This is a genomic window from Aestuariibaculum sp. M13 (genome assembly GCF_024723255.1).
GTDB classification, from domain to species: Bacteria; Bacteroidota; Bacteroidia; order Flavobacteriales; family Flavobacteriaceae; genus Aestuariibaculum; species Aestuariibaculum lutulentum.
Genome location: NZ_JANIAC010000001.1, coordinates 716,261 through 773,931, shown reverse-complemented (window position 1 = coordinate 773,931; position 57,671 = coordinate 716,261). Strand labels below are relative to the sequence as shown.

The window sequence follows — 57,671 nt, the reverse complement described above, 5'->3', positions numbered from 1 at the left end:
TATTCAGAGTTCTTTAACTTCGATCCAACCGATATGGAGTGGCCGTTTAGAGACCGCTTTTTCATGGATGCAGGGCACTTATCTACATTAATGTATGCTCAGTATTATCTATTAGGGAATTATGCAAAGGATGATGTAGCTAATTTTAGACAATGGGGTTCTATTACACCAGGTCACCCAGAGGTAGATGTTAAAAGAGGTATTGAAAATACATCTGGACCATTAGGTCAGGGACACACTATGGGAGTTGGAGCTGCAATCGCTGCTAAATTTTTACAGGCACGATTTGGAGACTGGATGAACCACAAAATCTACGGATTTATTTCAGATGGTGGTATTCAGGAAGAGATTTCTCAAGGTGCTGGTCGTATTGCAGGTCACTTAGGATTAAGTAATTTTATCATGTTCTTCGATTCTAACGATATTCAGTTATCAACTTCAACAGATGAGGTAACAACTGAAGATACTGCAATGAAATATGAAGCTTGGGGATGGAAAGTTGTAACCATCGACGGTCACAACCACGACGAAATTCGTAAAGCATTACAAGATGCTAACGCTGAAACAGAAAAACCAACCTTAATTATTGGTAAAACAATTATGGGTAAAGGTTGTGTAGCTGCCGATGGTAGTATGTTTGAAGGTCACTGTGAATTACACGGTCAGCCAATTGGACACACCGGTGCAGATTACGCTAAAACGATGGAAAACTTAGGTGCAGATACAGAAAATCCGTTTGATATTTATCCGGAAGTTGAAGCATTTTATAAAGATATTCTTGCTCAAAAAACAGCTCAGGCTGCAGAGAAAAAAGCTGAAATCGAGGCTTGGAAATCTGCAAACCCTGCACTAGCTGAAAAACTAGACTTCTTCTTATCTGGTCAATTACCAGAATTAGATTTCTCAGCTATCGAGCAAAAACCAGGTGTAGCGTCACGTGTGGCGTCTTCAACAGTTTTAGGTTACTTAGCTGAAAACGTTGAAAACATGATCGTGTCTTCTGCCGATTTATCAAATTCAGATAAAACAGATGGTTTCTTAAAGAAATCACACGCACTTAAAAAAGGTGATTTCTCTGGAGGTTTCTTACAAGCTGGTGTTGCCGAGTTAACTATGGCTTCTATCGCTAACGGTATTGCGTTACATGGTGGTATTATCCCGGTTGTGGCAACCTTCTTTGTATTCTCAGATTACATGAAACCAGCCATTCGTTTAAGTGGTATTCAGGAATTACCGGTTAAGTATGTTTGGACACACGATGCGTTTCGTGTAGGAGAGGATGGTCCAACGCACCAGCCAATCGAGCAGGAAGCTCAAATTCGTTTATTAGAAAAGCTTAAAAATCACAGCGGAAAACCAAGTTTCTTAGCTTTACGTCCTGCTGATGCTGCTGAGACTTCTGTAGCTTGGAAAATGGCTTTAGAAAATACAACGACACCTTCAGGTTTAATCTTGTCTAGACAAAATATTAAAGATGTTCCTGCACAGGGCGATTCAAGATATAACGAAGCTTTAGCTGCTGAAAAAGGTGGTTATTTAGTGAAAGAAGTTGAAAATCCAGACGTGGTGTTAATCGCCAACGGATCGGAAGTATCAACTTTACTAGCTGCTGCTGAAATTTTAGAAAACGAAAACGGATTAAAAGTGAATATTGCTTCAGTAATTTCAGAAGGTGTATTCAGATTACAATCTAAAGAGTACCAAAACAGCGTGATTCCTAAAAATAAACCATTATTTGGTTTAACAGCTGGGTTGCCAGTTAACTTAGAAGGTTTAGTAGGTGATGCTGGTAAAGTATTCGGATTAGATCACTTCGGATATTCTGCCCCTGCAGGTGTTCTTGATGAGAAATTCGGATTTACAGGACCACAGGTAAGCCAACAGGTTTTAGAGTATTTAAAAGCATATAACAACTAATAAAATAGGATATAAAATGAAATTTTTTATTGATACAGCAAACCTAGACGAAATTGCAGAAGCACAGGCTTTAGGGGTATTAGATGGTGTTACAACTAACCCATCTTTAATGGCTAAGGAAGGCATTACTGGTGAAGCAAATATTTTAGCACACTACCAAAAGATATGTGATATTGTTGATGGTGATGTTAGTGCTGAGGTAATTTCTACAGACTTTGAAGGTATGGTAAAAGAAGGTGAGGCTTTAGCTGCACTTCACCCACAAATCGTGGTTAAATTACCTTTAATTGCTGATGGTATTAAAGCATGTAAATATTTTTCGGATAAAGGCATCAGAACAAACGTGACATTAGTATTCTCCGCTGGGCAGGCCTTATTAGCTGCTAAAGCAGGGGCAACTTATGTATCTCCTTTCTTAGGACGTTTAGATGATATCTCTACTGATGGATTAAACTTAATCGCTGAAATCAGACAGATTTATGATAACTACGGTTTCGAAACACAAATTTTATCGGCTTCAATCCGTCACACAATGCACGTTATCGACTGTGCTAAAATTGGTAGTGATGTGATGACAGGACCTTTATCGTCTATTACAGGATTATTAAAACACCCTTTAACAGATATTGGTTTAGCTAAGTTCTTAGAGGATTACAAAAAAGGAAATCAATAATAGTAAGACTAATTTGTTGTGAATAAGATATTGGAACAAAAACAACAAATTAAGCTCGCTGTAGATTGTATCATTTTCGGGTTTAATAACAACAGGCTGGAATTGCTTCTGGTACATCGTGGTTTTGAACCCGAAAAAGGTAAATGGTCTTTAATTGGTGGTTTTGTTGGTAACGATGAAGATATTGACGATGCTGCTAATCGTGTTCTGTATGATTTATCCGGATTGGAAAACATCTATATGGAACAGGTACGAACCTTTGGTAAGGCAGATAGAGACCCTTCAGGGCGCGTAGTATCTACCACGTATAGTGCGATGATTTTAAAATCGGAGTATAACGAGGAGCGTATAGGAAAATACGATGCGAAGTGGTTTCCAATTGAAGAATTACCAGAGCTTATTTTCGATCACAGTGAGATGGTAGGATCCGCAATTCGACGTTTGAGACGTCGTGTTAGAAATTTCCCTATAGCGTTTAATTTATTACCGGCTAAATTTACTTTACCACAGTTACAAATGCTGTATGAAGGTATTTTAAGTGAGCAACTTGATAAAAGAAACTTCAGAAGGAAAGTATCACAGATGGATTACTTGGTTAGATTAGAAGAAAAAGACATGTCTGAATCCAGAAAAGGTGCTTATTTCTATCAGTTTGACGAAGAACTTTATAACAAAGAATTGAACTTCAATTTATAACAACGAAAAAAATAACTTTTAATAAGTTATTTTTTTTGACTAAATTTTTAAAAGTGTGAGTGTTACACTTTTAAAATAAATGTTATATTGCAATGCTTATTTCTTTAGAAAAGAAGAATAATTAAAATTGTTATATTCATATTATGAATAATGTAAAATACACCATAGGAATGGACTTCGGGTCAGATTCGGTTAGAGCGTTAATTGTTAACACGGTTACCGGTGAAGAGTTGGCTACAGCAGTTCATTATTATGCACGATGGAAAGAAGGGAAATATTGCGTTCCATCGGAAAGTCAGTTTAGACAACATCCCTTAGATTATGTTGAAGGTATAGAGGCTACCATTAAATCGGTAGTAGCTCAGGTTAGTGAAGATGTTGTAAATAACATTGTAGGTATTGGAGTAGATACTACAGGTTCTACGCCAGTAGCTGTTGATAAAACTGGTACGCCATTAGCATTGTTGGAAGGTTTTGAAGAAAACCCGAATGCGATGTTCGTACTTTGGAAAGATCACACAGGAATTAAAGAAGCAGACGAAATTAATGCCCTTTGTGCAAAATGGGATATTGATTATTCTAAATATGAAGGCGGAATTTATTCTTCAGAGTGGTTTTGGTCTAAAATATTACATGTTTCAAGAGCAGATAAAGCCGTTCATGAAGCAGCCTATTCATGGGTAGAACATTGTGATTGGGTTCCTTTTTTATTAACAGGAGGAGACGATGTAACACAAATGAAACGCAGCCGTTGTGCTGCCGGTCATAAAGCATTATGGCATGAGTCTTTCGGTGGATTACCACCAAACGATTTCTTTGTGGCTTTAGATCCTGTTTTAGATGGATTAACCGATAGATTGTTTAAAGATACCTACACCTCTGATGTGTCTGTTGGAACCATTTCAGAAGAGTGGGCAAACCGTTTAGGTTTACCTGCCAATGTAGAAGTTGCTGTTGGAGCTTTCGATTGCCATATGGGTGCTGTTGGGGTGAATATCGAACCTTATCACTTAACTAAAGTAATGGGAACGTCTACCTGTGATATCGTGGTAACACCAATGCAGGATGAAGAACATTTGGTAAAAGGTATTTGCGGACAAGTAGATGGTTCTGTTATTCCGGGTATGTTAGGTCTTGAGGCTGGTCAGTCAGCTTTTGGAGATATTTACGCGTGGTATGAGCGTTTAATTGCCTGGCCAATTAAAGAACTTATTGGTGGTACAAATTTAATTTCAGAAGAAGTTAAAGCACAATTAGTAGAAGAAGCCTTAGCTAATATTTTACCAAAATTAAGCGAAGCTGCGGCAAAAGAACCAATTGGTGCTTCAGGTGAGTTGGCTTTAGATTGGATGAATGGTAGAAGAACACCAGATGCCAATCAGAATTTAAAAGGTGTCATTTCTGGAATTAACTTAGGAAGTACATCTCCAAAAGTATTCAGAGCATTGGTAGAAGCATCTTGTTTCGGAGCTAAAAAAATCGCTGATCGTTTTGTTGAAGAAGGTATCGCTATTAACGGTGTAATTGCTATTGGGGGTATCTCTAAAAAATCAGATTTAGTGATGCAAATCATGGCCGATGTTTTAGATGCACCAATTAAAGTAGCTAAGTCAGAGCAGGCTTGTGCTTTAGGTGCTTCAGTATTTGGAGCTGTTGCTGCAGGAGTTCATGCTAATACAGAAGCAGCTATGGATGCAATGGCAAGTCCGTTTGAGAAAGTGTATGAGCCAATTCAGGAAAATGTAGAGGCTTATAAAAAAGTATATAACGACTATAGTGAACTTTGTGTTGCTATGGAAAACCACATAATGAAAAAATAAGATTATGAGTAGCTATAAATCATTAAAAGAAGAAGCTTACGAAGCAAATATGCAACTTCCGGAGTTAGGCTTAGTGCTATTTACATTTGGTAATGCCAGTGCTGTAGATCGTGATAAAGGCGTGTTTGCTATTAAACCAAGTGGTGTACCATATTCGGAATTAAAACCTGAAGATATGGTAATTTGTGACTTCGATGCTAAGATTGTTGAAGGATCTATGCGTCCGTCTTCAGATACTAAAACACATGCCGTTTTATATAAAGAGTGGGATAAAATTGGAGGTGTAGTACATACACACTCAACCTATGGTACTGCTTGGGCTCAGGCTATCAAGGATATTCCGATTTTTGGAACCACACATGCCGATCATCTAATTTCTGATATTCCATGTGCTCCGCCAATGAAAGATGAGTATATTGCGGGTGATTATGAGCACATGACCGGGTATCAAATTATAGATTGTATTAATGAGCGTAATTTAGATTACAACGAAGTAGGTATGATACTTGTTGGAAATCACGCGCCGTTTACTTGGGGAACGACAGCTGCAAAAGCAGTATATAATAGCGCCGTTTGTGAAGAAGTAGCAAGAATGGCTTACTTAACCTTGCAAATTAACCCTAATGCAGCTATTTTAAAAGATGCCTTGAAGAAAAAGCATTTTGAACGTAAACACGGAAAAGATGCTTATTATGGTCAGGGGTGCTAATGGCGTAATAATTTCTAATAACTAAAACTAAATAAACTATTATGAGTATTTTATCTTTTGTCGCTTTTACTTTGTTGGTTGCTGTAATTGCATGGTGGTCAACAAGAAAAACAGATGAGAATTCATCTGATGGGTATTTCTTAGGAGGAAGGAGTCTTACAGGGCCTGTAATTGCAGGGTCGTTATTACTTACTAACTTATCAACAGAACAAATTGTGGGAATGAATGGTGTATCGTTTAGAGACGGTATTCCAATTATGGCTTACGAAGTTGTAGCTGCCATTGCAATGGTGTTCACAGCGTTTGTTTTATTACCTAAGTACCTTAAAAGTGGTATTGCAACCATTCCTCAGTTTTTGGAAAACCGTTACGGTAAGAGCACAAAAACAATTGTCTCATTATTATTCTTGTTAGGGTATGCTATCTCAATGCTTCCTACAGTATTGTACTCTGGGGCATTAGCTATTAATACCATGTTTGATATTCCTGAAATGTTAGGAATGGATCCGGAACCAGCATTATGGGTTACGGTTTGGGCTATTGGTATTATTGGTAGTATCTATGCGATTTTCGGTGGATTAAAAGCGGTAGCTGTATCCGATTCTATTAATGCCGTAGGTTTAATCATAGGAGGGTCGTTAATTCCAATTTTCGGTTTAATGAAAATCGGTGATGGAAGTGTTTTTCAAGGTTTAAAAACATTAACAACAACATTACCTGAGAAATTTAATATTATTGGTGGACCAGATTCTGATGTGCCATTCGCAACCCTATTTACAGGCATGTTAATCGTAAACTTCTACTATTGGGGAACAAACCAGGCGATTATTCAAAGAGCGTTAGGTGCTAAAAACTTAAAAGAAGGTCAGAAAGGATTATTATTAGCTGCATTCATTAAAATTTTAGGACCATTTATCGTAGTACTTCCAGGTATTATTGCATTTTATTTATTTAATGGAGACTTAGCAAATGCCGATGAAGCTTATCCAATGGTGGTGAAAGCGGTATTACCGGTAGCATTTATCGGGTTCTTTGCAGCTGTACTTTTCGGTGCGATTTTAAGTTCTTTCAATAGTGCCTTAAACAGTTCGGTTACTTTATTCGGTTTAGATTTCTATAAAGAATATATCAACCACGATGCTTCAGAAAGACAAGTGGTTAAAGCCGGTAAAATCTTCGGAATTGTTTTAGCTGTATTCTCTATGGCAATTGCGCCGTTATTATACGGTGTTGAAGGTGGAATTTTCACGTATTTACAAGAGTTAAACGGAACACACAGTGTGCCAATTTTAGCTATTATTTTAGTTGGAATCTTTTCGAAAAGAGTATCAGGAAAGGCGGCCAACATATCGATCTTATTTAGTGTGGTAACATACTTAACAACTTTATACGTTATTAAGCCAGATATTAGTTTCTTACACTTAATGGGTATTTTGTTTGTATTGACAGTAATCATCATGTACGTAGTAAGTTCTTTTATACCAAGAGAAACAGACTACAATCAGGAGTATACAAAACAAGTGGATATTACGCCTTGGCAGTATTTAAAACCAGTTGGTTTTGCTGTTGTTGCGGCTGTGATAGCGCTTTACATTTATTTATCATAACAATTAACAAAAACTATTTTTTATAAATAATGATTAATTTTAAACAAGGCGAAGTTTGGTTTGTAACGGGGAGTCAACACCTGTACGGACCTGAAACCTTAAAACAGGTTGCTGAACATTCACAAGAAATTGCAAATGCCTACACGGCAAATGCTGAGATTCCGGTAAATGTAGTTTTTAAGCCAACAGTTAAGACGGCAGATGAGATTCACGCGATTTGCAAAGCTGCAAATAACGATGATAACTGTATTGGTATTATTACTTGGATGCATACGTTCTCTCCGGCAAAAATGTGGATTGCTGGTTTAACGGCTTTACAAAAACCATTTTTGCACTTACATACGCAGTTCAACAGAGATATTCCTTGGGGAACTATCGATATGGACTTTATGAACTTAAACCAATCGGCACATGGTGGTCGTGAGTTCGGGTTCTTAGTATCGCGTTTACGTAAAAACCGTAAAGTGGTTGTGGGTCACTGGAAAAACGAAAAAGTTATCAAACAAGTGGCAGACTGGTGTCGTGTGGCTAATGCTGTAGCAGATAGCCGTCGTATGAAAGTAGCTCGTTTTGGTGATAACATGCGTCAGGTTGCTGTAACCGATGGAAACAAAGTATCGGCTCAAATTAAATTTGGATACGAAGTTAACGGTTACGGAATTGGAGATTTAGTAGATTTCGTTGATCAAATTACCGATGCACAAGTAGACCGTTTAGTACAAGAGTACGACGATACTTATGTAATGGCTCAGAAAATTAAAGCTGATGGATCTATGCGTCAGTCTTTAAGAGACGCAGCTAAAATCGAGTTAGGTATGCGTGCATTCTTAGAGAACGGTGGGTATTCTGCATTCACTGATACATTCGAAGATTTACACGGTATGAAACAATTACCAGGTATCGCAACGCAACGTTTAATGGCTAGTGGTTACGGTTTTGGTGGTGAAGGAGATTGGAAAACATCGGCTTTAGTACGTACTATGAAAGTTATGGGTGCTGGTCTTGAAGGTGGTAACAGTTTCATGGAAGACTACACGTACCACTTCGATCCAGAAAATACGACGTGTTTAGGATCACACATGTTAGAAATCTGTCCTACAATTGCTAAAGGCGATGTGTCTTGTGAGATTCACCCGTTAGGAATCGGTGGAAAAGAAGATCCTGTGCGTTTAGTATTTAACAGTGCAGCTGGTAAAGCTTTAAATGCTTCTGTTGTTGATATGGGTAACCGTTTCAGAATGTTAGTAAACAAAGTTGAAGCTGTTGAAATTAAAGACGAAATGCCTAACTTACCAGTAGCTCGCGTGCTTTGGGATGCGAAACCAGATTTACAAACAGCTGCTGCTGCTTGGATTCATGCTGGTGGTGCTCACCATACATGTTATAGCCAGAATATCTCTGCAGAGTCTCTAGAAGATTATGCTGATATTATGGATATTGAATTCTTATTAATCGATGAGAAAACCGATTTATATAGATTTAAACAAGAGTTACGTTGGAATGACGCAGCTTATGCAATAAACAAAGGATTCTAATAAAAATAGAATTTTTTAAAATAAAAAAAGCCACTAGGAGTTTAAATCTTAGTGGCTTTGTTTTTTTTGTATGCCTTTACCAAAACAGACTATACAATACCGTTAGAATTATTAAAATTGCAAAGGCGCCAACATTAAAAAGTGGTGAAGTTTGAAATAGTTGTTTTGTTAGTTTTATGCCTTTAGCGTCATCTTGACCGTTATGTTCTAAGTAACTCACCAAAACAATTATTAACATGGTTAATAATGCGGTAATACCCATTTGATGCATCCATGGTTCTAAACCAGGGATAGGTAAAAATTTTAAACCTAAAGCTATTGGTATAGATGAAAGGGCTCCGAATATGGCTGCTTTATTTGTTGTTTTTTTCCAAAATAGTCCGAGAATAAATACAGCTAAAATTCCAGGGCTTACAATGCCTGTATATTCTTGAATAAACTGGAATGCCTGATCGATTCCTCCTAATAAAGGAGCCATTATTACACCAATAAGTAAAGCTACAGCTGCGGTTATACGTCCAACATTAACCGTGGTTTTATCGTTGGCATTTTTATTAATGTATTGTTTGTAAATATCCATTGTAAAAATGGTAGCGGTAGAATTAAGCATAGAAGCTAACGAGGAAACTACAGCTGCAGCTAAGGCTGCAAATGCCACACCTTTAAGTCCAGTGGGTAAAAATTGTAGTAACCAAGGGTAGGCTTTATCAGCCTGGGTTTCACTTGGCATATTCATTTGGGCTAGATCTCCCAAATTCGACATAATCTCAGGGTCATTAACCATAACATACGCTGCTATACCAGGAATAACCACAATTAATGGAATTATTATTTTAAGAAATGCTGCTAAAAGAATTCCTTTTTGCGATTCTCTAAGTGATTTCGCAGCCAATGTACGTTGAATAATATACTGGTTGAATCCCCAGTAATAAATATTGGCAACCCATAATCCGCCAATTAATACCCATATTCCAGGCAAATCCAGATAGTTGGAGTTTACACTACCATCGGAATTAAATTCATCAAGAACCATATGAAATTTTTCCGGAGCAGCTTCAACAACCTTTGAAAAGCCCACTAAAATGCCTTCCCCATTAGAAACCGTATTTAAAGCTAGGTAGGTAGTAATTAGACCTCCTAAAACCAAGAAAACTACTTGTATGACATCGGTCCAGGCTACAGCCGATAAACCACCGTATAGTGAATAGGCAGCTGCAAAAAGGGCTAGCCCAATAATGGCATACATCATATCAATACCCATTATTGTTTCGATGGCTAAGCCTCCTAAGTATAAAACAGATGCTAAGTTTACAAATATGTAGAGAGCAATCCAGAATACAGCTAATATGGTTTTTAGGTTCGTAGAGAATCGTTTTTCAACAAATTCTGGAATTGTGTAAAGACCTTTTTCAATAAAAATGGGCAGAAAATATTTTCCTACGATAATAAGTGTTAGGGCTGCCATCCACTCATAGGAAGCTATGGCAATACCAACGGCAAATCCAGAGCCAGACATGCCAATAAATTGTTCGGCAGAGATATTTGCAGCAATAAGAGATGTGCCAATGGCCCACCAAGGTAACGATTTACTTGCTAAAAAATAGTCTTCTGCATTTTTTTGATGTTCGCCTTTGTCTCGCGATACCCAAAGGCCTACACCTAAAATTAATATGGCATATGCTATAAATACAGCATAGTCCCATGTTTCAAATCCTGATGTCATATTGATTTTTTAGTTTAATTAAGGATAAAATAAAGTTGGTTTTTGTAGTTGAAATATAGGGTTTTAAATTCAAATTCTCTTTTAATTTCTCTGTAAATAATGAGGAATTATTTTACATACGGGTAAAAGGATTTTTGGTAGATGATTTTATGCTTTTTTACCTGTGAACCTCTCAAAAAAATGAAAAAAATCCAATTTTAATAGATTATGTCTTGCATTTAGTAAAATGTACAGCTTTTTCCTTTGGTATAATTCAATGAATAATAGTAAGGAAGCTCTAGTTCTATCGACTATTCTTTAACTTTGTGAAGCATTAATATTAAAGAAACAAAACAAGCCTATGTTGACTTGGAAAGACATTATAAATTTTGCGGTTAATGGTAACCCAGAACCAGATACTCGAGTTGAAAAAACAGAAGAAGCATGGAAGGAGCAATTGACACCTGAACAATATAGAATTACACGCCATAAAGGTACCGAAGCGCCACACACCGGAGCGCTTTGTTCATCTTATGAAGAAGGGAAATATAATTGTGTATGTTGCGATACGCCGTTATTCGATTCTACGATTAAGTTTAGTTCAGGAACAGGGTGGCCAAGTTTCACACAACCTATTAAATCCAATGCTGTTAAATATGAAAAAGATGTGTCATTCGGAATGGTTCGCGTAGAAATTATGTGTAATACCTGCGATGCACATTTAGGTCATGTATTTCCAGATGGACCGGAACCAAGTGGATTGCGTTACTGCGTAAATTCCGAATCATTAACATTACAAACCGTAGAAGAATCAAATTAATGGGAAATAAAGCATTACAATTAATGACTGTTGGTGGAGGTTGCTTCTGGTGTGTCGAAGCTGTTTTTAATGAAATAAAAGGTGTTGAAAAGGTTGTGTCGGGCTATACCGGTGGAACAGCTCCAGGAAAACCAACATATCGTGAAGTATGTATAGGGTTAACAGGTCATGCCGAAGTGGTTCAAATTACGTTTGATGCAAATGTGGTATCATATCAAGATTTATTACTTGTCTTTATGACGAGTCATGATCCAACCACATTAAACAGACAAGGTGCCGATATAGGAACACAATATCGTTCCGTAATTTATTATCATAACTATTTGCAAAAGGACATTGCAGAAGTTGTAGTTGAAGAAATAGCACCGTATTATGATAATTCTGTTGTGACCGAAATAAGTCCGTTAGGTGTTTTTTATGAAGCAGAGGATTATCATCAAAATTACTACGCTAACAATCAGGAACAAATGTATTGTAGTGCCGTAATTACACCTAAACTGGCGAAGCTTAGAAAAATGCATGCCGAAAAATTAAAATAAGAATGAACCTTAAAATAGATAATACATTCATAAATAGTTTACCTGCCGATGCGATACAGGAAAATTCAAGGCGTCAGGTAGAACAGGCTTGCTATTCGTTTGTCGCTCCAAAACAGACAACTAACCCAAAGTTACTTCATGTGTCTGAGGCGATGTTGGATAACCTGGGTTTGTCAAAAACGGATGTTGAAAGCGACACGTTTTTAAAGGTGTTCACAGGTAATGAAATCTATCAAAATACAAAACCTTATGCCATGTGTTATGGCGGCCATCAGTTTGGGAACTGGGCAGGGCAGTTAGGTGACGGGCGAGCCATTAATTTATTTGAGGTTAATCATAATAACAAACGTTGGGCCGTTCAGCTAAAAGGAGCAGGAGAGACACCCTATTCCAGAACAGCTGATGGATTAGCGGTCTTGCGTTCATCTATACGAGAGTATCTTTGTAGCGAAGCGATGCATTATCTGGGCGTACCAACTACTCGTGCTTTGTCTTTAGCTTTGTCAGGCGATCAGGTTATGCGAGATATGTTGTATAATGGTAATGCCGCTTACGAAAAAGGAGCCATTGTTACGCGTGTTTCACCAAGTTTTTTACGTTTTGGTAACTTCGAAATTTTTGCTGCTCGACAAGATGTTGATAACTTAAAGAAATTAGTTGATTTTACCATAAAAGAGCATTATCCAGACTTAGGTGAACCAGGTAAAGAAACCTATCTGGCTTTCTTTAAAGAAGTAACGAATCGTACTTTGGAAATGATTATTCACTGGCAACGTGTTGGTTTTGTACATGGGGTCATGAATACCGATAATATGTCCATTTTAGGATTAACCATAGATTACGGACCTTACGGTTGGTTGGAAGGCTTCGATTATGGCTGGACGCCAAATACAACCGATAGAGAGCATAAGCGCTATCGCTACGGTAATCAACCCAATATCGGTCTTTGGAATCTCTTTAAGCTGGCAAATGCATTGTATCCATTAATTGAAGAAGCAGAACCTTTGGAAGCTATTTTAGATGCTTACAAAATAGATTTTGATAAGAAATCTTTTGAAATGATGCGAAGCAAACTTGGATTAGAAAATGAAGATGTTTTCGATAAATCATTAATTCAGGATTTAGAGGATAATTTATTGTTGATAGAAACCGATATGACCATTTTCTTTAGAAACCTGGGGCTGTTTAAAAAAGAAAATTATCTGGAAGGTACCCGATTGGTTGAGCAAGCTTTTTATGCGCCTTCGGAATTAACCGGTGAAGTTATTAATAAATGGCAGGCATGGTTTCAACGTTATGCAGACCGATTACAACAGGAATCTTTATCTGATGAAGAGCGTCAGGTAAAAATGAATAAGATAAATCCCAAATACGTACTCCGAAATTATATGGCACAACTGGCTATCGATGCCGCCAATAATGGAGATTATAAATTAATAGACGAGTTGTTTCAGCTGTTAAAACAGCCTTATGACGAACAACCAAGTCAGGAAAAATGGTTTGCGAAGCGCCCGGAGTGGGCAAGGCACAAAGTTGGCTGTTCTATGTTATCCTGTAGTTCTTAATTTTGTAACTTTGCTGCATCTGTAAAAGCTATGATAGATATCAACGAAAATACACCATCGCCTTTCGATTTGCGAATAAGTTTCAATAAACTTATTGAGCATTATGAGCGCTTAGCAACAAGCGAAGACGAATTTATTGCTTCAAAAGCCCGTAAAGTTTTAGAGGTACAGGAACCGCATCCTATTTTAAGAGATGGTTTCAGCGATCCTGATTATTTTGTAACTTATAAAAAGGAAATTAAACTTATTTTACAGGATTCGTTTAGTGAAGTGTTAAGCAATAATGAAATTAAAACAGCATCAATGCCTTTTAAGGATGTTGTGTTTAATGCGTCAAATCGTTTCAAAAAAATAATTGAAGAAGCAGGTGAAGGTTTTGAGTTGAAAATGAAAAACATGCCTGAGAATGATATTTATATCATGTCTTGTGCGGTTATTTTAAATGCGTGTTACGGGTATAATTTAAATTTTAAGCGTCCTATTTTATACGAAATACCGGATGCTGAAGGGATTATGCGTTTTTATAAAATTGCGTATAATGCCGATTTCATAGAAATTATTCCTACCGAAAATGCACCTAAAATTACTCAGGATGACTTTAATGAGTTAATCGATAATTTTAAAGATATTGAACTTTGGAAAACGAAGTTCCCACCAAAGAGTTACCTGTTTAAAGGTTTTGTAATTTCGAACATGTTCGATGTCACCGATGATCAGTCGATATCGAATATGAAATCTACTTTAATAGCCGAAAGTAAACATGAAAGCAAACAGTATATGGGCGAATTTCAGTCTATATTTCAGTCGCTTTTAGGGATTAAGGATTTACAGGTTGGTTTTTCGATTTACAATAAAACAGATGATAGTTTCGACTGTGTTCATGAGCAGGGTATAGAAAGTTTTTTATTAAAAGATATAGAAGAGTCGCCTTGTAAAACGGTATTGTGTGAGGCTTCTTATAAAGCATTAATTAATAAAAATACCTCATATTCTATTTCAGATGTCGACAAGTATTACGAGATGTCTAAAGGGAAGGTTGCCCAATTTAGAATACTAAAGGAGCAGGGAATTAAGAGTGCTATTTTTGCGCCTATTTCAGATAAAAATGAATTGTTAGGTATTTTAGAGATCGTTTCGAAAACCCCTAAAATTCTAAATAGCGTTAATGCGAATAAGCTGGTAGATGTGATGCCTTTTATTTTATCGGCTGTAAAGCGTTCTAAGCGTGAATATGAAAATTTAATCGAGGCAGTTATTCAGCAGGAATGTACTTCAATTCATAGTAGTGTAAGCTGGAAATTTGAAAATGCAGCACGTCAGTTTTTAAAGGATAAACAAGAGGTTGGTAATAATGCTGTGTTTAGTAAAATTAGCTTTCAAAATGTGTATCCGTTATTCGGACAAATAGATGTTAAAGGCTCTTCAGAAGTAAGAAATCTGGCGACTAAACGTGATTTAGAACTTCAGTTAACATTGGTGAATAGTATTATTCATGATGTACTTGCAGAAGAAACACTACCCATTTACGGACAATTAAAATTTCAAATAGATAGTTATAGAAAACAGCTTAATGAAGATTTTAAAGTAGATAGCGAACAGCAGATAGCTAATTTCCTTAAACAGGAAATAGAGCCGTTGTTTAAGTTTTTTATGGCTAAAAGGGAGATGTATCGTGAAACGATAGAAGATTATTTTAGTAAGATAGATCCGAATCTAAACGTGGTGTATCATTACCGAAAGGATTTCGATAAAACCATTGCGCTTATCAATAAAAATATGGCTTCTGTTCTGGATGAAAAGCAGAAAGATGCTCAGCAAATGTATCCGCATTACTTCGAACGTTTTAAAACCGATGGGGTAGAGCATAACATGTACATTGGTGAAGCTATTACCAAAGAAGAAAGTTTTAATACTATATATCTGTATAATTTAAGGTTATGGCAGTTACAGGTGATGTGTGAAATGGAGAATGATTATTACCAAAACCGTCATAAGTATCCGGTGCAGTTAGATGTTGCTTCCATGATTTTGGTGTTTAATCAGCCGTTAACCATTAGTTTTAGAATGGACGAAAAACAGTTTGATGTTGATGGGACTTACAATGCACGTTACGAGGTAGTTAAAAAGCGTGTAGATAAAGCCGTTATTAAAGGTACGGGAAAACGTGTTACCGAAAAAGGTAAAATAACCATTATCTACTCTCAAAAAGCAGACGAAATAGAATATTTAGAATATATTAAATTCCTTCAGCATAAAAAGTTATTAAATAATGAAGTTGAAATTGTTGAATTGGAAGACCTACAGGGCGTTACCGGTGTAAAAGCCATTCGTGTAGGAATCTTATACCAACAGGAGGAAAATGCCAAAGAATTTTATTCGTACGACGATTTAATGAAAACTATCAAGGCCTAGCGAAACAACAATTACTTTAATTCATTAGTTTAAACGAAATAGCGAAAGCTAATACCGACACGATAATACCTATCATAAAGCAAGAATAGGTAATACGTAAAATACGGTATTTTCGATCAAGGACTTTTCCTAAGAAGTATAAATCTTTAGTTAGGGCAGAGTATAGATAATCTTTGTCTTTTAAAAGCTCAGTAATTGCCCATTCAAATTCATTTAATTCCATTTTATGAAAGTTTCCAAAGAAGGCTAAATTTACATTTTTGTTAGCAACGTCTTCTTTTGAAAATTGGCCACGCGTTACATTTGGTCGGGTCGCGATAATAGATAAAACCATAGAAATAACACTCGAAGTTGTAAATATGGCGGTAGGTATAATTAAATAAGCGTTACTCGGATTATCTAATTTTGAAAACAGATTAGATAACACCAACGAAATAATAATGGCATTTACCGAAAGCAGAATGTTGGCTTTAGTATCGGCAATATCGCTCAATTTAATATGGTTTCTTAAAGCAACACGATAAAAGGTTTGAATACCGCGCTCCGGGCTTTCACTTTTGTATTGCGCTTTGTATCTGGCTTTAAGCTTTTCTTTGTTTAATTGATCTTTTAATTTTTTCTTTTGCTTAATAAGCTTACTTAAATTCTCTTCTTTTTGTTTTTGCCAATTTTGTAAAGCGTAATCGGTGTAAAACTCGTGTTTTTTAGTTAATACTTTAATGTTTTCATCCAACCATTCTGAAGTTGAATAGTTTTTTATACCTTGAATTTCAAGTTCTTTCCTTAAAAATTCACTGGCTTCATCAAAATAAGGTTTGCCAAAGTGTGATGAGTCGGCATCTCGAATAATTTTTTCTAATTCGGTTGTTGGGTTGCCTTCAAATTTGGTCGCCAAGATACAATTACTAATAGCTTCAATGGTAGACTGATTAACCTGATTTTCTTTCAAAAATTCGGTCGCAATTTTTACACTTTCTTCTTCGTGATTTTCTCTGGAATTAATGTAACCTGTATCATGAAGTAGGGCAGCTAACTGAAGCATTTCAGCGTCTTCCTGACTAATATCTGAATTTGATATGATTTCTCTTAGGCTTCTTAAAACACGCTCGGTATGTGTAAGGTTATGATATAAAAAGGTCTGGTCTAATTGCGATTTAAACAAATTAAAAACAAACGATTCGGTGGTTTCTATTAATTGCGACATAAATACTCTTGAATTTACACGGGTACAAATTACTAAATAAAACTAAAAGAGATGTAATTTTACTTGATAATCGAGGATGGATAAAGCTTTCGGTGTGTTCTTAAATCAATGCTTTACCATTAAAAAATCTTCTTAGCTTAATTAAGCGAAGTTTAGTTATCTTTAAAGAGATGTGATTTTACAGGTTTTATAACCTAGAGTATCACAAATTAGTACCTTTATAGTTTAAAAATAACCTTAATGAAGTTATACGTTTCAACCATTTCATTTTTAGTGAGTTTCGCTATTTTAACAGCCTGTGCTACAAAAAAGGCACAGTACAAAAGTGATGATTCTACGCAGTTGGCTTTTCCTGAGAAAGAGGTTGAAACTACGTTTTACTTGATTGGAGATGGTGGATTGGTTTATAATAATGAAGCTTCGTCAGCTGTTAAAGCCTTTCAGAATTTTATAAAAGGGAAAAAAACAGAGAATGATTATGTGCTTTTTTTAGGTGATAATATCTACCCGGCCGGAATGCCTAAAAAGGATAAAAAGGGAAGAGCAGAAGCCGAACAAAGTTTGAATGTTCAGATGCAGGCGGTTGAAGGGTTTCTAGGGAAAACTATTTTTATTCCTGGAAATCACGATTGGTATGCCAACCGACTTGTAGGATTAAAAGAGGAAGAAAAATATATAGAAAAGGCCTTAGGTAAAAATACGTTCTTGCCAGAAAATGGTTGTCCTTTGGAAAGTATTGAGGTTAGCGATAAGGTGCAATTAATTATTATAGATACCCAATGGTATCTTGAAAACTGGAATAAAAATCCAACGATAAACGACGATTGTGAAATAAAAACTGAAGCGCTCTTTTTCGATGAGTTAGAAGGTGAAATCAAAAAGGGACAGGGAAAAACGATAGTGATTGCCATGCACCATCCTATGTTCTCAAATGGAGCCCACGGTGGTGAATTTACAGCAGCAAAACATTTGTTTCCAACTCAAAAGCCAATTCCACTTCCGGGGTTGGCGTCTTTGGCAGTACAGTTACGAGCACAGGGAGGAGTCTCTCCTCAAGATCGCTACAACAAACGGTATAACCAATTGATGCAGCGCATAGAAACCATGTCTATAAATAACGGAAACATTGTATTTGTTTCTGGGCATGAGCATACGTTACAGTACATAGAGCATGACCATATAAAACAAATTATTTCCGGAGCGGGTTCAAAAGAGTCTTATGCTGCATTAGGCGATGACGGATTGTTCTCTTACGGAAAACTGGGTTTTGCCGTGTATACCGTTTTTAAGGATGGAAGTAGTCATGTGCAATTTTATTCATCAGAAGGTGGGACTGCCCAATTATTGTATCAAAAGGAAGTGTATCCAAATTACAAACCACTCGATGTGTCCGATTTAGAAGAGCATTTTCCGCAAACACTTGATGTTTCAGTTTATACCGAAGAAGAAACCAATCGTTCTGAAGCGTTTAAAACTTTCTGGGGAGACCATTATCGCGATTTATACAGTACAAAAATCAAGGCGCGCATAGCAACTTTGGATACCCTTTACGGCGGATTGGAAATTGTTAGAAAAGGCGGAGGACACCAAACCCGGTCCTTGCGTTTAAAAACCAAAGACGGTCGTCAGTTTAATATGCGTGCTCTTAAAAAGAGTGCGACACAATATCTACAAGCCGTCTTGTTTAAAGATATTTATATTGAAAACGATTTTAAGCAAACCGAAGTAGAAGAGCTTATTTTAGACTTTTATACTGCAGCTCATCCTTATACATTTACAATTATTCCGGAGCTTTCAAAAGCAGCAAAGGTGTATCATACCGAACCAGAACTGTATTACATTCCAAAACAAAAATATTTAGGTGATTTTAACGATGAATACGGTGACGAGTTGTATTTAATTGAAGAACGTCCGGAAGAAAATCAGGCGTATAAAGAGAGTTTTGGTTATGCCGATGATATTGAAAGTTCCCACGATATTATTGCTAAAATTAGAAAAGACGAAAAATATAAAATTGATGAAGAAGCTTACATAAGAGCACGTTTATTCGATATGCTTATAGGCGATTGGGATAGGCATCAGGACCAATGGCGTTGGGCACAATTTAATCAGGAAAATGGCGATAAATTATACAGACCAATTCCTAGAGATCGCGATCAGGCATTTTCAAATTTTGATGGCGGATTATTAACACTTTTGAAAAAAATAAGTAACCCGGTTAAACAGCTTCAAGTTTACGATGCCGAACTGAAAGATATAAAATGGGTAAACAGTGCCGGCATTCGCTTAGATCGTGTTTTAATTCAGAATGCAAAAGAAGATTTATGGTTACAGCAAGCTGAATTTCTTCAGAAACACATTACTGATGAAGTTATAGAAAAAGCTTTTGAAGATGTGCCTGATGAAGTGAAAAATGAACAACTTCAGGATATCAAAGCCAAATTAAAAGGAAGACGTGGAAATCTTAAAGATATTGCCAGTCGCTATTATGCCTATTTAAATGAATTAGTCGTTATAACAGCAACTGATAAAGACGATTATATTGAAGTACAGCGCGTTGAAGATTATAAAACGAAAGTGGTCATATCTCGTATTAAAAATGGTAAAAAAGGAGAGGTTCTTGTCGATAGAACTTTCGATAGAAATATAACCAAAGAACTTTGGATTTACGGTCTGGATGATAAAGATATATTTGAAGTTTCGGGAGAAGGAAAGCATCCTATTTTTACGCGGTTAATTGGCGGACAAAATAACGATATCTATATCATAAAAAACGGAAATCGTATTAAGATATACGACCATAAGAGCAAGAAAAACACCATTGAAGAAAATAATGGCGCCGGTATAAATTTTACAGATATTTATAACCTGAATCTTTTCGATTTTGAAAAAGGCATTACCAGAACCAATTTTATAGCCCCCGGTATTGGTTATAATCCAGATGATGGTATGAAATTAGGTGTGTCCTTTACAAAAACTACTAAAGGATTTAAGCGGAATCCATTTTCAACACAGCACCGTTTTAGAGCAGGGTATTACTTTGCTACCGAAGGTTATGATATTCGTTACAACGGACAATTTGCAAATGTTCTTGGAGAGTGGAATTTAGCGGTTGGAGGTGTGTTTGCAAGTGAAAATTTCACCAATAACTTCTTTGGTTATGGCAATGAGACCCAAAATAATGATGACGAATTGGGCTTAGATTACAACCGGGTGAAAACCGGAATTTATGGTTTCGATATTGGGTTGTTAAAAACTACTAATTACGGGAGTGCTTTTGGAGTAAAATTAATGTTTGAAGGCATAGAAATTCAAGATACACCTAACCGATTTATTTCGGAGTTTGAGCCACTCATCAATCTTGATTTTTACGAAAGACGTTTTTTCGCAGGAGCGGAAGTAAATTACAGTTACAACAGTTTTGATAAACAGTTAAACCCTTCGCGAGGTATGACGTTTTTAGCTGAAGTTGGCGGAAAAACCGAACTTAAGGAATCAACCTTTACCTATGGTTATATCAATTCAAATTTAGGGTTTTATAATGCACTATCGGTAAATAAAAAATGGGTGTTGAAGACAGATGCCAGAACACAATTGCGTTTTGGTGACGACTTAATTTTTTATCAGGCAGCCAACATTGGAGGTGAAAACGGATTTAGAGGTTACCGCACGCAACGTTTTACAGGTCGTAATTCGTTTATTGGTAGTGCCGATTTGCGATATAGCTTTAATTCGTTTAAAACCGGATTTGTACCGTTGCAAATTGGCGTATTTGCAGGTGGCGATGTAGGTCGTGTTTGGTTGCGTGGTGATTATTCAGATAAATGGCATAACGATTACGGTGGTGGTTTTTGGGTAGCCGCTGCTGAAACCGTTTCGGCAACATTTAATCTGTTTAACGGAGAAGATGGTATGCGTTTTTCTTTCGGTTTTGGGATGAAATTTTAATAGATAAAATTAGTAGGTATTCGTCCGAACAGAGGTGAGAAGTGAACTCTTATTTATTCAGCTCAAAGCTATAAATGTTACTGCCTAAATCGTCGTTACTTTCATCGGTAATCAGAATAGTATCGTTGTCTTCAAAACAAACGCCTTCTTTTTGAGAATCGTGTTCAAAAGGTAGTTTTGTTAGTTTTCCTCCAAAGAAATTATCGTCTGTGAAATTGGTTAATGTCCAGACTTTTTCATGGTTAAGTAAAACCACGGTTTTGCCATCATCACTTATGTCTGCCGATGTGATTTGGTTGTTTTTTCCGTTAAGGTTAAATTCGGTCAAAATTTCAGCGGTATGTTTTCCTATGATGTTTGGCACTTTTATTAGAATAGCTTTTCCCGGTTCTTTACTAAATAAATAGAAGAAATCTTTGTACAAAAACATAGCTTCAAAGTCTTTTGGACTTTCGCCTTTAGGAAGTTTAAACTTTATCACTTCAGCCGTGGTTTCGTCTTCAATTATTTCCGGATTAGATATTTTTAAGATACTCAACCATTTTCGGTTTTTATCGTTGTTTCCAATATCGCCAATATACAGATTTCCTTCATTGTCGGTCGTTAAATCTTCCCAATCCATGTTATTGGCATTTTTAATGTCGATGTCTTTTACAATGTAACCTTTGTCGTTTAAGCCATATACATTGTTGCGGTTTCCAGCGTCTTCAATCACCCAGATTAAATCGGAATTGGTGGTAATTTCGTTTCCTGAAACTTCTTTTAATTCGTTAGGAATATCGGCTACAACAGTTAGTTTTCCGGTGCTACAAGCAATAAATAAGAAAGAGAAAAAAAGGATATATTGAATTCTTAAGGGCATGATTAATGATTTTCGGCAAAATTAAGTATTTAAAAAATATGGTCGGCTTATTTTCATTTATTAGATTTATAGATTCATTAGAAAAACGAGCGCATGACAACGGTTAATCAGTTAATTGATCTTATAAAATTAGGAAAAACAGGAGATACTACTTTTGTTGGTAACAGTGTAACGATTGGAAGTCCGCATGTGTTTGGAGGTCAGGTTTTGGCTCAAGCCATTAATGCCGCAAGCAGAACAGGTGTAAACGATAGAATTCTACATTCTATGCATGCTTATTTCTTAGAAGCAGGCGATTTAACAAAACCTATTGAATACAACGTTAGTATTGTTCGCGATGGCGGAAGTTTTTCAGTGCGTCGGGTTACAGCCGCTCAGGAAGGCACGACCATTTTTATTTTATCGGCGTCTTTTCACAAGGAAGAAGAAGGCTATAATCATCAAATAGATATGCCCGAAGGTATAAAACAGCCGGAAGAATTACTAAGCTGGACTGATATGCTCGATCAGTTTGGCGATGCCATTCCATCTCGTACTAAAAGTTTTATTGAAGTTGAGCGTCCTATTGAGTTTAAGCCGGTGGAAGTGGTGAATCCGTTTAATAAAGAAGATTTGCCCTCTTTTACCCATGTTTGGTTTAAACTAAACGGGGATGCCACATCCTTAGATCATGCCACAAAGCAACAAATTTTAACCTACATATCAGACTATAATATTCTGGCAGCAGCCATGAACCGTCATGCCAGTAAAGCACATTATGGGAATACTCAAACGGCCAGTTTAGATCACTCAATGTGGTATTTTAGAGATTTCGATTTTGACGACTGGATGCTATATTCAATAGAGTCTCCTAACACATCGAATGCTCGTGGTTTTGCACGAGGTAATATTTTTACCCGAGGCGGCAAGCTTGTAGCGTCTGTAACTCAGGAAGGTTTAATGCGACCAATTAAAAAGAAATAATGAATTACAAAGGTTTAAGAGTGGGACATCGAGGCGCTTTGGCATATGTAGCAGAAAACACTATCGATTCGATACAAAAGGCATTGAGTTTTAATGTAGACGGTATTGAAATTGATGTGCATGAGTGTGCTTCGGGAGAGTTGGTTGTGTTTCACGATTTTACTTTAGATCGCATGACTAATGGCACAGGTGAAATTGGTAAACTAACGTTAAGCGAGCTGAAAGAACTCAAAGTTAACGAACATTATAAAATACCAACACTTGAAGAAGTTCTGGATTTAATAAACAAAACTTGCTTGTTGAATATTGAATTAAAAGGAAAACACACGGCTGCAAAAACCTGCGAGGTTATTGAAACTTATGTTAATGAGAAAGGCTGGAAGTATTCTGATTTTATTGTGTCTAGTTTTCAGCATCACGAGTTGGAAGATGTTTATAAATTGAATAAACAAATTCCGTTAGCCGTTTTAACGAAAGCCAATGTGGCTGAAGCTATTGAATTTGCTGAAACTATTAATTCAAAAATTATTCATCCCAATTTTGCTTTATTAACTCGCGAGAACGTTAATTTTGCCCAATCAAAAGGGTATAAAGTAAATACGTGGACGGTTAATGATGAAGAAACTATAGCCAGAATGAAAAGTTATGGTGTAGATGGTATCATTTCCGACTATCCAGATAGAATATGAAGCAATACGATGTTATTATAGTTGGCGGTGGTGCAGCTGGTTTTTTTGCGGCAATTAACATTGCGGAGCAGAATCCGGAGTTAAAAGTCGTTATTTTAGAAAAGGCAAAAGAAGGACTTCAAAAGGTGAAAATATCTGGTGGTGGTCGCTGTAATGTGACGCATGCCGAATTTATTCCGCAGGAATTAATAAAGAATTACCCGCGTGGTGAGAAGGAACTTTTAGGACCTTTCCATCAGTTTATGACAGGTGATACTATTGAATGGTTTGAAAAACGCGGCGTGCCTTTAAAAATTGAAGATGACGGACGTATGTTTCCGGAGTCGAATTCATCACAAACTATTATCGATTGTTTTTTAAATGAAGCTAAAAAGCATCAGGTTGAGATATTGTACAGTCAGAATGTTTCAGATATTCAACCTTTAGATGAAGGATTTGAGATTCATACCAAAGACGAAATGTTTCAGTGTGAAACTTTGTTAATTGCAACCGGAAGCAGTGTTAAATTCTGGAAACTTCTTGAGAATTTAGGACACACCATTTCACAACCGGTACCGTCGTTATTCACGTTTAATATTAACGATAAACGCATTAAGGATATTCCAGGAGTTGTGGCTTCGCATGTTGAGGTTTCGGTTTTAGGAACCAATTTGTATAGCGAAGGTCCATTGTTAATTACGCATTGGGGAATGAGTGCACCGTCTATTTTAAAGTTGTCGGCCTTTGGTGCGGTGGAGCTGGCTAAGCTGGATTATAAATTTCAAATAGAAATTAATTTTATCAGACAGTCGTTTGAAGATTGTCTGGAAGAATTAAAAGTTTTGAAACAGGATTTGGCTAAGAAAACCGTGTTCAAATCGACACAATTCGATTTACCAAAACGCTTATGGCATCAAATGGTTTTAGCTTCAAATATGAATGAAGAAACCCGTTGGGCCGATTTAAATAAACAACAATTAGAAGCGTTGGCTGGTCAGTTAACCAAAGCCGTTTTTAATGTTGATGGGAAAAGTACGTTTAAAGATGAGTTTGTAACGGCAGGAGGTGTCGATTTAAAGGAAATTAACTTTAAAACTTTTGAAAGCCGAATTCATAAAAATCTGTTTTTTGCTGGAGAAGTATTAAACATAGATGCCGTAACTGGCGGATTTAACTTTCAAAATGCCTGGACAGGCGCGTATATTGCTTCAAAGGCTATAGCAAAATGAAACCCTACATCGCATTACTTCGAGGGATAAACGTTAGCGGTCAAAAGAAAATTCCGATGGCAGATTTACGTAAGTTACTCGCTGAAGAAGGGTTTAATAATGTTAAAACCTATATTCAAAGTGGAAATGTGGTGTTTCAGTCGGATGTAAAAGATGAAAAATCAATAGCAGAAACTATTTCAAAAGCCATTTTAAAACAATTCGGTTTCGATGTTTCTGTATTGGTGAAAACCCCTGAAGTTTTTCAAACTATTTTCGAAGCGAGTCCGTTTTCCGAAGAAGAAAAAAAGAAAAGCTATTTTATGTTGTTGTTTGAAGAACCAAATGCTGAATTAGTTAAAGGAATTCAGCAATTAAGTGCTTCCGAAGAACAATTCACTATTACCGAAAATTGTATTTATTTCTTCAGTTCAAACGGATATGGTAAAACGAAATTCAATAATAATTTTTTCGAGCGTAAATTAAACGTCATAGCAACGGCAAGAAATTATAATACTATGCTAAAGTTGTTATCTTTGTCGGCAGAATATTAAGACATGACCGTAGCACAATTTATTCCTCAAACATATACAGAAACAGTAGCTCAGGGTAAGGTAACCTGGGAGTCGCCAAGTAATATTGCCTTAGTGAAATACTGGGGAAAGAAGAAAAATCAGATTCCTGAAAATCCATCTATCAGTTTTACGCTTAACAACTGTAAAACCATAACGACCTTAACTTTTGAAAAAAAGGATGATGCGTCCGATTTCGATTTTGAGGTGTATTTAGATGGCGAAAAAAAAGATGATTTTAAGCCTAAAATTGAAACTTTTTTTAAGCGCGTAGAATCTTATGTGCCATTTTTAAAAGACTATAAATTTGTAGTTGAAACTCAAAACACCTTCCCGCACAGTTCTGGAATTGCTTCGTCTGCTAGTGGGATGAGTGCCATGGCTTTGTGTTTAATGAGTGTTGAAAAGCAGTTGGTTTCAGAAGAACTTTCAGAAGAATATTTCAATCAAAAAGCATCTTTTTTAGCACGATTAGGCTCTGGAAGTGCTTGTAGAAGTCTTGAAGGCGATTTAATTGTTTGGGGTGAAAACGAAGTTGTTGAAGGAAGTAGTGATTTGTTTGGTGTGAAATATCCGTATGCTGTTCATGAGAATTTTAAGGAGTATCAAGATACCATTCTGTTGGTTGATAAAGGCGAAAAGCAGGTGAGTAGCACGGTTGGTCATAATTTAATGTTTAATCATCCGTATGCACAAAACCGATTTGCTCAGGCCCATGATAATTTGGAAAAGTTAAAGCCTATTTTAGAGTCCGGTGATCTGGATGCGTTTATCAGCTTGATTGAAAGTGAAGCCTTAACGCTGCATGCCATGATGATGACCAGTATGCCATATTTTATTTTAATGAAACCAAATACTCTGGAAATTATTAATAAAATCTGGGCGTTTAGGAATGAAACTGGGGCGCATATTGGATTTACTTTAGATGCCGGAGCAAATGTACACGTGTTATACCCGAAACAGGAATCAGAAGAAATCTTAGAATTTATTAAGAACGAGTTAGTTGCATATTGTCAAAACGAGCAATATATTTGCGATCAGATAGGTTTCGGTGCGAAACAAGTACAATAAATATTCTTATCTTTGTATAAAATATTGGTTTTAAGCGCTTAGCTAATTGAATATAACTTATGAAAGGACCTCTTTTTTACTCGAAAATTTTACTTTTTGGTGAGTATGGAATCATCAAAGACTCCAAAGGTTTATCTATTCCTTATAATTTTTATAATGGGGCGCTGAAAGTTTCAGAGAACCCTACTGAAGAGGCTATTCAATCGAATAAAAGCTTAAAGCGTTTCGCTGATTATTTAGAAACCATTAACCCGGAGTTGGTAACTTTCGATATTGCAGCTTTGAAGAAAGATGTGGAGGAAGGTATGTACTTCGATTCTTCTATTCCACAAGGGTATGGTGTAGGAAGTAGCGGGGCTTTAGTAGCTGCTATTTATTATAACTATGCTCAGGATAAAATAACGGTTTTAGAAAATTTAACGCGTGAAAAACTGTTACAACTTAAAACCATTTTTTCTGAAATGGAGTCATTTTTCCACGGTAAATCATCAGGGTTAGATCCTTTAAACAGTTATTTAAGCATTCCAATTTTAATCAATTCTAAAGATAATATTGAAGCGACTGGAATTCCGTCGCAAAAACCAGATGGTAAAGGCGCCGTATTTTTATTAGATAGTGGTATTGTTGGTGAAACAGCACCAATGATTAGTATTTTTATGGAAAACATGAAACAGGAAGGGTTCCGTAGTATGCTTAAAGATCAGTTTATAAAACATACCGATGCCTGCGTTGACGATTTCTTAAAAGGCGATGTTAAATCGTTATTTCAAAATACAAAGCAGTTATCTAAAGTGGTGTTAAGTCATTTTAAACCTATGATCCCAAAACAATTTCACGAGCTTTGGAAAAAAGGATTGGAGACTAACGATTACTACCTTAAACTTTGTGGTTCTGGTGGTGGCGGTTATATCTTAGGATTTACCGAAGATATTGAAAAAGCCAAATTAGCTCTATCTGAATATAAATTAGAGGTTGTTTATAACTTCTAAAACTTCTGTCATTCTGAAACTTTTCAGAATCTCATAAACATTTTATTATATGCTTAACCGAAGACAGAAACATATTTTAATTAAATTTTTTAGTATGTTTTCTGTGGTTCGTGGTTACAACATTCTTATTGTTGTTATCGCGCAGTATTTGGCGAGTATTTATATTTTAGGAAATCATTTGCCTGTTAAATCGGTGGTGTTTGATTTAAATTTATTCATGCTGGTAATGGCTAGTGCGATGACCATTGCAGGGGGGTATATTATTAATAATTTTTACGATTCGGAGAAAGATTTAATCAACAGGCCACAAAAATCGATGCTAGATAGGTTGGTGAGTCAGAATACGAAGCTTTCGTTGTATTTTGTTCTTAATTTTCTGGCTGTTATTCTGGCGAGTTATGTGTCGTTTAGAGCAGTTGTGTTCTTTTCAGTGTATATTTTCGGTATCTGGTTTTATTCACATAAACTTAAGAAGTTGCCATTCGTTGGGAATTTAACATCGGCAATTCTAACAATCACGCCATTTTTTATCATTTTCATTTATTATAAAAATTTTGAGCATGTCATTTTTGTACACGCCATGTTTTTGTTTTTAATGATTTCAATGCGAGAGCTCACCAAAGACCTGGAAAATATAAAGGGCGATATGGCACAGGGTTATAAAACCATTCCCATTGTTTACGGAGAGAAAGCTTCAAAAGTAATGTTGACTATTCTTTGCGTTCTAACCGTGATTCCTGCGTATTTGTTAATAGATAAATTTCATGTGGGGAAGATGAGTTATTTCTTTTATGCGAGTATCTTTCTTTTAGTCGTGTTTCAGTTTTTACTCTGGAAATCAAATAGTAAATTACAGTATTTAATACTTCATAATATTTTAAAATTCATTATTCTGGCTGGTGTTTTTAGTATTCCGCTTATTGATATTTCACTGGTTTTGAATAAAATTACATTAATGCGTTAGGCAACGAATTATAGATTATCTTTGCACAAAATAATTAGTAAGCAATGAGCAGAAATCAAGGGACAAATAGAAAAGGAAAACCTTCAGGAAGAGGGCAGCAAAGTGGCGCAAAAAAGAACAGCAGCCGAGGTGTTGCTAATTCAAACACAAAAAGCTTTGCCAGAGGAAATGCACCTGTAAAAAAGATAAGCTCAAATCAAAAAGCATCGAATCCGGACGAGATTCGTTTAAATAAATATGTTGCCAATTCTGGTATGTGTTCACGCAGGGAAGCCGATGTACACATTGCCACCGGTCTTGTTACTGTAAATGGCGTTGTAGTTACCGAAATGGGATACAAAGTAAAGCCAGGAGACGAAGTACGTTATGATGGTTCTCGCATTAACCCTGAGAAAAAGGCATATGTTTTATTAAATAAACCTAAAGGATTTGCAACAACAACAAGTGAGGGTAAAGGTAGAACCGTGATGGATTTAGTTGCTAACGCGACAAGTTCAAGAATTAAGCCTATTGGTCGTTTAGGACGTAACTCGAAAGGCTTAATCTTATTTACAAACGATGAAACGATTGTTAATAAGTTTACAAATTCTAAGAACGGTGTGCCTCGTTTATTCCATATTGAATTAAGTAAAAATTTAAAGTTAGAAGACCTAAAGAAGATTCAAGCAGGAATAAAAGTTGAAGATAAATTAATCACTGTAGAAGAGATTAGCTATATCGAAGGAGCTTCTAAAAAAGAAGTTGGTTTAAAAATTAAAAATACCGGAAATAATATCATCCGAACTATTTTTGAACACCTGAATTACGATATTGTAAGTTTAGATTGTGTAGCTATTGCACATTTAACAAAAAAGGATATTCCTAGAGGTCACTGGAAGCATTTAACAGAGCAGGAACTGAACAGTTTAAAAATGCTTTAAGAAGTAAATACCAGTGCCAAAAAATATAAAGACCGGTGAATTTTTATACGCTGGTCTTTTTTTTGATCAAAACTAACGAATTTTGTAGAAAAAAAACAAGAGATAAAAGTGTCTGAAGGCAGTATAGGAGCGGAATGTCCCGTGTTTACTGGTTGAAAAAAATATTCAAAAAAAATATTCAAAAGAGTTTGAAATTCATTTTTTTGTAGTTCATTTGTAACTTATTTAGCTGAACAATTGAAATCTGTTTTTATGTTCGGGCTTTTGAACAATAGGGAGTCATTTTCAAGAGCAGCTTATAGATTAAGTAACCGAATTTTAGAGCTAGCTTCCGCATGTTATGTTTTTTTAAGCCAACATTTGTTTGGCTTTATTCCTACGACCCATCCTCAACTACAAGTTTGATATATTTTATTTGATATTAACTTAATAATGAATTATATTATAATTCTCATTTTTAAATATTTAAAATAAAATAATGAATACCAAATACATAGATTTAATTAATCAAACTTTCGATTTTCCACAAGAAGAATTTAAACTGGAAGAAAAGCACTTACAGTTTCATGATATAGATTTAATGGCGTTAGTAGAAGAGTATGGTGCGCCTTTAAAGTTTACTTATTTACCGCAAATCTCAAATAATATTAACAAGGCAAAAGGGTGGTTTAAAAAAGCTTTAAAAAACAATAAATACAAAGGGAAATACCATTATTGTTATTGTACAAAAAGTTCACATTTTAAGCACGTATTAAACGAAGCTTTAAAGAATGATATTCACATAGAAACATCATCAGCATTTGATATTGATATAGTTGAAAATCTTAAAAAGGAAGGTAAAATTACCGATGAAACTTATGTGATTAGTAATGGATTCAAGCGTTCACAATATGTAACTAACATTGCGAGGCTTATAAATAATGGTCATAAAAATGCGATTCCAATTATTGATAATTACGAAGAATTAGATTTATTGTCTCAGGAAATTGAAGGTAAATTTAACGTAGGTATTCGTATAGCATCAGAGGAAGAGCCAAAGTTCGAGTTTTATACCTCAAGATTAGGTATTGGATATAAAAATATCGTTCCGTTTTATAAAAATCAAATTCAGGGTAATAAAAAGGTAAAACTTAAAATGTTACACTTTTTTATTAACACAGGTATCCGCGACAATGCATATTACTGGAACGAGTTACATAAATGTTTAAAAGTTTACACGAGTCTTAAAAAGATTTGTCCGTCGTTAGATAGTTTAAATATTGGTGGAGGTTTCCCAATTAAAAATTCATTAGCATTTGAATTTGATTACGAATATATGGTTGATGAAATTATCAATCAGATTAAATTAGCTTGTGAAGATGAAGAAGTTCCAGTACCACATATTTTTACTGAGTTTGGTAGTTTTACCGTTGGAGAAAGTGGTGGAGCTATTTACGAAGTGTTGTACCAAAAGCAACAAAACGACCGTGAAAAGTGGAATATGATTAATTCATCGTTCATTACCACACTTCCTGATACCTGGGCTATTAACAAGCGTTTCATTTTATTGCCAATTAACCGTTGGCATGAAAGTTATGAGCGTGTGTTATTAGGAGGTCTAACCTGTGATAGTGACGATTATTACAACAGTGAACAGCATATGAATGCTATTTACCTGCCGAAGTATAACAAAGAAAAACCTTTGTATCTTGGTTTCTTCAATACAGGAGCATACCAGGAAACGATTGGTGGTTTTGGTGGCTTACAGCACTGTTTAATTCCGTCGCCAAAGCATATTTTAATTGATAGAGATGAAGATGGAAACATCACAACATCATTATTTAGTGAACAACAAAAAAGTGAAGATCTGCTTAAAATTTTAGGTTACGAGAACTAAAAAACGAATAAGAAAAGCGTATTTATTGAATTAAGGTTTTAGAATGAATACAAATTTCAGAATTGTTTAATAGCAAGATTGTATTATAAAAGGTTAAGTTATAAATTTATACATGTAGATTTAGGAAGTAATTATCTGAGATTCTGCAAAAACAATATTAAAGAGTTAAGAAAATGAGTACTAAAGGACCAATTTCACAATTTATAGAAAAAAATTATTTACACTTTAACGCAGCTGCTTTAGTAGATGCCGCAAAGGGTTATGAAACACACTTGTTAGAAGGAGGTAAAATGATGGTGACTTTGGCGGGTGCAATGAGTACTGCCGAGTTAGGAAAGTCGTTAGCTGAAATGATTCGTCAAGATAAAGTTCATATCATCTCTTGTACAGGGGCAAATCTTGAAGAAGATATCATGAATTTAGTAGCGCACAATTCTTATAAACGTGTGCCAAATTACCGTGATTTATCGCCACAGGAAGAGTGGGATTTATTAGAAAACCACTATAATCGTGTTACAGATACTTGTATTCCGGAAGAGGAAGCATTTAGAAGATTACAATCACATTTATACGATATCTGGAATAAAGCCGATAAATCTGGAGAGCGTTATTTTCCACATGAATTCATGTATCAAATGTTAAATTCAGGGGTTTTAGAGCAATACTACGAGATTGATCCTAAAGATTCTTGGATGATTGCTGCTGCCGAGAAAAATTTACCAATTGTTGTTCCAGGATGGGAAGACAGTACTATGGGTAACATTTTTGCATCATACTGTATTAAAGGCGAATTTAAAGCTTCAACCATGAAAAGTGGTATTGAATACATGATGTGGTTAGCCGATTGGTATCCAAAAAATTCTTCAGGAAAAGGCGTAGGGTTTTTTCAAATTGGAGGAGGTATTGCTGGAGATTTCCCAATTTGTGTGGTGCCAATGCTATACCAGGATATGGAAATGCATGACGTACCTTTCTGGAGTTATTTCTGCCAGATTAGTGACTCTACAACAAGTTACGGTTCTTATTCTGGAGCAGTACCAAACGAAAAAATTACCTGGGGTAAATTAGATATCGACACCCCTAAATTTATTATAGAAAGTGATGCAACTATTGTTGCTCCGTTAATTTTTGCATATTTGTTAGATCAATAATATAACCAACCCTTAAAAAATAAAATGTTACGTAGAATTGTAGATTACAAAAAGTTGAATCAGGATATTTTAAATCTTCTTGTAGAGAAGTTTCCTGATGGATATGATGACACCGATGTGATTTCATTTAGAAATGCTCAAAATGAAATTATAGAGGCAGTTGAGGTGCGTACCGATGATACTATTTATTTAGTAAAAGTTGGTAAACGTCTTGTACAGGCAATGGAAGACTTTGGTGATGATGACAACGACGGAAATGATACTGACGTTGATTTTGAAAGCGTAAAAGTTGAAGATGGAGAAGGAGACGACGACGATGACGATGATTCGGCTAACGATGTGGCTGATGACGAAGAAGAAGATGATGACGACGATAACGAATAAATTATTGTAGTATAAAATGAGAACAGCTGTTTTTAAGTCTTACAAAAAAGGATATTATACTTTTTGGTTTGAAAATGGAGAGGAATTGGTGTTCGAAGAAGTACATCCAAGAGTGCTAAAACAATACGATTTAAAGAACGATAAAAGTTATATAGATCAGGAATTTAAAATAACTTTTGTTGAAGATTTTGAAGATGACGATGAAGAAATTAGTATTTATAGAATTGAAAGTTTAAAACCAATTCAATAATTTCAAGTCATTAAAAAGTCAAAACTTATATTAAAAGTCTGTCGTTTATTTTTCGGCAGACTTTTTTAGTTTTAAAGGTTTATTTAAAATGACTTCCCAAATAAAAACGGTATACACAATAAGGTATTCCAAGGCAATAATCCACAAGTTTTCAACATTGTTGGTATTGGCATAAGCCAAATAGCTTAAAATAATAACAAAGCTCCATACTAAAGGAAATTTATAATTTGTAAATACCGATAATATCAAAAGCGTGGCAATATACCACGGGTGCACAGTTGTTGCCGTAAAAAGGTAAAAGCTCAGCGCAAATAGCATACTTATTATTAGTTGTTGTATTGATTTATTATTTCTGAAGCATGTTAAAATCAAAATAAAAAGAATAACCAAAACTGGAATAAATGTCCCAATGACGCCGATTTCATTATAGCCTCTAAACCTATATCCAATAGCTCGAGCTATATAATACAAACTGGCATTAAATTCGAAGCGTTGAAACCATAGACCAACGGTTTGTGCATAGTTGTTAACAAAATCTGTTGAGTAGAACGGTAGAAAACTCGTCATGGTTATTAAAAGGACCAATGCATAATACGTCATTAATTTTATTAATCCTTTACTTTTAGAAGTATCTCTTTTAATAAACCATTGAAATAATAAAGGTAAAAACATTAAAGGGATAAGCTTTGTAGAAACCGATAAGGCAAATATAACTGCCGAAAGCATCCATTTACCTTTTTGGAGTAGATACAAACTCCAGATTAAAAAGAAAATCATGATGCCTTCAAAATGTAGATTTCCTGTTAATTCTATTATTATAAAAGGGTTTAGTACGTACAAAAAGATGTTATGAAAAGGAATGTTAATAACCTTTAAAAGTTTCTTTCCATAGAATAACGTTCCAAAATCAGCAGCAACAATAAGTAGACGCATTACAACAACAGAGCCTAAAATATTCGTTTTAGCAAATAGGGCAGCAATTAAAAAACACAACTCATTTAATGGCGGGTAATTGGTGAAATGACTGGCATTGAGCTCGCCCATGCCATGAAATAATTCTTCAGCTTGTGCTACAGGGTATTCATGACTGCTAATAAACGATTCTACTTTAAATAAGTAAGGGTTATAGCCTTCTAATAGCATCCGGCCATCCCATATAAATCGATAAAAATCCTGAGAAAGATTGGGAATAGCTAGAATAAATAGGGCTCGGAAGCCAAAGGATACTAGCGTTAATAAACCAATATTTTCTTTGTAAACTTGTATAAGTTTATAAAACAGAATAAATAATGTGCTATAAAGTAAAATCAGCAAATTATAATCTGTTCTTTTTAAATAATATGCAAATACAAAAAACAAAATCGTTGAAGCCAAAACGAACAGAAATCCGTTTTTTCTATAATTCGTAAATTGTATGTTATTCAGCATAGTTCAAATATAATATCATTTTCGGTGTCTTATAGGTCTAAAAACATTCAACTTCCTTAATTTTTTGCTTCATTTTTTTACAGACATTTTAATAGAATTGCCTTAATAAAGTCAATTAGCTAATTCTTTGAATGAAAGGATTTTTTTGGAAATAAAAAACTTAAATTTATGTGAGTCCGTAACAGTTCTTAGTTGACGTTTAGAGGCTTAATCCCTAACCAAAAGAAAGATTGATATGAAGCAAAAAGGACCTGAAGCACAACGATTGCATACCGAAGATAATTATAGAAAGTGGAAACAATGGGGGCCGTATTTAGCGGAAAGGCAATGGGGAACCGTTCGAGAAGATTATAGTTTGTATGGAGAATCCTGGGAGTTTATAGATCATGATAAAGCGAGGAGTAATGCGTTTCGTTGGGGAGAAGAAGGTATTGGTGGTTTTTGTGATTCACGTGAAATTTTATGCATGGCACCTGCCTTTTGGAATGGTAAAGACCCTATTTTAAAGGAGCGTTTATTCGGGTTAACCAATAATCAGGGAAATCATGGCGAAGATGTTAAAGAGCTTTATTTTCATCAGGTATCTACACCAACACATTCGTATAACAAATATCTTTATAAGTACCCTCATAATGCATTTCCATATAGTGACTTGGTGGATAGAAATCGTAGAAGTCGTGACGAAGCGGAATATGAAATTCTTGATACCGGCTGTTTTAAGAATAATGCGTATTTCGATTGCTATATTGAATATGCCAAGGCTGATGTAGATGATATTTTGCTAAAAGTTACGGTTGTAAATCGAGGAGAGAAGGCTGCAGACATTCATGTTTTACCACACCTTTGGTATCGAAATTTCTGGAAGCATAACAAACGTTTTGAGCGGCCAAGTATGAGGTTGTCTACCTCGCAAGACGAAACAGTTATTGCGAGAAGTGTTAGAAATGGGCGTTATTATTTTTATCATGAAGGTGGCGAACAGTTGTTCTGTGAAAATGAGACTAATAATAAACGAATTTACAATGTTCCTAACGATGTCGATTATGTGAAAGACGGAATAAATAATCATGTTATTAATGGTGAGGCATCTGTAAATCCAGATAAAACAGGATCTAAACTAGCCATTTGGTATAAGTTTAGTTTAAAACCTGGTGAGGAACGAAGTGTGAAGGTCAGACTGAGTAAAGATAAAATGGAATCTCCTTTTCAGGGTTTTGATGACATTTTTTTACAACGATTACAAGAATGTGAAGCCTTCTATAATGAAACAATAGAAGCTCATGTTCCGGAGACACATCAAAAGGTCGCTAAAGCTGCTTTTTCAGGATTATTATGGACCAAACAGTTTTATTACTACGATGTGTTTAAATGGTTATTTGGAGGTCCAGGAGAGCCTAAACCCGATAGAATAAACCTAAGAAATTACAGTTGGCAGCATTTAACCAACAGGCATGTTATTTCCATGCCTGATAAATGGGAATATCCTTGGTACGCGGCCTGGGATTTGGCGTTTCATATGGCGTCGTTTGTTGAAATAGACCCGTATTTTGCTAAAGAGCAATTGCAATTGGTACTTCAGGAAAATTATATGCATCCTAACGGACAAATTCCGGCTTACGAATGGAATTTTAGTGACGTAAACCCACCCGTACACTCCTGGGCAGTTTGGCAGGTTTACGAAAAAGATAAGGAATACTCAGGAAAGGGAGATACCAGATTTTTGGAGACTGTGTTTCAAAAATTACTTATAAATTTCACCTGGTGGGTTAATCAAAAGGATAAAAACGGTATCGACTTATTTGAGGGAGGATTCTTAGGATTAGATAATATTGGTGTTTTCGACCGTAATCATATGCCACCTGGAATTACTAGAATGCAGCAAGCCGATGCTACAAGCTGGATGGCTATGTTTACTTTAAACATGCTGCGAATGTCTTTAGAATTGGCTAAAACCAACAAAATATATGAGGAAGTAGCAGCTAAGTTTTTCAGACACTTTTTAAATATAGCGTGGGCCATGCATCATATTGGTCAAAAAGATATATCGCTTTGGGACGATGAAGATAATTTCTATTACGACGTTGTTGAAATGGAATCAGGTGCAACCGAACGATTAAAAGTAAGATCGCTGGTAGGTGTTATTCCTATGTTTGCTGTAGAAATTATGCATGAAGATTTGTTTGAAGAGTTGAAAAAGTTTCGACGTAAAGCCAATGAGATTATCAGAACGCGTCCGGATTTGGCTTCGTTGATTTCTAATTTAGATCACACCAACGAAGAAGGTAATTACCTGTTTGCAATAATGAGAGGATTCAGGTTGGAGCATTTATTAAAGCGTTTATTGGATGAAGATGAATTTCTTTCTGATTATGGTATTCGGTCACTTTCAAAATATCATGAAAAACATCCGTTTGTGTTTTTATACCATGGTCATCATCAAATTCAGTATGAACCCGGTGAAAGCCGATCGAATATGTTTGGTGGTAATTCTAACTGGCGTGGTCCTATTTGGATGCCATTAAATTATATGATTATTCAATCGCTTAGAAAGTATTATAAATTTTATGGAGATAAATACACCTATGAATTTCCAACAGGTTCAGGAAATAAATTAACACTAAAGCAAATAGCGAATGAATTAACTAAAAGATTGGTAAAGCTTTTTGAACGTAATGAAGATGGAAAATATCAATATCATTCCGATGATGAAAATCATATGTTCGCAAAAGAAGAACATTTTAAAAGCGAGCATTTGTTTTATGAGTTTTTCGATGGCGATACCGGAAAAGGGTTAGGAGCTTCCCATCAAACAGGCTGGACAGCTTTAATTGCTAATTTAATTATGGAAATGGATGAAGATTAATTCAGTTGAAACTTTTGAATAATAAAAAAGGCTCGCTATAACTTAGCGAGCCTTTTTTGTTTTTATTGAGATATCTCTTGTTACACTTTAGAGGTTAGAGATTTAATAAATACATATCCAAATCCTACGAATAACATTAAGTGGAAAGGGAATAGTCCGAAGTCTCCACCTTGGTTTCCTACGATGAAAGCGCTGTACATTCCAAATCCGAAATAAAGCATAAGTAAACCTTCAAAGACAACGTGAATTGAAATCGTTTTCTTAAGGTACTTGTTTTTCTTCCAGCTGTCTTTTAGTGTATTGATGTTGAACTTTGGCGTACGAACAAATTCACTTTTCTTACCCCAGTGTCCTTCTAATACAGCAATTGAGTTGTGTAAAGAAAAGCCCATAGCAATTGAGAAGAATACAAAGAACATACCTATGTATCTAATAAAATTCTTTATACCACCACCATACGTGTTCTTATACATAAACCAATAACATACAAAGAAAATAATGGTACTAATCACAAAGAAACTCATCACGTAGAAGTAAGGTTTTAAATGCGTGTACTCATTTTTAATATATAACATCGGGATACTTAAAATACCAACAATTAATACGTTTAAGAACATCGTGCTGTTTAAAAGGTGTAATAAACCATGAAGTTTGGTTTTAGCAGAAATGTTTTCGCTTTTTAATACACGCCAAAGCATTTTTCTAAAGTTTTCAGCACCACCCTTGTTCCATCTGAATTGTTGAGAACGTGCAGCACTTATTACTACTGGTAATTCGGCAGGAGTTTTAACATCTTCTAAATACTTAAATTTCCAGTTTTTTAACTGTGCACGGTAACTTAAATCTAAATCTTCCGTTAAGGTATCGCCTTCCCAGTTTCCGGCATCAAGAATACATTCTTTACGCCATACACCAGCCGTACCGTTAAAGTTAATGAAGTGTCCTTTAGAGTTTCTTCCAACTTGTTCTAAGGTAAAGTGAGCATCTAAAGCAAACGCCTGAATTTTTGTTAATAACGAATAGTTACGGTTTAAGTGCCCCCAGCGGGTTTGTACAACACCAATGTTTTCGTCTTTAAAAAACGGAATAGTACGTTTTAACCAGTCTGTTTCAGGTAAGAAGTCCGAATCGAAAATGGCAATAAATTCACCTTTGGCGATTGTAAGACCCTCTTTTAAGGCTCCGGCTTTAAAACCAGTTCTGTTGGTTCTGGTAATGTGCTGAATATCTAATCCTGTTGCTTGCAGTTTTTCAACATGCTCGCGAGTAGATTCTACTGTTTCGTCGGTTGAATCGTCAAGGACTTGAATTTCAAGTTTGTTCTTTGGATAATCGATTTTAGCAATATTATCTAATAAACGCTCCATAACGTACATTTCGTTATAAACCGGTAATTGGATGGTGACGAATGGCACTTCGTCTGAATTCGATAAATCGAACGTCTCACAACTTTCTTTACATCGCTTTGATGACAGATAGTTGAAAAGAAGATTTAATTGCGCTAAAGCATACATAAATATTAGCAGTAGTGCAACACTATAAATAATGATAACTGTTGTTTCTAAAATCATTTCTTAATACTATATTTAAAAATCCAACCTAAGATTTTAATGCCTGCAAATATACTACCTTTTATGGTTCCTGAAACTTTTGAGACACCAATTCTATTTCTATAATTTACAGGTATTTCTGTGTACGATAATTCTTGCTGTAAAGCCTTTAGTTGCATCTCTATAGTCCAACCGTAAGTCTTGTCTATCATGTTTAAATTCAGTAGTTTATCATATTTAATAGCGCGAAAAGGTCCCAGATCGGTATACTTCGCAGAAAAGAATAAAGCCATCAGGTTTGTGGCCAACCAGTTGCCAAAAATTTGCGGTCCTGTCATGGACCCGGGTTCACGTAGATTTTTTACGCGAGAACCAATAACAAAGTCTACATTTTTTTCGATAATAGGCTGCACTATTTTGGTTAATTCTTCTGGGTAATCGCTATAGTCTCCATCCAAAAATACAATAATATTTGGTTTTTCAATCTTATTTTCAATGTATTGCATGCCTTTCAAGCAAGCATAGCCGTAACCTCTGTTGTTTTCGGTTAACACGGTGGCGCCAGCATTTTTTGCATTTACCTCTGTAAGATCTGTGGAGTTATTGCTAACAACAATAATTTCATCAACAATATCAGGAATGTCGTTAATAACTTTTGCAATGGAATCTGCCTCGTTGTAGGCAGGAATGATAACGTTAATTATGGTCATATTGGGTGAAATACAAAGAGAAAATACGATTTAGTTTTAATTTGTTTGGTGCTGCTGAAGATATTCTTTTTGCTGGGCAGGAACAATATGCTTGTCAAAATACCAAGACGACCATTTTTCTAAAGAAAGAAAAATACCAATACCTAGAACTATTATGATTAGGGTAACTAAAATTAAATTTTTTCTTTTACGTTTTGGGTCAATAGAACATTGGTTTTGTTTTTTTCTAAACATAAAAATGCCATAAACACCTATTAGTACTGCGATGATACGTAAAATCCAAGAGCCTAACCCAACCGAGCCATCTTCAGCATAAAAAAAATCGGCAAACGATATAGCGTAAATGCCTCCCATTAGCCCAAACATAAATAAAACTGCAGGTGCAACACAGCATAAAATGCCGGCAATACCTGCTGATGCAGCAAATTTAAAAGCCCATTTAAAAATATTAGGTTCTTGATTTTTGGTTTTTAATTCGCTCATAATTTTTTTCAATTTGTCATATAATGCATGGCTACCTTTCAAAAAAAGGTTTAATAAACATTTATGTTAATTAAATATAGCATTATTTTTCAGGTATGAAATGTTTTATAATTATAGGTTTAATGGTTTTGCTGAGTAGTTGCGATATAACTTCCAATGCAAACAAAAAGATTAATGGTGTTAGTTTTGTTGCATCGAGAGATTCAATAAACAACAGACATATAAAACCGGTTCTTGAACTTCATGCAAATTATGTCGCAATAATGCCTTTTGGGTTTATACGTAATTTAGAGCACCCTCGGATTACGTACAATTCAAATAGACAATGGTTTGGTGAAACCAAAGAGGGGGTAGAGCAGTACGTAAATGCTTTTAAAGCCAAGCAATTTAGGGTGATGGTGAAACCTCAAATATGGGTAAGTCGAGGCGAATTTACGGGAAAAATAAAAATGAATTCTGAAGAAGCCTGGAAAGAACTTGAAGAAACTTACTCAAAATTTATTTTAGATTTTGCCAAAGTAGCTGAAGAGGCAAAAGTTGAATTATTTTGTATAGGCACCGAACTTGAAACATTTATAGACCATCGTCCTGAGTTCTGGTTCGAATTGATTAAGCATATTAGAAAAATTTACTCAGGGAAATTAACTTATGCCGCCAATTGGAACGAATATAACCGGACTCCGTTTTGGTATGCGTTAGATTATATTGGAATTGATGCTTATTTTCCTGTAAGCGATTTACTGACGCCTACAGTTGAAGATTGCAAACAAGGTTGGATAAACTATAAAGCGGATTTAGAAATGTTTTCAGAAAATTTAAAGAAACCCATTTTGTTTACCGAGTTTGGTTACCGAAGTGTAGATTATGCAGGGAAACGTCCTTGGGAATCCGATAGACAAATGAATAACGTTAATCTGGAAGCTCAATTAAATGCAACACAAGCTTTGTTTGAAACCTGTTGGGATGAAGACTGGTTTGCGGGCGGTTTTCTCTGGAAGTGGCATCATAAACATGAAACATCAGGAGGAAATGAGAATTTTATGTTTACACCACAAAATAAACCCGTTGAGGTTTTTATTAAAGATTGGTACGCTCGTTATTAATTTTTTAGCGCTTGTTTTGTGTATTCATGAAATCTTCAATTTTAACTTAAAATAACTTTTCATTCTTATTAGTTTTAAGGGAATCTCTTAGTTTTGCATAAAAAAGAACGCATGAGTACGTATGCCATTGGTGATATTCACGGAGGTTTTAAAGCTTTAATTCAGGTATTAAATCAATTAGAAGTTAAAGAGGAGGATACTTTAATTTTTATGGGCGATTATGTCGATGGTTGGAGTGAGTCCGCCCAAATTATCGAGTTTTTAATCGATTTATCTGAAAAAATAAACTGTGTTTTTATCAAGGGAAATCATGATGTGTGGTGCGAAGACTGGTTGAAATCCGATTACGTGAATCCGACCTGGTATATTCATGGTGGAAAGGAAACCATGGACAGTTATGCTACTTTTTCAAAGGAGGAAAAACTACTGCATCATGAATTCTTTAAAGCAATGCCTTGGTATCATATAGATGATAAAAACAGGTTGTTTATTCATGCAGGGTTTACCTCAATGCATGGGGTGAGTAAGGAGCCAATGGTTAGTAGTTTTTCAACAGATCGAACACTTTGGGAAATGGCTTTAGGTCTGGATAAAAGCATCGATGAGAATTCATCAAGATACCCAAATAGGTTAAAGCATTACAACGAAATTTTTATCGGGCATACTCCAACCATAAACTTTGGATCGTTTGAACCTATGAATGCGGCTAATGTGTGGAATATTGATACCGGTGCTGCTTTTTTCGGACGCATTACCGGTATGAATGTAGATACCAAAGCTTATGTTCAAAGCGATATTGTTAAAGATCTGTATCCTGACGAAAAAGGACGAAACAGAGGATAATTATTCCATGATTTTAAAATCTTTGATAGCCTGATTGGGTTCAATAACGTTGTAACCCGCCCAGAAATCTGGATCATATTTGGGTAAATAGGTTGGTTTTATTTTTGGGTTTTCCTTAAAATCATTGAATTTGCTTTCAGATATCATTTGGGTTTCAAAAACAACAAGTACTTGTTTAGAGGAACTTGAGAGGATGAAATGAATATCTGAAACCAGTTCGTTTTGTTTTCTTCGGCCCTGGGTGTTTTTATTCTTTTCAACAATTTTTAAAGGTCTTTTAATGCCTATATTATGGCCTTGTATGTTTTCAGCAAATCTTAAAGTATAACTTCGGTCTTCATTTTTACCATAAATTAAAGTGCCTTCTTTTTTATATTCTTTGAATGAAATGCCAAGTAAACTAAAGTCTCTTAAATCTTTTACATTTCTGTAATCAACACGAACCACAGCAAAATTATCGGTATTAATATATAGAATGCCTTGATAATCGGCACCACGCTTAGGTGTGAAACTTATTTTATAAACAAAATCGTCGTTTAAAAAAGCATAATCTAAAAGCTGAAATTCATATTTACTGGATTTATGAATGAAGTTGAGGTCGCTTTTTTCGGAAATAAAGCTTTTATTAATTAAGTTAGATATAGCTTGCTTATTACTCATAAAAAAGAGTTCTTTTCGAGAGTTTTCATCTGTTTCCTGCTCGTCGAGCAATGCCTTGGATTGTTTAGCTTCTTCAGTTTCAAAAAACGAAGAGTCTATACTTTCCTTGGTGCCAAACCAACCCGATTTTATTTTTATATACGAATCCCGTTTTATGTGTTTTTGAGCGATATCTTTAAGTTTGGTTTCAAAACTTTTTAAATTGATTTCGGTGTCTTTATTATATAATTTTGAGGCTTTAATGACTTCGAGTTTCTGAGAATGGCTATAGTTGTTAGTATACAGATTGCCTAAAAGTTCGGTATGGTAGTCGTTGTTTTTTGGAAGCGATTGAATCACACTGTCAATAAAGGCCTGATTAAGTTCTGGAATACTACTTTTTTCAATATCAATCTCCTGTTTCTGCATTTTTGTATTGAAAGACGTTCTGGAAAACAGCGTATTTTTGGAAAAATCTGTACTATAATTTTGTAGCAGGTTATCTTTTACTTTATCAATGATTTCTTCTGCAGTGTAATGTTTGTTGGAAACCAGCACTTCATCTAATTCAATAGATTTAGGGTGAAGCAAAACAATGCTGTCTTTAAATGTTTTTACCGGAATAATTTTGCTTTCGTAACCTAAACACTGAATAGTTAAATCGATTTGGTCTGTACTGTTTAGATTAATTTGGAATTCACCATATTCATTACTTATCACTCCAAAATTGTTGGTAGTTGAAATGGTTGCAAATGGAATGGGGCTTTTTGAAATAGAATCTAAAATAGTGGCTTTAATAGTTTCCTGGGCAGATATAGAAAAATGAAGCCATAAAAAGCAAAAAAAGAAGGTGTAGGTGAGTTTCATAGTATTGCTGTTTACTATAAAAATAGACGATTCACCGTTTATAATGTAATAATCGGTTGATTATTTTTTATTTAGGGGGTACAATTCCTGATTTAAAAAATCTTTTGGGAAGTCTTCGTCACCTTCAAAACCCAATTCAATATCCCGACCGTTGTATGGTATATGAGCCGTTTTAAACAGGTAATCCCAAATGCTTAAAGTGATACCGTAGTTAATGCCATATTTGGCTTGTTTAGGTAAATCTTTAACATGATGCCAGATGTGCATTTTCGGATTGTTTAAAATGTATTTTAATGGGCCGTAGTTCCAACCCAGATTGGCATGATTTAAATGCCCTATGGTAATATTGAAAAAGTGGATGATAGCTACATCCTGAGCGTCGAAACCACCAATAATTGCCATAGGGATATAAAGTAGTGATTTATAAACTACAGGTTCCATCCAGTGGTAGCGTAAATGTGCTGCAAAGCCCATCTCTTTAACAGAGTGATGTACTTTATGGAAATTCCAAAGTAAGGGAACACGATGTAAAAGTCTGTGCGTATTCCACTGAATAAAATCGCCAACAATAAAAAAGATAAATAGGCCTAACACTTTTGGTAGTGCATCAACGTCGAAAAGTTGGAAACTGGAAATGCTTAGACCGAAAACCGAAAGGATATCATTGAAAAATTGAGCCGCAGTATTAGATAAGGCTATAAGGACGATTAAATTCAGAAGGAAAAAATTGAAAAACATATAAAAGGTATCTAACCAGAAATCTTTTCTAACAATAGATTGTTCCTTACGCCAGGGAAAAATAATTTCTAAAAGCCAAACGGCTAATGAAATGAAAATAAGACCATAAAAATAATTGTCCCAGTGGTTAATCGTGATTAGTTCGTGTTTCAGGTAATTCCAGTAACCAGTATAAGACTTTTGTATTATTTCTATATATTTATCCATAGCGACTAAACTAAACGTAAAAATAAGACATTATGAGGACATTAAATAGCCTTTTGGCTGAGTATTCCGAAAGCCATCAAACAGCATACAATAAACGGATTCATTATGTATGCGTACCTGCCATTTTCTTTTCAATTGTTGGTTTGTTGGCTTGTATCCCAATAGGAAATTTGTTTGCAGATTTCAACCCTGAATGGATAAAATCTTATTTGCATTTCGGGACTTTAGGAATTTTATTGGTGATGTTCTATTATTTGAAATTGTCTTTTAAATTGTTTGTTGTCATGCTTCTGTTTTCTGTTTTGGTGCTTTTCGGAATTCAGGTTATAGATGGTTTTGGTATTGCTCCTTTATGGATGATTATGTTAATCATTTTTGCCATAGCATGGGTGTTTCAGTTTATTGGTCACAAGCATGAAGGAAAGAAACCTTCCTTTTTAAAAGATCTTCAGTTTTTATTAATTGGCCCAGCATGGACACTGAGCCATATTTTTAAATTTTAAAACGGAAAATTAACAGCAGCCACCACCATCGTAATGGTAGGTAGATTTACTTATAAAAATGTCATCTCGGTTTAAAGACTCCAGAGCATTGGCTGTTTTGTCGCATATAGCCAAAGGTTGATTTTTTAAGAGAATATGCCCTTTTTTATCATCAAAATAACCGCTGTCACCAAAGTATATAGCAGCTTTTCCTGTAAATACACATGGACCATCTTCAGGCATTGGATCTTTAATAGCTGCCACTTCTATAGATTCAATGTATATAAGTTCGTCGGTTGGGTAATTTTTAGGGTCAAGAATTCGGTAAGGCTTTCTGGCGCGAATTTCAATGGTTCCAAAACCGGCATCAGTAAGCATTTTAATATAATCGTTAATTGGCAGGCTTCCACTTAGACAAAGAGCTCGTAATCTTTCGTCGTTTCGAAGGATGTCGTTCATAGGCTGTTCGCAAGTTGGGTCACTCATAACTAAACGTCCGTGAGGTTTTAACACACGGTACATTTCTGAGATGGCTTTTTTTAAATCTTCAGCTTTAAAAATATTAAAGAGACAATTCTGAGCTGCAACATCAATAGAATTATCTTCAACAGGAAGGCTTAAGGCATCTCCTTTTTTAAGGTCGATAAATTCACTTTTAAACCATGGGTTTATAGTTTCGGCTTCCTTAAAATTTTTTCTTGATGCTTTCAGCATTTCATCTACTACATCAATTCCAATAACACCACCAATCTCACGGTTAAAATAGGAAAACTGTAAAAGTTCCATACCACCACCAACACCCACATAAAGCATTTTAGGGTTGTTGGTTAAATCACGAGCATGAACTGTACTGCCACAACCATAATTCATTTCCTGCATGATCTTCGGAATTTTTAATCCCGGCAGCTCCCAAATGGGGTTAGTGGTGCAACATAAACCAACATCTGGTGTTAGAGCAGCTTCTTTGTAAACATTGTGGGTGGTTTTAAGGTAACTCATTTGGTGTATTAATTTTTAATAAAAGTTAGGTCGGGATGCCCATGTAAAAATAACAGCGAAGTTCATCAAATTTATAATGGATAACATCTTTTTTTTCGGTCACCTCGTAAATACAGGGTCGGGTTTGCAATTTCATGTCATTCATCGAATAACTCAAAGGAAAAGCAATATGAGTTGTTGTGGTGACGTTTTAAATAACCTAAAATTGCTAATTTCGCCAGCCCTAAATTTATTAATATTTAACTGAAAAGTATGAAAAAGATTTTTTTGAGTTTATGTTCAATGGTGTTTGTTTTATCTGCATTTGCCCAAAAATATGGAGGCAGTCCATGGGTTTTTGAAGCAGGAATTAATGCGGTAAATGTCTATTCGGTAGGAGAGGATGCGCCCCAAGGTCCGTTTTTAGATGAGTTCTTTAATGTTAACGATCACTGGAATATTGGATTACCAACTGTTAAGGTTGCCAGATACATAAGTGATGATGTTTTTGTAAGTGTAAGAGCCTCTTTTAATAAATTAAGAAAATGGGGTGAATTTACGGGTGATTCTCGAGTAGAAGTTGATAAATTGACTTATTTAGGCTTCGATGCCATGATCAATACAAATATCAATAACTTGTTTGAGTCTGAAAAAGTAGAGCCTTTTGCTGGTTTAGGTTTAGGATATACCTGGATTCAGGAAGGAGAGTATAATATGCTTTCGGCAGCTAACGGAACTGATGATTTAGTTGGAGCTGCAACTATCAATGCAAGTGTAGGTTTAAAATACTGGTTTTCTGAAACCATTGGTTTAAGTTGGGAAACCACTTACAAGCATTCGTTTGAAGATTATTTAACAAAACACTGGCAACACAGTTTAGGTATTATTTTCAAGATTGAGGATTGTACGTGTTACTAATTTTTAGATATAAAAAAGAAAGGCTTGGTAAAAACCAAGCCTTTCTTTTTTGAGTTATATGTTGAAGTTTATAACGACTTAATAAGATCACGGAACAAGGTAATCATGTTAGGTTCAGCTTTTTTAGCCATTTCAATAATTTCGGTAATGTCAACAGGTTGTAAGTTGTCCGGGTCACACTCATCGGTTAAAACAGAAACAGCAGCTACTTTAAGTTTGAGGTGGTTTGCAACAATAACTTCAGGAGCAGTACTCATTCCCACAGCATCTGCACCAATAATTTTCAGCATACGGTATTCTGCTCTGGTTTCCAATTGCGGTCCCAGAACACTGGCATAAACACCTTCGTGTAAAGTAATGCCATGATTTTTTGCAATGGTTTTAAATTTCGAGTTAATCTCGCTACTGTAAGGGGCACTCATATCTACAAAGCGCTCACCTAAATGTTCAACACCTTTAAAAGCTAATGGCGAATCACCCTGAAGGTTAATATGGTCGTCGAGAAGCATTAATTCACCTTTTTTAAAGTTGGTGTTAATTGCACCAGCAGCATTAGAAACTAATAGGGTATTTATCCCCAATTTTTCCATAATACGAACCGGAAACGTGACGTCGGGTAAACTGTAGCCCTCGTATAGATGGAAGCGCCCTTGCATAACCATAACCTTTTTTCCTTCTAAAACGCCATAAATTAATTTCCCTTTATGAAATTCTACGGTAGCAGTCGGGAAGTTTGGAATGTGGTTATAGCTAACCTCGTGCAAAATTTCAATTTCATTAACAAGCTGACCAAGACCTGTTCCCAGAATAATACCTATTTCAGGATTGTCGAAGCCTTTGCCTTTTAAGTAATCTGTAGTTTCGTTTATTATCTTAATCATTGGGTGTAATACGGTTTTAATTCTTGATAGTCTTCAATATCTTCAAAGGTATCAATATCGTTTAACTCTTTTAACATGTAAACGTTGTTGTTTTGTAAATTTTCTAAAGTATCCTTTAAAACGGTTTCGGTTCCCCAGTTTTTATTCTTGAAAACTTCTGAATTTAAACGTCTCATTCCTAACAGATAGTATCCGCCATCCTTTGCTGGACCAATAACATAATCGCTATTATTTAATTTTTGAAACGCGTCGTTTATAATATCGGCATTTAAATCTAATACATCGCTTCCTACAATAACAATTTTGTGGTAATCTAAGCTGAAAAGTTCGGTGAAAGCGTGTTGCATACGTTCTCCTAAATCGTTGCCGGTTTGTAGTTTCTTTTTAAAAATGTCTGAGTTCCATAAATCATCTTTCATGATGTTTTCAGAATAGAAAACAAATTTGTCGACAGATAATTTTTCAGTGACTGAAGCGGTATGTTTTAGCAGGTGTTTGTAAATGTTAAGAGCCGCTTCGTTACCAATGGTTTTAGCAAGTCGCGTTTTGCATTTGCCTAATTTCGGATTTCGGGTAAAAATAATTAAAGCCTTTTTCGATGTTGGAAAATGAAAATCAAACGTCATGTCGTTATCATCATCTTGTCCTTTTTTGTTTAAAAATGCCATGTTTTTGTGAATTAAGCGACAGTGCCCTGGCAACTGCTTCCAGCGCCAGCCGTACAACCGTAACAATGTTGAGAAATAACAATGTCGCGCCCTTCTAATAAGTTTTCGTTGTATTCTGAAATGTGTTTAGCTATACTATTTACAGGAAGTTCCAGCATTTGATTGAAATCGCAATCGTATAAATAACCATCCCAACTTACTGAAATCGTGTTGGTGCACATCACATTTTTAACTGCATTCGGATTAAAAGCCTCAACCAAAGCATACATATAATCTTCATAATTTTCAGAAGCAATTAAATAATCTAAAAACCGACTAATTGGTAAATTGGTTAAGGCAAATAGGTTGTGAAAATGAATGCCAAAGTCATCAAACAGCGCTTTTTTAAAATCTTTCTCCATTGCCATTTGATTTCCTGGTAAAAAAGCACCTGATGGATTATAAACTAAATCTAATTTTAGGTTGCTGTCTGGTATGCCGTAACCAACATCATTCAGCATTTTTAAGGCTTTAAGTGAAGCATCAAAAACGCCATCGCCACGTTGCTTATCGGTTTTGCCTTTAGTCCAGTGTGGCATAGAACTTACCACATGAACATTATGGTTTTTAAAAAATTCTGGTAAATCGTGATGTTTTTTGTTGGCTGTAATGATGGTAAGATTCGATCGAACAATAAAATCTTTTATACCAGCCTTTGAAGCTTCATCTACAAACCATCGAAAATGAGGATTCATTTCTGGAGCTCCACCAGTTAAATCCAGCGTATGAGCACCAGTGTTTTTAATCACCTCCAAACATTGTAGCATCGTATCCTTACTCATAATTTCTTTGCGGTCTGGGCCGGCATCAACATGGCAATGGTTACACGTTTGATTGCACATGTAACCTACGTTTATTTGTAAAATTTCAAGCTTTTTAGCTTTTATAGGAAACTGATTGGTTTCTGAAATTTTAGCTTTAAAGGTTGGTAATTCGCCTTGTTGGAAAATACCATTAGATAGGATTTCAACCTGCCTTTTTGCGTTAGCCAAGTCACTTTCTCGCTTGTGAAGGGATTTAATCATAAATACTAAGTTCTTTTACGATTTAAGAAAAAAAGTAAGTTGTATTACATATCTAATTTATTCACTTTGTTCATCATTTGAACGCCGTGTACTAATGAAGCACCACCACGAATAGCAGCGGCCACGTGTAGAGCTTCCATCATTTCTTCTTTGGTAATTCCACGCTGTAAACCGTCACCGGTATAAGCATCAATGCAATAAGGGCACTGAATAGTATGAGAAACGGCTAAGGCGATTAACGATTTTTCACGTTCGGTTAAAGCGCCTTCTTCAAAGACTTTTCCGTAGTACTCGAAAAATTTAGCACCAAGTTCTTCATTCCATTCCGATATTTTTCCGAATTTCTTTAAATCGGCTGGGTCGTAATATGTTTTTTGCATGATTCTTTTTTGTTTAAAGATAGAAATCTACAGTTTTAAAGTCGAAAGGTTTTAAAATTCTTAACAAAAAAAGTCCATTATTCACAATGGAAATAACGGACTTAAAAACATTTCGGTTTTTTGATCTAGAAATTGAAAAGTAGAACTTAATTTTTTGTAATACTTCTTGAGATAACAATTTTTTGAATCTCAGAAGTGCCTTCGTAAATCTGAGTAATTTTAGCGTCACGCATTAAGCGTTCTACATGATAATCTTTTACGAAACCATTACCTCCAAATATCTGAACGGCTTCTGTAGTATGCTGCATGGCGGTTTTTGAGGCCTGTAATTTAGCCACAGCACTAGAAACGTCGTAATTAGCACCCTGGTCCTTATCCCAGGCAGCGCGCATGACTAAGTAACGAGCAGCTTCAATATCAGAATACATATCGGCTAATTTAAAAGCAATAGCTTGATGGTTGCAAATTTCGGTACCAAAAGCTTTACGTTCTTTTGAATATTTTAAAGCCAATTCGTAAGCGCCAGAAGCGATTCCTAAAGCTTGAGCAGCTATTCCAATACGGCCGCCAGAAAGCGTTTTCATAGCGAAACGAAATCCAGAACCATCATCGCCAATGCGATTTTCTTTAGGTACTTTCACATCGTTAAACTGAAGGGTGTGCGTATCGCTTCCACGGATGCCTAGTTTGTTTTCTTTCGGTCCAATATGGAAGCCTTCCATGCCTTTTTCAACAATAAAGACGTTAATGCCATGAGAACCTTTGTCTCTGTCGGTTTGTGCAATAACCAGATAAACATCGGCGCGCCCACCATTGGTAATCCAGTTTTTTGTTCCGTTTAAAATATAGTGGTCGCCTTTATCTATAGCTGTTGTTTTTTGAGAGGTTGCATCACTTCCGGCTTCAGGTTCACTTAAACAAAAAGCACCAACGAATTCGCCGGTGGCCAGTTTTGTTAAATATTTTTGTTTTTGTTCTTCCGTACCATAGGCTTCTAAACCATAGCAAACTAAAGAATTATTAACCGAAACAATAACCGAAGCCGAAGCGTCAATTTTAGAAAGCTCTTCCATAATAAGAACATATGAAATGGTATCCATACCACTGCCACCGTATTTCGGGTCTACCATGATACCTAAAAATCCAAGGTCGCCCATTTTTTTAACGAGTTCATCAGGAAAGTGTTGTTTTTCATCACGTTCAATAACACCGGGCAGCAATTCGTTTTGAGCAAAATCGCGTGCTGCATCACGTATCATTTTATGTTCTTCGGAAAGATTAAAATTCATAATTCTTAGTTATTTTGTTTATTTGGTAAAAAATATACACAAATATAGCTTTTTAATGATAATTTATTAAAAACCATTCTTATTTTTGTTGGGTATGGCAAAAAATAAATTTAAGGTAATAGGTGTGATGTCGGGAACATCGTTAGATGGTATCGATTTGGTTTATGTAATTTTTGAAAAAGGAAAGCAATGGCAGTTCGATATTGTTTATAGTGAAACTGTTGCGTATCCTAAATTTTGGGTGGAGCAATTGAGAGGTTTGGTTGCCAATACTTTTGAAGAATTAAAAGTTATAGATGTCGCGTATACCAAATATCTTGCAGGTGTAATAGCTGCCTTTATTGAAAAGTATAATTTAAATGATATTGATGCGGTGTGTTCGCACGGGCATACGGCGTTACATCAGCCGGAAAAGAAGTTAACTTACCAAATTGGAAATTTACAGATGCTTGCTGAGGTTTTAGGGCAAAAGGTCGTTTGTGATTTTAGAGTTCAGGATGTAGAATATGGAGGGCAAGGAGCGCCTTTGGTCCCGATAGGGGATAAGCTATTGTTTTCTGATTACGATTTCTGTTTGAACTTGGGTGGTTTCGCCAATATCTCAACAGATGAAAACGATAAGCGTATTGCTTACGACATCTGTCCGGTAAATATTGTTTTGAATCACTATGTAAAGCAATTAGGATTTGATTATGATGATTCTGGTACTATCGCAGCTTCGGGATCTGTCAATGCAGAATTGTTAGATAAGTTGAATGCTTTAGGATTTTATAAGGAAGCATACCCTAAAAGCCTGGGCTTAGAATGGGTGAAAGTAAATATTTTTCCTTTAATCGATGCTTTTCAACTTGAAATTAAAGATATTCTATCCACGTTTGTTGAACATATTGCCATACAGTTGGCAGCTGAAATTAATAAAAAGGAACTGGCTTCGGTGTATGTTACAGGAGGTGGCGTTTACAATGTCTATTTAATAGAAAGACTAAAGCATTATACAAATAATACTATTTTAATACCTGAAAATGCCATAGTGGAATTTAAAGAAGCTTTAATTTTTGGGTTCTTGGGAGTACTTAAACTTCGTAATGAAAATAACTGTCTTCAAAGTGTAACCGGAGCAAATAGAGACCATAGTTCCGGCAAAATCTACCTTCCTGAAAAATAATCTAAAATTAATCTGTTAGGATTTTTAGTTTTATATATTTGTGGATTAATAATTTTAAACTGTTTAAAAATGACTCAATTATAGCTACGCTTTAGTTTATTATCCATGGAATATATATCAATCAAAACTTAGCTAAAACGAATCAATTTTTAAATATCAACAATGAAAGAATTATTAAAAAAATACGAAAATAAAACTCCCGAAATTATATTCAACTGGAAAGATTCAGAAACCGAAGCCGAAGGCTGGGTAGTGATTAATTCGCTGCGTGGTGGTGCTGCCGGTGGAGGAACCAGAATGCGATTAGGCCTTGACGTAAACGAGGTTTTGTCTTTGGCAAAAACCATGGAAATTAAGTTTACAGTGTCTGGTCCGGCAATTGGAGGTGCAAAGTCTGGAATAAATTTCGATCCTAAAGATCCTAGAAAAAAAGGTGTTTTAGAGCGTTGGTATAAAGTCGTATCCCCGTTACTTAAAAGTTACTATGGTACGGGAGGCGATTTAAATGTAGACGAGATCCATGAAGTAATCCCAATTACCGAAGAAAGTGGCGTTTGGCACCCGCAGGAAGGTGTTTTTAACGGACATTTTAAACCAACCGAAGCTGATAAAATTAATCGAATAGGTCAGTTAAGGCAGGGAGTGATTAAAGTGATTGAAAATCCACAGTATTCACCAGACGTTTTAAGGAAATATACTGTTGCAGATATGATTACAGGCTTTGGAGTTGCTGAAGCTGTAAGACATTACTACAATATTTACGGCGGAGAGGTACAGGGTAAACGTGCTGTAATTCAAGGGTTTGGTAATGTTGGGGCTGCTGCTGCATATTATTTAGCTCAAATGGGTGCAAAAGTGGTTGGAATTATCGATATTGCAGGCGGTTTAATTAATGAGGAAGGATTTACGTTTGAGGAGATTAAGGCCTTATTTCTTGCGAAAAGGGGCAACACTTTAGAGAGCGATAATTTAATTCCTTTTGAGGAAATCAACGATAAAATTTGGGGTATTCAAGCCGAAATTTTCGCGCCATGTGCTGCATCTCGATTAATAACAGAAAGTCAGATTAATCAATTAATAGATAGTGGTCTTGAAGTGGTGTCGTGCGGTGCTAATGTGCCGTTTGCTGACAAGGAAATTTTCTTTGGACCAATTATGGAACATACCGATAATAAGGTGAGTTTAATTCCCGATTTTATTTCAAACTGTGGTATGGCACGTGTATTTGCATATTTTATGGAGCGCCGTGTACAAATGACAGATGATGCGATATTTAATGATACATCAAATAAAATTAAAGAAGCAATAGAAAACGTATATAGTAAAAACAAAGATAAAACCGGTGTGAGTGCCACGGCATATGAAATCGCACTCAGCCAACTTGTGTAATTTTTAAATTTTTTATGGAAACAGCGATTATTTTAGTATTTGTATTAGGCTATTTGGCCATTACTCTTGAACATAACTTAAAAATAGATAAACTTATCCCGGCATTAGTAATGATGGCTATTTGTTGGGCTTTAATATCTTTAGGTTTAGATAGCTTTCCAAATTGGTTCGATTCTGCCAAACATGCCTTGTTAGATGGTTTTGGCGATTTTGGTCATGATGAGAAGCTTCACCTAATGGAAGAAACTTTATTACATCATTTAGGTAAAACAGCAGAAATCTTAGTATTCCTTTTAGGTGCTATGACTATTGTTGAAATTATTGATTATTTCGATGGTTTTTCAACAATTAAAAGCTTTGTTAAGACAAAGAAAAAGAGTAAAATTTTATGGATTTTCTCAATTTTAGCTTTCGTATTATCTGCAATCATCGATAACTTAACAGCAACAATTGTTTTAATTTCAATTCTTCAGAAAATAGTTAAAGAAAGAGATATTCGTATTTGGTATGCAGGTTTAATTATTATTGCAGCTAATGCAGGTGGGGCTTGGTCTCCAATTGGAGATGTTACTACAACCATGTTATGGATTGGTAAAAAAGTATCTTCAGATCATTTATTTGTTTATCTTTTTATTCCATCATTTTTATGTATGGCAGTGCCTTCTTTTATCGCGTCATTCCTGCCAGTATTTAAAGGTAATTTAGAAATAGAAGAGGATGAAGACGATAAACCAAAGTCGAAGTATAGTGCAACGATGTTATATTTAGGTTTAGGTGCTATTGTGTTTGTGCCTGTATTTAAAATGGTAACGCATTTACCTCCATACGTAGGTATGATGTTATCTTTAGGAGTAGTAGCTGTTTTTGCTGAAATATACAGCAGTTCAAAATTCAGTATGACTGAGTTTGGAGCCGAGGAGAGTGATGCACATGCACACCATAGTCCGGTTCACCATTCATTATCAAAAATTGAGTTGCCTAGTATTTTATTCTTCTTAGGTATTTTAATGGCTGTTGCAGCTTTAGAATCTTTGGGGATTTTATTCAATTTCGCAGGTGCATTACAAGATACCATGCCAATGTTAGGAACTGAAATTCACGTAGGTGAAGGCGTTTCAGATTTAGTGGTGTTATTATTAGGAGTAGGCTCTGCAGTAATTGACAACGTGCCTTTAGTTGCAGCGTCTTTAGGGATGTTCCATGAACCAATGGATAACGAATTATGGCACTTTATAGCTTATGCTGCTGGAACTGGAGGGAGTATGTTGATTATTGGATCGGCGGCTGGAGTTGTAGCCATGGGAATGGAAAAAATTGACTTTTTCTGGTACTTTAAAAAGATTTCTTGGTTAGCTTTGGTAGGGTTCTTAGTAGGTGCAGCTGCATTTATGGTAACCAGAACATTGTTCTAACATACTTTTATTAGAAAACCAACGTTATACAATTGCCCAAAAACTTAATTATATGCTTAACACTTTATTACAAAACACTCAAGAAGGCGCCGAGTTATTAACCGACGAGGTACCTGTTGAAAAAACACTCTCTATTATTGAGCTTATCAGTAGTGGAGGTGTTGCTGGTCAAGTAATTATTCTACTTTTGTTTGTGTTGCTTGTTGCAGCGATTTACATTTATTTCGAGCGTTTGTTTGCCATTAAGGCTGCCGCTAAAATAGATGCAAATTTTATGAATCAAATTAAGGACCATGTAACGCATGGTAAAATTGATTCAGCACAACTGTTATGCGCTCAGGCCAACTCGCCGGTATCAAGATTAATCAATAAAGGAATTTCAAGAATTGGAAAACCACTTGCCGACATTAATACAGCTATTGAAAACGCTGGTCGATTAGAGGTATACAGTTTAGAGAAAAACGTAAGTGTGCTTGCTACGATTTCAGGAGCAGCACCAATGATTGGTTTCTTAGGAACGGTTATTGGTATGATCTTATCTATCTTCGAGATTGCTAACTCAGGTGGTCAAATCGATATTAAACTGTTAGCTGATGGTTTATATACAGCGATGACAACTACGGTAGCAGGTTTAATTGTTGGTATTGTCGCTTATATGGCTTACAATCACCTGGTAGTTAAAACGGACAAAGTGGTGTACCAGATGGAAGCACACTCGGTAGAGTTTTTAGATCATTTAAATGAGCCTATTTAATGAATTTAAAAGGAAGAAATAAAGTTACGCCAGAGTTCAGTATGGCATCAATGACAGATATTGTATTCCTGTTATTGATATTTTTCATGTTGGCCTCTACTTTAGTAACAACTAATGCTATTGATATTTTATTACCAAAAGCGAGTGGTAAAACGGAGAATAAAAAATCAATTGCTGTTAGTATCAAGAAAGATTTAACCTATTATATAGACCAAAAACGTGTTGGTGAAAGTGTTTTGGAAAACGAATTGTTAGCCTTACTGTCTTCAGAAGAAAAACCAACCATTGTTTTAAGAGCTGAGAAATCGGTTCCTGTGGAAAATGTAGTAAAGGTTATGGATATTGCTAATAGAAACAAGTTTAAAGTTATTCTGGCGGTAAGACCAAATAACTAAGGTTTCTAAAACTCGATAACACTTAATTATCGAGGTGACTTATAAAAGAAATGTCTATGGTTTGTAGACTTTAAAATCATGGACATTTCTTCTTTTTAATACATTAAAAAAAGATATTAAAATTAACTGATGAAATATTTCGAAACCAAGCACGAAAAAGATTCAGCAAAGTTAACAGTTTTAATTACTGTTATCCTTTTGTTATTGTTGTTTGTTGTAGGAGCTCCTTATATGGATCCGCCTGAGGAATATGGTGTTGCAGTTAATTTTGGAACTACCGATTTCGGTTCAGGAACGGTTCAACCTTTAAAACCGATAAAATCTGAACCTAATGAAATCAATCGTCCAACCGAACCTGAAGTTACTAAAACAGAACCCACAAAAGCCGCTGTGGCAAAAGAAGAAGTTTTAACGGCTGATAATGCTGAAGAAATAGCTATCAAGAAGCAAAAGGAAGCAGAAGCTAAGGCGCAAGCTGAAGCCGATGCCAAAGCAAAAGCAGAAGCAGAGCGTGTTGCAAAGGCAAAGCGTGAGCAGGAAGAAAAGAAGAGAAAGCTCGATGCGTTAATAGGTGGGGTTAGTAAATCTGAAGGAACAGCAACAGGAGGAGAAGGAGACGACAATAAAGCAGGCGATAAAGGTCAGCTTGATGGCGATCCGTATGCTCCAAGTTATTTTGGATCTGGAGGATCAGGAAGTGGTGGTGTAGGCTACGGGTTAAATGGAAGAGGAAAAGCTAGTTTTAAAACTTACACACAAGATTGTAATGAATCTGGCATGGTTATCGTTGAAATTGTTGTTAACCAAAATGGTAATGTTATTGAAGCTAAACCAGGAGCGAGAGGAACTACTAATACCGCAGCTTGTTTACTGGAACCAGCAAGAAAAATTGCCTTATCTCATAAATGGCAAGCAGACTCTAATGCGCCTACAAGGCAAATAGGGTATGTAAAAGTAAACTTCAAATTAGGTCAGTAATATCATGACATATCAAGATACAATCAATTGGATGTTTACCCAACTACCAATGTATCAGCGCCAGGGCCAATCGGCTTTTAAAAAGGACTTATCGAATACCATTAAACTGGTTGAAAAGTTAAATCATCCGGAACGCAATTTTAAATCTATTCATGTGGCTGGGACCAACGGAAAAGGTTCTACAAGTCATATGCTGGCATCCATTTTACAGGAAGCAGGCTATAAAGTTGGCTTGTACACATCTCCGCATTTAAAGGACTTTAGAGAGCGTATTAAAATTAATGGTAACGTGGTTGGCGAATCATTTGTTATTGATTTTATTGAAGAAAACAAACCATTTTTAGAAAGCAATCAGTTGTCCTTTTTTGAAATGACTGTTGGTATGGCTTTCGATTATTTTTCGAAGGAGCAGGTAGACATTGCGGTCGTTGAAGTGGGTATGGGTGGACGATTAGATTCTAC

51 protein-coding genes (2 of these 51 running past the window's edge) are annotated in these 57,671 nt (G+C 35.5%); 36 read left to right on the top strand and 15 right to left on the bottom strand.

Annotation, left to right across the window (positions count from 1 at the left end; translation table 11 throughout):
- The 7 genes from NO995_RS03500 to araA all read left to right on the top strand — a co-directional run.
- On the top strand, nt 1-1,917 hold the 3' portion of the coding sequence (locus NO995_RS03500) for a transketolase (RefSeq protein WP_258226275.1). Its footprint begins 126 nt before the window's first position; 1,917 of the gene's 2,043 nt are visible here — the last part of the coding sequence; the start codon falls outside the window, past its left edge; the stop codon is at nt 1,915-1,917.
- Between the two features lie 16 nt (nt 1,918-1,933).
- On the top strand, nt 1,934-2,590 hold the full coding sequence (gene fsa / locus NO995_RS03495) for a fructose-6-phosphate aldolase (RefSeq protein WP_240571964.1): 657 nt from the start codon (nt 1,934-1,936) through the stop codon (nt 2,588-2,590).
- Between the two features lie 18 nt (nt 2,591-2,608).
- Nucleotides 2,609-3,286 (top strand): NUDIX hydrolase, encoded by a 678-nt coding sequence (locus NO995_RS03490; protein ID WP_258226274.1) that lies wholly within the window; start codon nt 2,609-2,611, stop codon nt 3,284-3,286.
- A gap of 143 nt (nt 3,287-3,429) precedes the next feature.
- Nucleotides 3,430-5,106 carry a ribulokinase gene (locus NO995_RS03485; protein ID WP_258226273.1) on the top strand — a complete coding sequence of 559 codons (1,677 nt, stop codon included), beginning with the start codon at nt 3,430-3,432 and terminating at the stop codon, nt 5,104-5,106.
- Nucleotide 5,107: 1 nt separating this feature from the next.
- Nucleotides 5,108-5,815: an L-ribulose-5-phosphate 4-epimerase gene (locus NO995_RS03480; RefSeq protein ID WP_308813192.1), complete on the top strand. Its 708-nt coding sequence runs from the start codon at nt 5,108-5,110 to the stop codon at nt 5,813-5,815.
- 41 nt (nt 5,816-5,856) lie between these two features.
- Nucleotides 5,857-7,422 carry a solute:sodium symporter family transporter gene (locus NO995_RS03475; protein ID WP_240571960.1) on the top strand — a complete coding sequence of 522 codons (1,566 nt, stop codon included), beginning with the start codon at nt 5,857-5,859 and terminating at the stop codon, nt 7,420-7,422.
- A 29-nt stretch (nt 7,423-7,451) separates the two neighbouring features.
- Complete coding sequence (gene araA / locus NO995_RS03470) at nt 7,452-8,957, top strand: L-arabinose isomerase (RefSeq protein WP_258226271.1); 1,506 nt, start codon at nt 7,452-7,454, stop codon at nt 8,955-8,957.
- Between the two features lie 76 nt (nt 8,958-9,033).
- Here araA and NO995_RS03465 read toward each other — a convergent pair whose 3' ends face one another.
- The gene (locus tag NO995_RS03465; protein ID WP_258226270.1) at nt 9,034-10,680 is read right to left on the bottom strand and encodes a sodium/sugar symporter; all 1,647 of its coding nucleotides are present in this window, start codon (nt 10,678-10,680) and stop codon (nt 9,034-9,036) included.
- Between the two features lie 340 nt (nt 10,681-11,020).
- Here NO995_RS03465 and msrB point away from each other — a divergent pair, with 340 nt between their 5' ends.
- From msrB to NO995_RS03445, 4 genes are read left to right on the top strand one after another with little or no spacing between them, the layout of a single operon-like run.
- Nucleotides 11,021-11,479 carry a peptide-methionine (R)-S-oxide reductase MsrB gene (gene msrB, locus NO995_RS03460; RefSeq protein ID WP_258226269.1) on the top strand — a complete coding sequence of 153 codons (459 nt, stop codon included), beginning with the start codon at nt 11,021-11,023 and terminating at the stop codon, nt 11,477-11,479.
- Nucleotides 11,479-12,018, top strand: coding sequence for a peptide-methionine (S)-S-oxide reductase MsrA (gene msrA / locus NO995_RS03455; protein ID WP_258226268.1), 540 nt, complete (start codon nt 11,479-11,481; stop codon nt 12,016-12,018). The genes msrB and msrA overlap by 1 nt, the downstream gene beginning before the upstream one ends.
- Nucleotides 12,019-12,020: 2 nt before the next feature.
- Nucleotides 12,021-13,583 (top strand): YdiU family protein, encoded by a 1,563-nt coding sequence (locus NO995_RS03450; protein ID WP_258226267.1) that lies wholly within the window; start codon nt 12,021-12,023, stop codon nt 13,581-13,583.
- A gap of 30 nt (nt 13,584-13,613) precedes the next feature.
- Complete coding sequence (locus tag NO995_RS03445; protein WP_258226266.1) at nt 13,614-15,995, top strand: GAF domain-containing protein; 2,382 nt, start codon at nt 13,614-13,616, stop codon at nt 15,993-15,995.
- Nucleotides 15,996-16,011: 16 nt separating this feature from the next.
- On the opposite strand, the gene NO995_RS03440 is transcribed toward NO995_RS03445, so the two are convergent.
- Nucleotides 16,012-17,199: a Pycsar system effector family protein gene (locus NO995_RS03440; RefSeq protein ID WP_258226265.1), complete on the bottom strand. Its 1,188-nt coding sequence runs from the start codon at nt 17,197-17,199 to the stop codon at nt 16,012-16,014.
- 240 nt (nt 17,200-17,439) lie between these two features.
- On the opposite strand from NO995_RS03440, the gene NO995_RS03435 reads away from it, so the two are divergent.
- Complete coding sequence (locus tag NO995_RS03435; RefSeq protein ID WP_258226264.1) at nt 17,440-21,147, top strand: metallophosphoesterase; 3,708 nt, start codon at nt 17,440-17,442, stop codon at nt 21,145-21,147.
- A gap of 49 nt (nt 21,148-21,196) precedes the next feature.
- Here NO995_RS03435 and NO995_RS03430 read toward each other — a convergent pair whose 3' ends face one another.
- A complete protein-coding gene (locus NO995_RS03430; protein WP_258226263.1) occupies nt 21,197-22,009 on the bottom strand; it encodes a hypothetical protein in 813 nt (270 codons plus the stop codon).
- Nucleotides 22,010-22,102: 93 nt separating this feature from the next.
- Here NO995_RS03430 and NO995_RS03425 point away from each other — a divergent pair, with 93 nt between their 5' ends.
- The 12 genes from NO995_RS03425 to NO995_RS03370 all read left to right on the top strand — a co-directional run bounded on the left by NO995_RS03425 (nt 22,103) and on the right by NO995_RS03370 (nt 33,025).
- Nucleotides 22,103-22,972 (top strand): acyl-CoA thioesterase II, encoded by an 870-nt coding sequence (locus NO995_RS03425; protein WP_258226262.1) that lies wholly within the window; start codon nt 22,103-22,105, stop codon nt 22,970-22,972.
- Complete coding sequence (locus NO995_RS03420) at nt 22,972-23,661, top strand: glycerophosphodiester phosphodiesterase family protein (protein WP_258226261.1); 690 nt, start codon at nt 22,972-22,974, stop codon at nt 23,659-23,661. Before NO995_RS03425 ends, NO995_RS03420 begins: the two co-directional genes overlap by 1 nt.
- Entirely contained in the window at nt 23,658-24,869 is a 1,212-nt protein-coding gene (locus NO995_RS03415) for an NAD(P)/FAD-dependent oxidoreductase (RefSeq protein WP_258226260.1), read from the top strand. Before NO995_RS03420 ends, NO995_RS03415 begins: the two co-directional genes overlap by 4 nt.
- On the top strand, nt 24,866-25,402 hold the full coding sequence (locus tag NO995_RS03410; RefSeq protein WP_258226259.1) for a DUF1697 domain-containing protein: 537 nt from the start codon (nt 24,866-24,868) through the stop codon (nt 25,400-25,402). The genes NO995_RS03415 and NO995_RS03410 overlap by 4 nt, the downstream gene beginning before the upstream one ends.
- Before the next feature lie 3 nt (nt 25,403-25,405).
- Complete coding sequence (locus NO995_RS03405; RefSeq protein ID WP_258226258.1) at nt 25,406-26,491, top strand: diphosphomevalonate/mevalonate 3,5-bisphosphate decarboxylase family protein; 1,086 nt, start codon at nt 25,406-25,408, stop codon at nt 26,489-26,491.
- Between the two features lie 59 nt (nt 26,492-26,550).
- Complete coding sequence (locus NO995_RS03400) at nt 26,551-27,480, top strand: mevalonate kinase (protein WP_258226257.1); 930 nt, start codon at nt 26,551-26,553, stop codon at nt 27,478-27,480.
- A 49-nt stretch (nt 27,481-27,529) separates the two neighbouring features.
- Complete coding sequence (locus NO995_RS03395; protein ID WP_258226256.1) at nt 27,530-28,444, top strand: geranylgeranylglycerol-phosphate geranylgeranyltransferase; 915 nt, start codon at nt 27,530-27,532, stop codon at nt 28,442-28,444.
- Nucleotides 28,445-28,488: 44 nt separating this feature from the next.
- Complete coding sequence (locus tag NO995_RS03390; protein WP_258226255.1) at nt 28,489-29,364, top strand: pseudouridine synthase; 876 nt, start codon at nt 28,489-28,491, stop codon at nt 29,362-29,364.
- Nucleotides 29,365-29,842: 478 nt separating this feature from the next.
- Nucleotides 29,843-31,240 carry an arginine decarboxylase gene (locus NO995_RS03385; protein WP_240571942.1) on the top strand — a complete coding sequence of 466 codons (1,398 nt, stop codon included), beginning with the start codon at nt 29,843-29,845 and terminating at the stop codon, nt 31,238-31,240.
- Between the two features lie 173 nt (nt 31,241-31,413).
- Nucleotides 31,414-32,391: a deoxyhypusine synthase family protein gene (locus NO995_RS03380; RefSeq protein WP_240571941.1), complete on the top strand. Its 978-nt coding sequence runs from the start codon at nt 31,414-31,416 to the stop codon at nt 32,389-32,391.
- 24 nt (nt 32,392-32,415) lie between these two features.
- On the top strand, nt 32,416-32,775 hold the full coding sequence (locus NO995_RS03375; RefSeq protein ID WP_240571940.1) for a hypothetical protein: 360 nt from the start codon (nt 32,416-32,418) through the stop codon (nt 32,773-32,775).
- Between the two features lie 16 nt (nt 32,776-32,791).
- Nucleotides 32,792-33,025: a hypothetical protein gene (locus NO995_RS03370; protein ID WP_240571939.1), complete on the top strand. Its 234-nt coding sequence runs from the start codon at nt 32,792-32,794 to the stop codon at nt 33,023-33,025.
- 45 nt (nt 33,026-33,070) lie between these two features.
- Here the strand turns inward: NO995_RS03370 and NO995_RS03365 are convergent, their stop codons facing one another.
- Nucleotides 33,071-34,453 (bottom strand): mannosyltransferase, encoded by a 1,383-nt coding sequence (locus tag NO995_RS03365; protein ID WP_258226254.1) that lies wholly within the window; start codon nt 34,451-34,453, stop codon nt 33,071-33,073.
- Between the two features lie 235 nt (nt 34,454-34,688).
- Between NO995_RS03365 and NO995_RS03360 the strand changes: the two genes are divergently transcribed.
- A complete protein-coding gene (locus NO995_RS03360) occupies nt 34,689-37,316 on the top strand; it encodes a glucosidase (protein WP_258226253.1) in 2,628 nt (875 codons plus the stop codon).
- A gap of 80 nt (nt 37,317-37,396) precedes the next feature.
- Here the strand turns inward: NO995_RS03360 and NO995_RS03355 are convergent, their stop codons facing one another.
- Genes NO995_RS03355 through NO995_RS03345 form a run of 3 tightly spaced genes read right to left on the bottom strand, consistent with a single transcriptional unit; the run spans nt 37,397 to nt 40,059 of the window.
- Nucleotides 37,397-38,887, bottom strand: a complete 1,491-nt coding sequence (locus NO995_RS03355; RefSeq protein ID WP_258226252.1) for a cellulose synthase family protein — start codon at nt 38,885-38,887, stop codon at nt 37,397-37,399.
- Nucleotides 38,884-39,576, bottom strand: a complete 693-nt coding sequence (locus NO995_RS03350) for a glycosyltransferase family 2 protein (RefSeq protein ID WP_258226251.1) — start codon at nt 39,574-39,576, stop codon at nt 38,884-38,886. Before NO995_RS03350 ends, NO995_RS03355 begins: the two co-directional genes overlap by 4 nt.
- Before the next feature lie 36 nt (nt 39,577-39,612).
- Entirely contained in the window at nt 39,613-40,059 is a 447-nt protein-coding gene (locus tag NO995_RS03345) for a hypothetical protein (RefSeq protein ID WP_258226250.1), read from the bottom strand.
- 95 nt (nt 40,060-40,154) lie between these two features.
- Here NO995_RS03345 and NO995_RS03340 point away from each other — a divergent pair, with 95 nt between their 5' ends.
- Together NO995_RS03340 and NO995_RS03335 are read left to right on the top strand one after the other, a co-directional pair.
- The gene (locus NO995_RS03340; RefSeq protein ID WP_258226249.1) at nt 40,155-41,162 is read left to right on the top strand and encodes a glycoside hydrolase TIM-barrel-like domain-containing protein; all 1,008 of its coding nucleotides are present in this window, start codon (nt 40,155-40,157) and stop codon (nt 41,160-41,162) included.
- A 111-nt stretch (nt 41,163-41,273) separates the two neighbouring features.
- Nucleotides 41,274-42,005 (top strand): metallophosphoesterase family protein, encoded by a 732-nt coding sequence (locus NO995_RS03335; protein ID WP_258226248.1) that lies wholly within the window; start codon nt 41,274-41,276, stop codon nt 42,003-42,005.
- On the opposite strand, the gene NO995_RS03330 is transcribed toward NO995_RS03335, so the two are convergent.
- On the bottom strand, nt 42,006-43,511 hold the full coding sequence (locus NO995_RS03330) for a carboxypeptidase-like regulatory domain-containing protein (protein ID WP_258226247.1): 1,506 nt from the start codon (nt 43,509-43,511) through the stop codon (nt 42,006-42,008).
- Between the two features lie 60 nt (nt 43,512-43,571).
- A complete protein-coding gene (locus tag NO995_RS03325) occupies nt 43,572-44,456 on the bottom strand; it encodes a sterol desaturase family protein (protein ID WP_258226246.1) in 885 nt (294 codons plus the stop codon).
- 32 nt (nt 44,457-44,488) lie between these two features.
- Between NO995_RS03325 and NO995_RS03320 the strand changes: the two genes are divergently transcribed.
- Complete coding sequence (locus NO995_RS03320; protein WP_258226245.1) at nt 44,489-44,959, top strand: DUF962 domain-containing protein; 471 nt, start codon at nt 44,489-44,491, stop codon at nt 44,957-44,959.
- A gap of 9 nt (nt 44,960-44,968) precedes the next feature.
- Here NO995_RS03320 and arsM read toward each other — a convergent pair whose 3' ends face one another.
- Nucleotides 44,969-45,937 (bottom strand): arsenosugar biosynthesis arsenite methyltransferase ArsM, encoded by a 969-nt coding sequence (gene arsM, locus NO995_RS03315; RefSeq protein ID WP_258226244.1) that lies wholly within the window; start codon nt 45,935-45,937, stop codon nt 44,969-44,971.
- 252 nt (nt 45,938-46,189) lie between these two features.
- Between arsM and NO995_RS03310 the strand changes: the two genes are divergently transcribed.
- On the top strand, nt 46,190-46,834 hold the full coding sequence (locus NO995_RS03310; protein ID WP_258226243.1) for a hypothetical protein: 645 nt from the start codon (nt 46,190-46,192) through the stop codon (nt 46,832-46,834).
- A gap of 68 nt (nt 46,835-46,902) precedes the next feature.
- Here NO995_RS03310 and NO995_RS03305 read toward each other — a convergent pair whose 3' ends face one another.
- The 5 genes from NO995_RS03305 to NO995_RS03285 form a co-directional block, all read right to left on the bottom strand.
- Nucleotides 46,903-47,715 (bottom strand): purine-nucleoside phosphorylase, encoded by an 813-nt coding sequence (locus NO995_RS03305; RefSeq protein WP_258226242.1) that lies wholly within the window; start codon nt 47,713-47,715, stop codon nt 46,903-46,905.
- Nucleotides 47,712-48,383 (bottom strand): TIGR04282 family arsenosugar biosynthesis glycosyltransferase, encoded by a 672-nt coding sequence (locus NO995_RS03300; RefSeq protein WP_258226241.1) that lies wholly within the window; start codon nt 48,381-48,383, stop codon nt 47,712-47,714. Before NO995_RS03300 ends, NO995_RS03305 begins: the two co-directional genes overlap by 4 nt.
- 11 nt (nt 48,384-48,394) lie before the next feature.
- Nucleotides 48,395-49,447: an arsenosugar biosynthesis radical SAM (seleno)protein ArsS gene (gene arsS, locus NO995_RS03295; RefSeq protein ID WP_258226240.1), complete on the bottom strand. Its 1,053-nt coding sequence runs from the start codon at nt 49,445-49,447 to the stop codon at nt 48,395-48,397.
- A gap of 44 nt (nt 49,448-49,491) precedes the next feature.
- On the bottom strand, nt 49,492-49,827 hold the full coding sequence (locus tag NO995_RS03290; RefSeq protein WP_240571923.1) for an arsenosugar biosynthesis-associated peroxidase-like protein: 336 nt from the start codon (nt 49,825-49,827) through the stop codon (nt 49,492-49,494).
- A 146-nt stretch (nt 49,828-49,973) separates the two neighbouring features.
- Entirely contained in the window at nt 49,974-51,116 is a 1,143-nt protein-coding gene (locus NO995_RS03285; protein ID WP_258226239.1) for an acyl-CoA dehydrogenase, read from the bottom strand.
- A 94-nt stretch (nt 51,117-51,210) separates the two neighbouring features.
- Between NO995_RS03285 and NO995_RS03280 the strand changes: the two genes are divergently transcribed.
- The 7 genes from NO995_RS03280 to NO995_RS03250 form a co-directional block, all read left to right on the top strand.
- Nucleotides 51,211-52,281: an anhydro-N-acetylmuramic acid kinase gene (locus tag NO995_RS03280; RefSeq protein WP_258226238.1), complete on the top strand. Its 1,071-nt coding sequence runs from the start codon at nt 51,211-51,213 to the stop codon at nt 52,279-52,281.
- Between the two features lie 162 nt (nt 52,282-52,443).
- Complete coding sequence (locus NO995_RS03275; protein WP_258226237.1) at nt 52,444-53,670, top strand: Glu/Leu/Phe/Val dehydrogenase dimerization domain-containing protein; 1,227 nt, start codon at nt 52,444-52,446, stop codon at nt 53,668-53,670.
- A 14-nt stretch (nt 53,671-53,684) separates the two neighbouring features.
- Nucleotides 53,685-55,082 carry a sodium:proton antiporter NhaD gene (gene nhaD, locus NO995_RS03270; protein WP_258226236.1) on the top strand — a complete coding sequence of 466 codons (1,398 nt, stop codon included), beginning with the start codon at nt 53,685-53,687 and terminating at the stop codon, nt 55,080-55,082.
- Nucleotides 55,083-55,134: 52 nt separating this feature from the next.
- Nucleotides 55,135-55,836: a MotA/TolQ/ExbB proton channel family protein gene (locus tag NO995_RS03265; protein WP_188214739.1), complete on the top strand. Its 702-nt coding sequence runs from the start codon at nt 55,135-55,137 to the stop codon at nt 55,834-55,836.
- Nucleotides 55,836-56,231, top strand: a complete 396-nt coding sequence (locus tag NO995_RS03260; RefSeq protein ID WP_188223425.1) for a biopolymer transporter ExbD — start codon at nt 55,836-55,838, stop codon at nt 56,229-56,231. The genes NO995_RS03265 and NO995_RS03260 overlap by 1 nt, the downstream gene beginning before the upstream one ends.
- Nucleotides 56,232-56,360: 129 nt before the next feature.
- Nucleotides 56,361-57,209: an energy transducer TonB gene (locus NO995_RS03255; protein ID WP_258226235.1), complete on the top strand. Its 849-nt coding sequence runs from the start codon at nt 56,361-56,363 to the stop codon at nt 57,207-57,209.
- A gap of 4 nt (nt 57,210-57,213) precedes the next feature.
- Nucleotides 57,214-57,671, top strand: partial view of a folylpolyglutamate synthase/dihydrofolate synthase family protein gene (locus NO995_RS03250; protein WP_258226234.1) — the 5' end (the start) only. It continues 760 nt past the right edge of the window; the window shows 458 of its 1,218 coding nt (coding positions 1-458); its start codon is at nt 57,214-57,216; its stop codon lies off the right edge, out of view.

What these genes read in the sequence shown, in the direction of transcription:
- NO995_RS03440 (WP_258226265.1), bottom strand. Translation starts at nt 17,199, where the DNA reads ATGTCGCAATTAATAGAAACCACCGAATCGTTTGTTTTTAATTTGTTT.
- NO995_RS03290 (WP_240571923.1), bottom strand. Translation starts at nt 49,827, where the DNA reads ATGCAAAAAACATATTACGACCCAGCCGATTTAAAGAAATTCGGAAAA.
- NO995_RS03285 (WP_258226239.1), bottom strand. Translation starts at nt 51,116, where the DNA reads ATGAATTTTAATCTTTCCGAAGAACATAAAATGATACGTGATGCAGCA.
- NO995_RS03485 (WP_258226273.1), top strand. Translation starts at nt 3,430, where the DNA reads ATGAATAATGTAAAATACACCATAGGAATGGACTTCGGGTCAGATTCG.
- NO995_RS03380 (WP_240571941.1), top strand. Translation starts at nt 31,414, where the DNA reads ATGAGTACTAAAGGACCAATTTCACAATTTATAGAAAAAAATTATTTA.
- NO995_RS03300 (WP_258226241.1), bottom strand. Translation starts at nt 48,383, where the DNA reads ATGGCATTTTTAAACAAAAAAGGACAAGATGATGATAACGACATGACG.
- NO995_RS03350 (WP_258226251.1), bottom strand. Translation starts at nt 39,576, where the DNA reads ATGACCATAATTAACGTTATCATTCCTGCCTACAACGAGGCAGATTCC.
- NO995_RS03410 (WP_258226259.1), top strand. Translation starts at nt 24,866, where the DNA reads ATGAAACCCTACATCGCATTACTTCGAGGGATAAACGTTAGCGGTCAA.
- NO995_RS03310 (WP_258226243.1), top strand. Translation starts at nt 46,190, where the DNA reads ATGAAAAAGATTTTTTTGAGTTTATGTTCAATGGTGTTTGTTTTATCT.
- NO995_RS03255 (WP_258226235.1), top strand. Translation starts at nt 56,361, where the DNA reads ATGAAATATTTCGAAACCAAGCACGAAAAAGATTCAGCAAAGTTAACA.
- araA (WP_258226271.1), top strand. Translation starts at nt 7,452, where the DNA reads ATGATTAATTTTAAACAAGGCGAAGTTTGGTTTGTAACGGGGAGTCAA.
- NO995_RS03395 (WP_258226256.1), top strand. Translation starts at nt 27,530, where the DNA reads ATGCTTAACCGAAGACAGAAACATATTTTAATTAAATTTTTTAGTATG.
- NO995_RS03325 (WP_258226246.1), bottom strand. Translation starts at nt 44,456, where the DNA reads ATGGATAAATATATAGAAATAATACAAAAGTCTTATACTGGTTACTGG.
- NO995_RS03360 (WP_258226253.1), top strand. Translation starts at nt 34,689, where the DNA reads ATGAAGCAAAAAGGACCTGAAGCACAACGATTGCATACCGAAGATAAT.
- NO995_RS03355 (WP_258226252.1), bottom strand. Translation starts at nt 38,887, where the DNA reads ATGATTTTAGAAACAACAGTTATCATTATTTATAGTGTTGCACTACTG.
- NO995_RS03275 (WP_258226237.1), top strand. Translation starts at nt 52,444, where the DNA reads ATGAAAGAATTATTAAAAAAATACGAAAATAAAACTCCCGAAATTATA.
- NO995_RS03365 (WP_258226254.1), bottom strand. Translation starts at nt 34,453, where the DNA reads ATGCTGAATAACATACAATTTACGAATTATAGAAAAAACGGATTTCTG.
- NO995_RS03405 (WP_258226258.1), top strand. Translation starts at nt 25,406, where the DNA reads ATGACCGTAGCACAATTTATTCCTCAAACATATACAGAAACAGTAGCT.
- arsM (WP_258226244.1), bottom strand. Translation starts at nt 45,937, where the DNA reads ATGAGTTACCTTAAAACCACCCACAATGTTTACAAAGAAGCTGCTCTA.
- NO995_RS03260 (WP_188223425.1), top strand. Translation starts at nt 55,836, where the DNA reads ATGAATTTAAAAGGAAGAAATAAAGTTACGCCAGAGTTCAGTATGGCA.
- NO995_RS03280 (WP_258226238.1), top strand. Translation starts at nt 51,211, where the DNA reads ATGGCAAAAAATAAATTTAAGGTAATAGGTGTGATGTCGGGAACATCG.
- NO995_RS03435 (WP_258226264.1), top strand. Translation starts at nt 17,440, where the DNA reads ATGAAGTTATACGTTTCAACCATTTCATTTTTAGTGAGTTTCGCTATT.
- arsS (WP_258226240.1), bottom strand. Translation starts at nt 49,447, where the DNA reads ATGATTAAATCCCTTCACAAGCGAGAAAGTGACTTGGCTAACGCAAAA.
- NO995_RS03370 (WP_240571939.1), top strand. Translation starts at nt 32,792, where the DNA reads ATGAGAACAGCTGTTTTTAAGTCTTACAAAAAAGGATATTATACTTTT.
- NO995_RS03340 (WP_258226249.1), top strand. Translation starts at nt 40,155, where the DNA reads ATGAAATGTTTTATAATTATAGGTTTAATGGTTTTGCTGAGTAGTTGC.
- NO995_RS03390 (WP_258226255.1), top strand. Translation starts at nt 28,489, where the DNA reads ATGAGCAGAAATCAAGGGACAAATAGAAAAGGAAAACCTTCAGGAAGA.
- NO995_RS03420 (WP_258226261.1), top strand. Translation starts at nt 22,972, where the DNA reads ATGAATTACAAAGGTTTAAGAGTGGGACATCGAGGCGCTTTGGCATAT.
- NO995_RS03400 (WP_258226257.1), top strand. Translation starts at nt 26,551, where the DNA reads ATGAAAGGACCTCTTTTTTACTCGAAAATTTTACTTTTTGGTGAGTAT.
- NO995_RS03385 (WP_240571942.1), top strand. Translation starts at nt 29,843, where the DNA reads ATGAATACCAAATACATAGATTTAATTAATCAAACTTTCGATTTTCCA.
- NO995_RS03445 (WP_258226266.1), top strand. Translation starts at nt 13,614, where the DNA reads ATGATAGATATCAACGAAAATACACCATCGCCTTTCGATTTGCGAATA.
- NO995_RS03265 (WP_188214739.1), top strand. Translation starts at nt 55,135, where the DNA reads ATGCTTAACACTTTATTACAAAACACTCAAGAAGGCGCCGAGTTATTA.
- NO995_RS03345 (WP_258226250.1), bottom strand. Translation starts at nt 40,059, where the DNA reads ATGAGCGAATTAAAAACCAAAAATCAAGAACCTAATATTTTTAAATGG.
- nhaD (WP_258226236.1), top strand. Translation starts at nt 53,685, where the DNA reads ATGGAAACAGCGATTATTTTAGTATTTGTATTAGGCTATTTGGCCATT.
- fsa (WP_240571964.1), top strand. Translation starts at nt 1,934, where the DNA reads ATGAAATTTTTTATTGATACAGCAAACCTAGACGAAATTGCAGAAGCA.
- msrA (WP_258226268.1), top strand. Translation starts at nt 11,479, where the DNA reads ATGGGAAATAAAGCATTACAATTAATGACTGTTGGTGGAGGTTGCTTC.
- NO995_RS03450 (WP_258226267.1), top strand. Translation starts at nt 12,021, where the DNA reads ATGAACCTTAAAATAGATAATACATTCATAAATAGTTTACCTGCCGAT.
- NO995_RS03425 (WP_258226262.1), top strand. Translation starts at nt 22,103, where the DNA reads ATGACAACGGTTAATCAGTTAATTGATCTTATAAAATTAGGAAAAACA.
- NO995_RS03335 (WP_258226248.1), top strand. Translation starts at nt 41,274, where the DNA reads ATGAGTACGTATGCCATTGGTGATATTCACGGAGGTTTTAAAGCTTTA.
- NO995_RS03475 (WP_240571960.1), top strand. Translation starts at nt 5,857, where the DNA reads ATGAGTATTTTATCTTTTGTCGCTTTTACTTTGTTGGTTGCTGTAATT.
- NO995_RS03330 (WP_258226247.1), bottom strand. Translation starts at nt 43,511, where the DNA reads ATGAAACTCACCTACACCTTCTTTTTTTGCTTTTTATGGCTTCATTTT.
- NO995_RS03465 (WP_258226270.1), bottom strand. Translation starts at nt 10,680, where the DNA reads ATGACATCAGGATTTGAAACATGGGACTATGCTGTATTTATAGCATAT.
- NO995_RS03375 (WP_240571940.1), top strand. Translation starts at nt 32,416, where the DNA reads ATGTTACGTAGAATTGTAGATTACAAAAAGTTGAATCAGGATATTTTA.
- msrB (WP_258226269.1), top strand. Translation starts at nt 11,021, where the DNA reads ATGTTGACTTGGAAAGACATTATAAATTTTGCGGTTAATGGTAACCCA.
- NO995_RS03430 (WP_258226263.1), bottom strand. Translation starts at nt 22,009, where the DNA reads ATGCCCTTAAGAATTCAATATATCCTTTTTTTCTCTTTCTTATTTATT.
- NO995_RS03305 (WP_258226242.1), bottom strand. Translation starts at nt 47,715, where the DNA reads ATGATTAAGATAATAAACGAAACTACAGATTACTTAAAAGGCAAAGGC.
- NO995_RS03415 (WP_258226260.1), top strand. Translation starts at nt 23,658, where the DNA reads ATGAAGCAATACGATGTTATTATAGTTGGCGGTGGTGCAGCTGGTTTT.
- NO995_RS03320 (WP_258226245.1), top strand. Translation starts at nt 44,489, where the DNA reads ATGAGGACATTAAATAGCCTTTTGGCTGAGTATTCCGAAAGCCATCAA.